At 70.1% G+C, this 55,659-nt stretch carries 56 protein-coding genes and 1 pseudogene (1 of these 57 running past the window's edge); 32 read left to right on the forward strand and 25 right to left on the reverse strand.

Going from position 1 to position 55,659, the window contains the following annotated elements; genetic code table 11:
• Positions 1-856: the 5' portion of a type VII secretion integral membrane protein EccD gene (gene eccD, locus AVR91_RS10325; RefSeq protein ID WP_063273612.1), read on the reverse strand. 527 nt of this gene lie to the left of the window's left edge; the window shows 856 of its 1,383 coding nt (coding positions 1-856); its start codon is at positions 854-856; its stop codon lies off the left edge, out of view.
• Between the two features lie 102 nt (positions 857-958).
• Between eccD and AVR91_RS10330 the strand changes: the two genes are divergently transcribed.
• Positions 959-2,362: a serine/threonine protein kinase gene (locus AVR91_RS10330; protein ID WP_063273613.1), complete on the forward strand. Its 1,404-nt coding sequence runs from the start codon at positions 959-961 to the stop codon at positions 2,360-2,362.
• 115 nt (positions 2,363-2,477) lie between these two features.
• Here AVR91_RS10330 and AVR91_RS10335 read toward each other — a convergent pair whose 3' ends face one another.
• The 4 genes from AVR91_RS10335 to AVR91_RS10350 are packed head-to-tail and all read right to left on the reverse strand — an operon-like array spanning position 2,478 to position 8,855.
• Entirely contained in the window at positions 2,478-4,649 is a 2,172-nt protein-coding gene (locus AVR91_RS10335; RefSeq protein ID WP_063273614.1) for a transglutaminase TgpA family protein, read from the reverse strand.
• Positions 4,646-5,773, reverse strand: coding sequence for a DUF58 domain-containing protein (locus AVR91_RS10340; protein WP_063273615.1), 1,128 nt, complete (start codon positions 5,771-5,773; stop codon positions 4,646-4,648). The genes AVR91_RS10335 and AVR91_RS10340 overlap by 4 nt, the downstream gene beginning before the upstream one ends.
• 2 nt (positions 5,774-5,775) lie before the next feature.
• Positions 5,776-6,729, reverse strand: coding sequence for an AAA family ATPase (locus AVR91_RS10345; protein WP_016336476.1), 954 nt, complete (start codon positions 6,727-6,729; stop codon positions 5,776-5,778).
• A complete protein-coding gene (locus AVR91_RS10350) occupies positions 6,726-8,855 on the reverse strand; it encodes a fibronectin type III domain-containing protein (RefSeq protein ID WP_063273616.1) in 2,130 nt (709 codons plus the stop codon). Before AVR91_RS10350 ends, AVR91_RS10345 begins: the two co-directional genes overlap by 4 nt.
• 128 nt (positions 8,856-8,983) lie before the next feature.
• On the opposite strand from AVR91_RS10350, the gene AVR91_RS10355 reads away from it, so the two are divergent.
• On the forward strand, positions 8,984-10,300 hold the full coding sequence (locus tag AVR91_RS10355) for a type VII secretion protein EccE (RefSeq protein WP_228709169.1): 1,317 nt from the start codon (positions 8,984-8,986) through the stop codon (positions 10,298-10,300).
• Here AVR91_RS10355 and AVR91_RS10360 read toward each other — a convergent pair.
• A complete protein-coding gene (locus AVR91_RS10360; protein ID WP_063273617.1) occupies positions 10,293-10,769 on the reverse strand; it encodes a TspO/MBR family protein in 477 nt (158 codons plus the stop codon). The genes AVR91_RS10355 and AVR91_RS10360 overlap by 8 nt on opposite strands.
• An 85-nt stretch (positions 10,770-10,854) precedes the next feature.
• On the opposite strand from AVR91_RS10360, the gene AVR91_RS10365 reads away from it, so the two are divergent.
• Positions 10,855-11,595: a nucleotidyltransferase domain-containing protein gene (locus AVR91_RS10365; protein ID WP_063273618.1), complete on the forward strand. Its 741-nt coding sequence runs from the start codon at positions 10,855-10,857 to the stop codon at positions 11,593-11,595.
• 83 nt (positions 11,596-11,678) lie between these two features.
• Positions 11,679-11,804 carry a hypothetical protein gene (locus AVR91_RS44265; protein WP_007031507.1) on the forward strand — a complete coding sequence of 42 codons (126 nt, stop codon included), beginning with the start codon at positions 11,679-11,681 and terminating at the stop codon, positions 11,802-11,804.
• A gap of 265 nt (positions 11,805-12,069) precedes the next feature.
• Here AVR91_RS44265 and AVR91_RS10370 read toward each other — a convergent pair whose 3' ends face one another.
• Positions 12,070-12,258, reverse strand: a complete 189-nt coding sequence (locus AVR91_RS10370) for a hypothetical protein (RefSeq protein WP_037342583.1) — start codon at positions 12,256-12,258, stop codon at positions 12,070-12,072.
• A gap of 68 nt (positions 12,259-12,326) precedes the next feature.
• A complete protein-coding gene (locus AVR91_RS10375) occupies positions 12,327-12,941 on the reverse strand; it encodes a hypothetical protein (RefSeq protein ID WP_063273619.1) in 615 nt (204 codons plus the stop codon).
• 105 nt (positions 12,942-13,046) lie between these two features.
• Here AVR91_RS10375 and AVR91_RS10380 point away from each other — a divergent pair, with 105 nt between their 5' ends.
• From AVR91_RS10380 to AVR91_RS10390, 3 genes are all read left to right on the forward strand, one after another.
• Positions 13,047-13,487, forward strand: coding sequence for an Hsp20/alpha crystallin family protein (locus tag AVR91_RS10380; RefSeq protein ID WP_063273620.1), 441 nt, complete (start codon positions 13,047-13,049; stop codon positions 13,485-13,487).
• A gap of 81 nt (positions 13,488-13,568) precedes the next feature.
• Positions 13,569-13,934, forward strand: coding sequence for a DUF6292 family protein (locus tag AVR91_RS10385; RefSeq protein WP_063273621.1), 366 nt, complete (start codon positions 13,569-13,571; stop codon positions 13,932-13,934).
• Positions 13,935-13,987: 53 nt separating this feature from the next.
• On the forward strand, positions 13,988-14,719 hold the full coding sequence (locus tag AVR91_RS10390) for a maleate cis-trans isomerase family protein (protein ID WP_063273622.1): 732 nt from the start codon (positions 13,988-13,990) through the stop codon (positions 14,717-14,719).
• Here AVR91_RS10390 and AVR91_RS10395 read toward each other — a convergent pair.
• On the reverse strand, positions 14,709-15,527 hold the full coding sequence (locus tag AVR91_RS10395; protein WP_063273623.1) for a SigB/SigF/SigG family RNA polymerase sigma factor: 819 nt from the start codon (positions 15,525-15,527) through the stop codon (positions 14,709-14,711). The two genes, AVR91_RS10390 and AVR91_RS10395, sit on opposite strands and share 11 nt — an antisense overlap.
• Before the next feature lie 170 nt (positions 15,528-15,697).
• Here AVR91_RS10395 and AVR91_RS10400 point away from each other — a divergent pair, with 170 nt between their 5' ends.
• Together AVR91_RS10400 and AVR91_RS10405 are read left to right on the forward strand one after the other, a co-directional pair.
• Positions 15,698-16,030, forward strand: coding sequence for a hypothetical protein (locus tag AVR91_RS10400; protein WP_063273624.1), 333 nt, complete (start codon positions 15,698-15,700; stop codon positions 16,028-16,030).
• A gap of 11 nt (positions 16,031-16,041) precedes the next feature.
• Positions 16,042-17,484: an aminotransferase class I/II-fold pyridoxal phosphate-dependent enzyme gene (locus tag AVR91_RS10405; protein WP_063273625.1), complete on the forward strand. Its 1,443-nt coding sequence runs from the start codon at positions 16,042-16,044 to the stop codon at positions 17,482-17,484.
• Here AVR91_RS10405 and AVR91_RS10410 read toward each other — a convergent pair.
• Entirely contained in the window at positions 17,481-17,825 is a 345-nt protein-coding gene (locus AVR91_RS10410; protein WP_063273626.1) for an STAS domain-containing protein, read from the reverse strand. The two genes, AVR91_RS10405 and AVR91_RS10410, sit on opposite strands and share 4 nt — an antisense overlap.
• A gap of 44 nt (positions 17,826-17,869) precedes the next feature.
• Positions 17,870-18,421, reverse strand: coding sequence for a hemerythrin domain-containing protein (locus tag AVR91_RS10415; protein WP_063273627.1), 552 nt, complete (start codon positions 18,419-18,421; stop codon positions 17,870-17,872).
• Between the two features lie 82 nt (positions 18,422-18,503).
• On the opposite strand from AVR91_RS10415, the gene AVR91_RS10420 reads away from it, so the two are divergent.
• From AVR91_RS10420 to AVR91_RS10430, 3 genes are all read left to right on the forward strand, one after another.
• On the forward strand, positions 18,504-18,887 hold the full coding sequence (locus tag AVR91_RS10420; RefSeq protein ID WP_063273628.1) for a VOC family protein: 384 nt from the start codon (positions 18,504-18,506) through the stop codon (positions 18,885-18,887).
• A 75-nt stretch (positions 18,888-18,962) separates the two neighbouring features.
• Positions 18,963-19,745: a GAF and ANTAR domain-containing protein gene (locus AVR91_RS10425; protein ID WP_063273676.1), complete on the forward strand. Its 783-nt coding sequence runs from the start codon at positions 18,963-18,965 to the stop codon at positions 19,743-19,745.
• Between the two features lie 289 nt (positions 19,746-20,034).
• Positions 20,035-21,057, forward strand: coding sequence for an IS110 family RNA-guided transposase (locus tag AVR91_RS10430; RefSeq protein WP_063273677.1), 1,023 nt, complete (start codon positions 20,035-20,037; stop codon positions 21,055-21,057).
• A gap of 142 nt (positions 21,058-21,199) precedes the next feature.
• On the opposite strand, the gene katG is transcribed toward AVR91_RS10430, so the two are convergent.
• Positions 21,200-23,434 (reverse strand): catalase/peroxidase HPI, encoded by a 2,235-nt coding sequence (gene katG, locus AVR91_RS10435; protein WP_063273629.1) that lies wholly within the window; start codon positions 23,432-23,434, stop codon positions 21,200-21,202.
• Positions 23,435-23,461: 27 nt separating this feature from the next.
• Positions 23,462-23,884, reverse strand: coding sequence for a Fur family transcriptional regulator (locus tag AVR91_RS10440; RefSeq protein ID WP_063273678.1), 423 nt, complete (start codon positions 23,882-23,884; stop codon positions 23,462-23,464).
• Positions 23,885-24,010: 126 nt separating this feature from the next.
• Between AVR91_RS10440 and AVR91_RS10445 the strand changes: the two genes are divergently transcribed.
• Positions 24,011-24,952, forward strand: coding sequence for a hypothetical protein (locus AVR91_RS10445; RefSeq protein WP_063273630.1), 942 nt, complete (start codon positions 24,011-24,013; stop codon positions 24,950-24,952).
• Here the strand turns inward: AVR91_RS10445 and AVR91_RS10450 are convergent.
• The 4 genes from AVR91_RS10450 to AVR91_RS10465 are packed head-to-tail and all read right to left on the reverse strand — an operon-like array spanning position 24,928 to position 29,688.
• Positions 24,928-26,310, reverse strand: a complete 1,383-nt coding sequence (locus AVR91_RS10450; protein WP_063273631.1) for an MATE family efflux transporter — start codon at positions 26,308-26,310, stop codon at positions 24,928-24,930. The two genes, AVR91_RS10445 and AVR91_RS10450, sit on opposite strands and share 25 nt — an antisense overlap.
• On the reverse strand, positions 26,307-27,371 hold the full coding sequence (locus AVR91_RS10455) for a cysteine synthase family protein (protein WP_063273632.1): 1,065 nt from the start codon (positions 27,369-27,371) through the stop codon (positions 26,307-26,309). The genes AVR91_RS10450 and AVR91_RS10455 overlap by 4 nt, the downstream gene beginning before the upstream one ends.
• On the reverse strand, positions 27,368-28,714 hold the full coding sequence (locus tag AVR91_RS10460; protein WP_063273633.1) for a type III PLP-dependent enzyme domain-containing protein: 1,347 nt from the start codon (positions 28,712-28,714) through the stop codon (positions 27,368-27,370). The genes AVR91_RS10455 and AVR91_RS10460 overlap by 4 nt, the downstream gene beginning before the upstream one ends.
• Positions 28,705-29,688, reverse strand: a complete 984-nt coding sequence (locus tag AVR91_RS10465) for an ornithine cyclodeaminase (RefSeq protein ID WP_063273634.1) — start codon at positions 29,686-29,688, stop codon at positions 28,705-28,707. Before AVR91_RS10465 ends, AVR91_RS10460 begins: the two co-directional genes overlap by 10 nt.
• Before the next feature lie 100 nt (positions 29,689-29,788).
• On the opposite strand from AVR91_RS10465, the gene AVR91_RS10470 reads away from it, so the two are divergent.
• Positions 29,789-31,072 carry an amidase family protein gene (locus AVR91_RS10470; protein ID WP_228709170.1) on the forward strand — a complete coding sequence of 428 codons (1,284 nt, stop codon included), beginning with the start codon at positions 29,789-29,791 and terminating at the stop codon, positions 31,070-31,072.
• A 499-nt stretch (positions 31,073-31,571) separates the two neighbouring features.
• Here the strand turns inward: AVR91_RS10470 and AVR91_RS10475 are convergent, their stop codons facing one another.
• Complete coding sequence (locus AVR91_RS10475; RefSeq protein ID WP_063273636.1) at positions 31,572-32,438, reverse strand: LysR family transcriptional regulator; 867 nt, start codon at positions 32,436-32,438, stop codon at positions 31,572-31,574.
• 94 nt (positions 32,439-32,532) lie between these two features.
• Between AVR91_RS10475 and AVR91_RS10480 the strand changes: the two genes are divergently transcribed.
• The gene (locus tag AVR91_RS10480) at positions 32,533-33,057 is read left to right on the forward strand and encodes a cysteine dioxygenase family protein (RefSeq protein WP_063273637.1); all 525 of its coding nucleotides are present in this window, start codon (positions 32,533-32,535) and stop codon (positions 33,055-33,057) included.
• A gap of 52 nt (positions 33,058-33,109) precedes the next feature.
• On the opposite strand, the gene AVR91_RS10485 is transcribed toward AVR91_RS10480, so the two are convergent.
• The gene (locus AVR91_RS10485) at positions 33,110-33,526 is read right to left on the reverse strand and encodes a GNAT family N-acetyltransferase (protein ID WP_063273638.1); all 417 of its coding nucleotides are present in this window, start codon (positions 33,524-33,526) and stop codon (positions 33,110-33,112) included.
• A gap of 511 nt (positions 33,527-34,037) precedes the next feature.
• On the opposite strand from AVR91_RS10485, the gene AVR91_RS10490 reads away from it, so the two are divergent.
• The 5 genes from AVR91_RS10490 (at position 34,038) to AVR91_RS10510 (ending at position 40,635) form a co-directional block, all read left to right on the forward strand.
• Positions 34,038-34,733, forward strand: a complete 696-nt coding sequence (locus AVR91_RS10490) for a response regulator transcription factor (protein ID WP_076857303.1) — start codon at positions 34,038-34,040, stop codon at positions 34,731-34,733.
• Positions 34,734-34,820: 87 nt separating this feature from the next.
• Positions 34,821-35,321, forward strand: a complete 501-nt coding sequence (locus tag AVR91_RS10495; protein WP_063273639.1) for a lamin tail domain-containing protein — start codon at positions 34,821-34,823, stop codon at positions 35,319-35,321.
• A 32-nt stretch (positions 35,322-35,353) separates the two neighbouring features.
• Positions 35,354-35,638, forward strand: coding sequence for a helix-turn-helix domain-containing protein (locus AVR91_RS10500; RefSeq protein WP_063273640.1), 285 nt, complete (start codon positions 35,354-35,356; stop codon positions 35,636-35,638).
• Between the two features lie 134 nt (positions 35,639-35,772).
• Positions 35,773-36,402, forward strand: a complete 630-nt coding sequence (locus AVR91_RS10505; RefSeq protein WP_228708175.1) for a lamin tail domain-containing protein — start codon at positions 35,773-35,775, stop codon at positions 36,400-36,402.
• Between the two features lie 204 nt (positions 36,403-36,606).
• On the forward strand, positions 36,607-40,635 hold the full coding sequence (locus AVR91_RS10510; protein ID WP_228709171.1) for a S8 family serine peptidase: 4,029 nt from the start codon (positions 36,607-36,609) through the stop codon (positions 40,633-40,635).
• Here the strand turns inward: AVR91_RS10510 and AVR91_RS10515 are convergent.
• The 3 genes from AVR91_RS10515 to AVR91_RS10525 form a co-directional block, all read right to left on the reverse strand.
• Positions 40,598-41,632: a helix-turn-helix domain-containing protein gene (locus AVR91_RS10515; RefSeq protein WP_063273643.1), complete on the reverse strand. Its 1,035-nt coding sequence runs from the start codon at positions 41,630-41,632 to the stop codon at positions 40,598-40,600. The genes AVR91_RS10510 and AVR91_RS10515 overlap by 38 nt on opposite strands.
• Before the next feature lie 181 nt (positions 41,633-41,813).
• Entirely contained in the window at positions 41,814-42,809 is a 996-nt protein-coding gene (locus tag AVR91_RS10520) for a hypothetical protein (RefSeq protein ID WP_143253947.1), read from the reverse strand.
• Positions 42,806-43,153, reverse strand: a complete 348-nt coding sequence (locus AVR91_RS10525) for a PadR family transcriptional regulator (protein WP_228688223.1) — start codon at positions 43,151-43,153, stop codon at positions 42,806-42,808. The genes AVR91_RS10520 and AVR91_RS10525 overlap by 4 nt, the downstream gene beginning before the upstream one ends.
• A 143-nt stretch (positions 43,154-43,296) precedes the next feature.
• Here AVR91_RS10525 and AVR91_RS10530 point away from each other — a divergent pair, with 143 nt between their 5' ends.
• Positions 43,297-44,643, forward strand: a complete 1,347-nt coding sequence (locus AVR91_RS10530) for an AAA family ATPase (protein ID WP_228709172.1) — start codon at positions 43,297-43,299, stop codon at positions 44,641-44,643.
• A gap of 222 nt (positions 44,644-44,865) precedes the next feature.
• Positions 44,866-45,072 (forward strand): hypothetical protein, encoded by a 207-nt coding sequence (locus AVR91_RS42385; protein WP_083737470.1) that lies wholly within the window; start codon positions 44,866-44,868, stop codon positions 45,070-45,072.
• Positions 45,073-45,087: 15 nt separating this feature from the next.
• Here AVR91_RS42385 and AVR91_RS10535 read toward each other — a convergent pair whose 3' ends face one another.
• On the reverse strand, positions 45,088-46,308 hold the full coding sequence (locus tag AVR91_RS10535) for a PP2C family protein-serine/threonine phosphatase (protein ID WP_083737472.1): 1,221 nt from the start codon (positions 46,306-46,308) through the stop codon (positions 45,088-45,090).
• Positions 46,309-46,449: 141 nt separating this feature from the next.
• Between AVR91_RS10535 and AVR91_RS10540 the strand changes: the two genes are divergently transcribed.
• The 7 genes from AVR91_RS10540 (at position 46,450) to AVR91_RS43140 (ending at position 51,565) form a co-directional block, all read left to right on the forward strand.
• Complete coding sequence (locus AVR91_RS10540; RefSeq protein ID WP_228694912.1) at positions 46,450-46,899, forward strand: MarR family transcriptional regulator; 450 nt, start codon at positions 46,450-46,452, stop codon at positions 46,897-46,899.
• A gap of 108 nt (positions 46,900-47,007) precedes the next feature.
• The gene (locus AVR91_RS10545; protein ID WP_063273646.1) at positions 47,008-47,871 is read left to right on the forward strand and encodes an STAS domain-containing protein; all 864 of its coding nucleotides are present in this window, start codon (positions 47,008-47,010) and stop codon (positions 47,869-47,871) included.
• Entirely contained in the window at positions 47,868-48,266 is a 399-nt protein-coding gene (locus AVR91_RS10550; protein WP_063273647.1) for an STAS domain-containing protein, read from the forward strand. The genes AVR91_RS10545 and AVR91_RS10550 overlap by 4 nt, the downstream gene beginning before the upstream one ends.
• Entirely contained in the window at positions 48,256-48,687 is a 432-nt protein-coding gene (locus AVR91_RS10555) for an anti-sigma regulatory factor (protein ID WP_063273648.1), read from the forward strand. The genes AVR91_RS10550 and AVR91_RS10555 overlap by 11 nt, the downstream gene beginning before the upstream one ends.
• Entirely contained in the window at positions 48,684-49,682 is a 999-nt protein-coding gene (locus tag AVR91_RS10560) for an ATP-binding protein (protein WP_063273649.1), read from the forward strand. Before AVR91_RS10555 ends, AVR91_RS10560 begins: the two co-directional genes overlap by 4 nt.
• Positions 49,679-50,872: a PP2C family protein-serine/threonine phosphatase gene (locus AVR91_RS10565; RefSeq protein ID WP_063273650.1), complete on the forward strand. Its 1,194-nt coding sequence runs from the start codon at positions 49,679-49,681 to the stop codon at positions 50,870-50,872. Before AVR91_RS10560 ends, AVR91_RS10565 begins: the two co-directional genes overlap by 4 nt.
• 270 nt (positions 50,873-51,142) lie before the next feature.
• Positions 51,143-51,565 carry an STAS domain-containing protein gene (locus AVR91_RS43140; RefSeq protein ID WP_228709174.1) on the forward strand — a complete coding sequence of 141 codons (423 nt, stop codon included), beginning with the start codon at positions 51,143-51,145 and terminating at the stop codon, positions 51,563-51,565.
• 31 nt (positions 51,566-51,596) lie between these two features.
• Here AVR91_RS43140 and AVR91_RS10575 read toward each other — a convergent pair whose 3' ends face one another.
• Positions 51,597-52,475, reverse strand: a complete 879-nt coding sequence (locus tag AVR91_RS10575) for an AraC family transcriptional regulator (RefSeq protein ID WP_211282686.1) — start codon at positions 52,473-52,475, stop codon at positions 51,597-51,599.
• A gap of 151 nt (positions 52,476-52,626) precedes the next feature.
• Between AVR91_RS10575 and AVR91_RS10580 the strand changes: the two genes are divergently transcribed.
• From AVR91_RS10580 to AVR91_RS10590, 3 genes are all read left to right on the forward strand, one after another.
• Complete coding sequence (locus tag AVR91_RS10580) at positions 52,627-53,322, forward strand: alpha/beta hydrolase (protein ID WP_063273653.1); 696 nt, start codon at positions 52,627-52,629, stop codon at positions 53,320-53,322.
• Between the two features lie 693 nt (positions 53,323-54,015).
• A complete protein-coding gene (locus AVR91_RS43145; protein ID WP_063273654.1) occupies positions 54,016-54,285 on the forward strand; it encodes an STAS domain-containing protein in 270 nt (89 codons plus the stop codon).
• Positions 54,279-55,244: a sensor histidine kinase gene (locus AVR91_RS10590; protein WP_063273655.1), complete on the forward strand. Its 966-nt coding sequence runs from the start codon at positions 54,279-54,281 to the stop codon at positions 55,242-55,244. Before AVR91_RS43145 ends, AVR91_RS10590 begins: the two co-directional genes overlap by 7 nt.
• Before the next feature lie 138 nt (positions 55,245-55,382).
• On the opposite strand, the pseudogene AVR91_RS44270 reads toward AVR91_RS10590, so the two are convergent.
• Positions 55,383-55,655 (reverse strand): annotated as a pseudogene (locus AVR91_RS44270) (ferritin-like domain-containing protein); the annotation flags it as partial.
• Positions 55,656-55,659 lie beyond the last annotated feature (4 nt).

Here is a 55,659-nt window from a genome sequence, read left to right on the forward strand (position 1 = left end):
TCGGCACCCGGCCGAGCCGCAGCGACAGCGGCGCGAACGTGGTCGAGAGCACGAGCACCCCGCCGCCGATCACCGCCGCCGACCGGTAGCCCGCCAGATCGTCGAAGGTGGCCAGCCAGCCGCCGAGCACGCCGAGCAGACCGACGGTGGCGGCTCCGGCGAACAGGGCGGGCGCGGCGGTCACCCCCAGGTGGCCGACGACGGCCGCGAGCAGCAAGGCCGCGCTCGCCAGCAACAGGTGACCGGCGGACAGCTCGCCGATCGGATCGTCGCCCGCCAGCAGCAGACCACCGCCGGCGAAGGCGAACGGGAGCGCGACGGCGGCGAGTACCGCCCCGGCACCAGCGTCGCGCAGTGCCCGCGCGAGCAGGACACCCGCCGCCAGCAACAATGCCGAGACCGCCAGCGCCCAGGCCGCCGGTGACGTCCACGGCGGGCCGGCGCGCAGTACCGCGAGCAGGCCGAAGGACATCGCCACCGCGCCGACGGCCAGCCCGGCCTGCCGCGTGTGCCGCGGCCCCCAGGCCTTGCCGGTGCGGCCGGAGCCGGTGGCGATCGCGTCCACGAGATCGTCGTACTCGGGCTCCGGCCATTCGGCGCGGCGCGGCGTCAGATGGAGGATCTCCCCGTCCCGGACCCGGTGCGCGCCCAGCGTCCGGTCCAGATCGAAGGCCGTACCGTCGGCGCGGCGCAACTGCCAGCCGCCGCCGGCGACCCCGTCGTCCGCCATTCCCTCACCCGCCCGCGCGAGCAGGCCGGGGAGGATTTCGGCGACGGACGCGTGTTCCGGCAGCGCCATGTCGATGCGCCGGTGCGGAGTGGTGATGGTGACCCTGACCAGGCCGGCAGTCTGCATGGGAAAAGGGTCGGCCAGCGGCGGGCCAGCCGGGCACCGGCGGCAGGAACCTGCCGCCGCGAAAGTACTCCGGAACCGGACTTCTTGCGCGACAATGGGGTCATGAGCATCGAGACAGGGCTGCTCGCCCAGGGCCCCATCGCGACCGTGTACGCGGGCAAGGATCCCGCCACGGGCAACGACTTCGCGATCAAGATGTTCCCCGGCACCTTCGACCGCGAGACCTCCGCGTGGCTCGAACGAGAGCGCAAGGCGCTGGCGACAGTGCGTTCGACGCGTTCGGTTTCGCAGATCACCGACGTCCTGACCCTTCCCGACGGCCGGTCCGGAATCCGCCGCGAACTGTGCCCGGGTTCACTCGCCGGTCTCCTGGATTCCGGTGCCCGGCTGGGGGTTCCCGACGTGCTCGCCCTCGGCGCCGCGATCGCGTCGGCACTCGCCGCGGCGCACGGCGCGGACGTCCTGCACGGCGGCGTGAGCCCGCACAACGTGTTGTACCGGGCCTCCGGCGAGTTCGTGCTCGCCGACTTCGGGGTGGCCCTGCGGCGGCGATTCCCGCGCGATCCGATGTACGCGGTCGAGTACACCGCCCCGGAAACCCTGCGCGACGACACGCTTTCCCCCGCGTCCGACCTTTATGGACTCGGCGCGGTGCTGTACGTCGCCTTGACCGGGAAGCCCCCGTTTCCCCGTCACACCGGGCAGCAGCCGGGCGAGCGGATCCTTCAGGTGCTGCGGGAGCCGGTCGCGCCGATCCAGGATCCGGCCGTCCCTGGCGAACTCGCCGCCACCATCATGCGGTTGCTGGCCAAGGAACCGGCCGACCGGCCGCAGGACGTCGCGTCGCTGGCACGGCTGTTCACGAAGCTGAGCCGTCCCGGCGGCGAGGTCGTCACCGGCGATTCCCCGGACCTGCCAAGCGAAGAGGAAGAGACCGAAGTCGAATTCGACGACTTCGCCGACGTTCACCGCCCCGCCGCCCCGGTCCACGCGGCCCCGTCGCCGGTCCAGGTGGTACAGGCGCCGCCGAGGGGCGGCCGCACCTTGATCCGCGAGTTCAGCGGACCGCTCAAAACCGAACGCGAGCTTCCGTGGAAGCCCGTCGCGCTGGCGGGCGCCGGGGTGCTCGCCGCCGGGCTCGCCGTGCTGCCGCTGGTCCTCGGCCCGGCGGAGATCGGCGGGCAGGCCGTCCCGGTGGCGGCCGCGATCCCGCCGCCCGCACCGGCTTCCGCGCCGGCGCCGGACGTCAAGCTGGCGCTCGCGCCGCCGCAGGACCAGAGCGACCACGTGCAGCTGACCTGGACCGCGGAAGGCGAACTGGACTTCGTCGTGATCATGGCGGGCGAGCGGCTCGAGACGAAACAGCTCGTCGCCCACCGTCAGCGCAGCCTGGACGTGCCCGTCGACCCGGCGCGCCGGTACTGCTTCCAGCTCAGGGCGACCGACGGACGGCACATCTACACCACCGAGCCGGTCGCGATCCGCGGCGCCCGCTGCAACCCGTGAGTACGTGAGCCGCGGCCGACGTTGCGAAAGCCACTTTCGCAACGTTGAAGGTTGCGAAAGTGGCTTTCGCAACCCCCGCGGCGACGGCCGAGCCGACCGAAGGCCCTAGCCGTCCTCACCCCTCGCGAGAGGCCCGGCCGCGGATCGGCACCAGGGTCCGCGGCTCGAGTGCCGCCAGCACCCGAGCCGCGAACGGTCTGGTGGCGAGCCCCCGCCGCACCTCGCCGACCTCCTGCCACGCCCGCCGGACCGAACCGTCCCCCACCGGGACCCCGGACCACAGCGTCACGTCCAGCACCTTGGCCAGCCGGGCGACCGGCTCGCGGATCCCTTCCCCGGCAAGCGATCCGGCGGATTCGGCGAGATCGCGCGGGGTCATCCCGATCCGGAACGGCACGCCGTGCGCGCGCAACCGGTCGCGGATCTCGTCCCAAGCGCCGAGCACCCCCTCGGCACCGGACCGGCGACGCCGCCGCCGCGCGCGGACGACCTTGGCCGACGGCACCCCGACGAGCCACAGGAGTCCGAAAAGGACGATCGCGCCGGCGATCGACGGCCACCACCAGTTCATTCCCGCTTCGGTGCTCTGGTCCTCGCCGGATTCCTCGGACGTGCCCGGCGGGAGCTGAGGCGGCCGCAGTTGCTGTTCGGCGGGAAGCTGGGCCCTCGCGCGGGCGACCGCCTTGCCGGGACCCGCCTGGCTCCGCTCCGCCTTGCCCGCCGCGGCGGTCGGGTCGAGGGCCACCCAGCCCGCCCCGGCGACCGCGACTTCGGGCCACGCCAGGACATCGCGGTTGCGGACGACGTGCATCCCGCCGTCGGTCTCGGCCGAACCCCGGAACCCGACGACGAGCCGGGCCGGGATGCCGCTCATCCGTGCCAGGACCACGTACGCGGCGGCGAACTGCTCGCTCGTCCCCCGCTTGCTCTCCAGCAGGAAGTGTCGCAGCTGCGGCCAGCCGTGCCCGGTCGGCAGTTCCTCCGTACCCGTCGCGACCTGATAATTGGTACTGAGGAAGCGTTCCAGCTGCAAGGCGGACTGGAACGTCGGGCGCAGGCCGCGCACGGCGTCCTTCGCCAGGTTCTCCACGTCGGGCGGCACCGCGCCGAGCCCGCCGAGCGGCGCCCGCGGGTCGATCTCCCCGGCACCGAGGTCGACCTCGGGTGACGACCAGCTGAGCCGATAGTTCCGCTCCCCGCCCGTCGACGGCGATTCCGTCATCAGGGTGCCCGCGGCCTCGTCCACCAGCGGTGTCAGACCGTCCACATCGGTCAGATCCTGATGGCTCGGCAGCCATGGTCCCGAGAGCCCGCGCACCTTCAGTTCCGCGCTGCCGCTCACGCCGGACGCGCCGTCGAGACCCGCGCCGAGCCGTCGGAGCTTGGAGTCGGACAGCCAGTTCGCCCCGTCGAAACCGTTCAGCACGATCAGGCGCCACTGATCTACCGGGGTGTCACCGCGGTAGCGGAACACCTCCTCACCCGGCCGGATGAGCCGCTGGGCGATCTCGTCCAGCGGGTTGCCGACCCGGCTCCTCGGCGGCGGCGCGGCCTGGGTGTCCTTGAGCGTCAACGGATCCCGGCCTGCCGGATCGAGCCCGGCGAGGGCGACCGCGCCTGCTACGAGTGCGACCACAGTGGACAGTGCGGGCCAGATCGCCGAGCCGGTCAACCGCCAGGAGAACCGGGGGCCACCGGGTGCCCGGCTCACCGACCGGACGCGACGGCCCGACCACAGCAGGAGCCCGGCGGGCAGCGCGTAGCCCAGCGCCGCCCCCACCGCGAAAACCCCCGTCAACGCCTGATACGCCTGGGCGAGCCCGGCGACGGCCAGGCTGGGCACGAGCGCCACGAGCGGCTTCTTGAGACGCAGCAACAGTTCCAGGCCGAGCACGACGGCGAGCAGCACCGACAGCGGGACGAACAGCAGCTGTTCGGGGATCGGCCGCGCGGGCCAGGTGGACTGCAGCGTGAGCCGCCAGCCTTCGGTGAGACCGCGCGCCAGGCCCTGCAGCGAAGCGCCGGTCGGCAGGAAGGCGAGCGTGGTCGAGGTCAGCACCGTCTCGATCAGCCCGAGCAGGCCGAGCAGCGCGACGAGCAACGGCCGGAACGGGGTCAGCTTCGGGAACTTCGCGGTCAGTTCGGCGCAGCCGTAGGCGACGAGAACGACCACGAGCACCGGGACGAGCAGCTCCGCCCAGCCGAACACGGGCGCGAACAGCAGCCCGGCGATCCCCGTCGCGGCGAGCAGCGCGGCGACCGCGATCCGGTCGAATCGGTCGCTCATGACTTACCCACCAAGGAATTCCACTGCGCCGCGGCACCGGCGGCGTCGACCGCGACGATCAGGCCGCGGGAGCCGGCCGACGGCCGGAGATCACCGAGCCGGACCACGGTGTCGGGCCGCCAGCGGGCGGCGTGACCGAGATCGGCGTCGGGGCCGGTGATCAGCACCAGCACCCCGCCGGGGCGTTCGGCGGCGGCCAGTGCCGAGGGCAGCAGCGGCGCGTCGTCCGCCGCGTCCTGGGTCACGAGCGCGAGTTCGTCGAGCAGCGTCCTCGCCGCTCGAACCCCGCTGTCGGTCAGCGTGTCCGCGCCCGCGGAGGTGATGAAACGGCAGTGCTGCCCCGCCGACGCCGAGGCGTAGAACAGGGAGGCCGCCACCTCGACGGCCTCTTCGAAAACGGCCGGGCTCATCGACGCGGGCCGCGTGTCGAGCACGGCGGTGAACCGGGGCTGGGCGGGGTCGGCGTATTCACGCACCATGAGCCGTCCGGTCCGGGCGGACGCCTTCCAGTGCAGATGCCGGACCTCGTCGCCGACCACGTATTCCCGTACCGCGCGCAGATCCGCCGAACCGCGCAGCGGCGGGTCGGTGATCGGGCCCTCGTGGTGGTGGCGCGGATGACCGGCCTGCGCCGCGCGCACCGCGTGCCGTCGCGGGTGCACCCACAACCACGCGGAGTCCCCGACGGTCTGGTCGCCGCGCGCGAGGTCGAACAGATCGGGGCGGTGCGCCACGAGCGGGCCGACCCGGAGTTTCCCGCGTGTCGTCGTCGGAAGTTCGTAGTGGTACGTCGCTTCCGCGCCGGGGGCGAGCGGGCGGACCCGCAGGCTGTGCGTCTCCCCGCCGATGCCGTCGGCCGCGGCGAAACCGCCGTGCCGCCGTGCATCGGTGTTGCGCACGACGAGCGAGGCCAGCGCGGGTTTCCCGCGTTCGACCCGGTCCGGCTGGACGGTCCGGCCGATCTCCACCTTCGGCCGGAACCTGGTGGTGGCCAGTGCGATCAGCACCGCGCCCGCCGCGATCCCCGCGAAGGCACGGAAAAACGTGTACCCGGCCAGCTCGCCGAGGGCGTAGAACCCGGCGGCGAAGGCCAGCACGATGACGCCGCGGCGGGTGAGCCGCACGCCTACCTCCCCATCGCGGCCATGGGAGCGGCCGTCGCGCCCAGGAGTTCGTCGACGATGTCCGCGGTCCGCCGCTGGTTGAGTTCGGCGTCGGGGGTCAGCACGAGCCGGTGGTCGAGCACTGGATGCGCGACGTCCTTGACGTCGTCCGGGGTGACGAAGTCGCGGCCGAAGGTGGCGGCGAGTCCTTGCGCCGCCCGGATCAGCGCGATACTGCCGCGCGGGCTCGCGCCGTAGCGGACGTCGGGATGCGATCGGCTCGCCGCGGCCAGCCGGACCGCGTAGTTGACGATCTCCGGTGCCAGGTGGGACTTCCGGACCTCGTCGATGACCGACTGGACGTCGGCGATGCCCAGCACCGGCTTCAGTTCGTCCGGCGTGACCCCGGCGCAGTCCCCCATCACCACCCGCATCTCGGATTCCAGATCCGGGTAGCCGACCGAAATACGCATGAGGAACCGGTCGAGCTGCGCTTCGGGCAGCCGGTAGGTGCCCTCCAGCTCGATCGGGTTCTGCGTGGCCACCACGAGGAACGGCCTCGGCACCGCCTGGCCGACCGAATCGACGGTGACCCGGCGTTCGGCCATCACCTCCAGCAGCGCGGCCTGGGTCTTGGGCGTACCCCGGTTGATCTCGTCCGCCAGCACCACGTTGGCGAAGATGCCGCCGGGGTGGAACTGGAAGCGTTCGTTGTTCTGGTGGTAGACCATCACGCCGGTGATGTCGCCGGGCAGCAGGTCGGGGGTGAACTGGATCCGGCTCCACCGGCCGCCGATGCTGGCGGCGACGCAGCGCGCGATCGTCGTCTTCCCGACGCCGGGCACGTCCTCCATCAGCAGGTGCCCCTCGGCGAACAGCGCCGCCACGGTGAGCCGGACGACCTCCGGTTTCCCGCGCACCACCGATTGCACGTTCTCGGCGATCTGCTCGAAGGCGACCCTGGGTGTGAGCGTCACAGAAGTTCCTTTTCCTTTCGTCGGCGCAGGCCCACCAAGGCCAGCGGGCCGAGCCAGACCAGCGCGCCGCCCGACACCGTGGGCGCACCTCGCCAGGTGTCCGTGGCGGTACCCGCGGAGGTCTTGATGGTCGCGGTGATCGTGATGGCGCCGATCCAGGCGACATTGGGGATGGTCAGGGTCGTGGCTCCGGAACAGGCCGTCGGCTTGGTCTCGCTGAAGAACTCGGCCGTGCAGGTCGCGGGAACACCCTTTCCGTTGGCGTTCACGGAAACGTACAGAGTGCTGTCCTTGCCCCGGACCTGGGTGATCGTGATCGTCGGCGGCCCCGAGGCCACCGGCACGGTGACCTTCCGGCTCCCGGCGGCGCCGTTGATCGCCGCTCCCGAGCCGAACTTCGTCACCGCGCGGACCGTGACGGTCGCGGTGCCGGTGACCCCGGTGAACTCCGCGGACGTGGCCGAAACCGTGCGCTGTCCCTTGCCCGTCACGCTCACCAGGTAGTGCACGAGCGTGCCGCCGCGGAGGTCGGGCTGGGTCCAGCTCACCGAAACCTTCCCATCCGCACGGGCGTTCGCGGTGACGACCGGTGCCGTGGCAGGCCTGTTCACGGGTCCCGGGATGACCGCCTTGGCGCTGGCACCGACCCCGAGGCCCGCCGAGTTCTCCGCGACCACGGTGACCACGTACGGGGTTCCGTTGGTCAGCCCCGTAATCGTGGTTCCGCGCGACGATCCGCCCACCCGGGTCGAACCGCCGGGCCAGGACACCCGGTACCCGGTGATCCGCGCGCCGTTGTCCGCCGCCGGGCTCCACGAGACCTTGATCGAGCCGTCCCCCGAACTCGCGCTCAGCTTCCTCGGCGCGCCGGGCGGCGTCGCCTTCGCCACCGGCGGGGGCGCCTGCTGGGTGTTCGGCGGCGCCTGCTGTCGCTGGTCCTGCTGGGGCGGGGGCTGGTCGCCGGAGGGCTCCGGATCGGCCGACGGCGCGCCCGCGGTCTGGGTGTTGGCCGCCTTGTCGACGTCGACGTCGACCACCGTGCCGTCGTCACCGTTGACGACCAGCACGTGCGAGCCGTCGGAACTGTCGACGTAGATGCGGTTGTCCTCGCCCTTGGCCAGCCTCGGCGGCGTGCCCTGCCCGGGCACCTTCGCGGTGGACTTGAGCTTGCCCGCGGCGTCGTAGGTCAGCACCTCGCCGCGGGTCTCGTCGACCATGGCGACGACGTTCGAGGAGGAGAGCGGGCCGTTGAACCGGCTGCCCTTGGTGAGCTCGACCGAAATCGGCTTCGCGGAAGGGCGGTCCTGGTCGAGGCCGCTGATGTCGATGAGGTGGAGCTGGTTGCGCTCGGGGTCGGCGATGGCCAGCCGGTCGCCGACGGCGCTGTTGGCGACCTGCGCCGACGGCGAAAGCTTGATGCCGAGCGGAAGGCCGTCGCCCAGCCCGTCCGGGCCGACGCGGTGGAGGCTGTCGCCGGTGGTGTCGAGCACGACCGGCCGGTCGCCGACGAGCGTGAGCCCGCCGCCGTGCCCGGGCGGAAGCTGCGCGGGGCAGGTCATGACGGCGGCGCCCTTGGGCAGATCGCAGATCGCGCCGCTGTCGACGCGGTGCGCCCACACCGTTCCGTCGGCGGTCGCGACCGGCCGGGACAGTGGCCCCCCTGCGGGCACTGTCGCGGCCGGGTCCCCGAGCCGCACGATCTGCCCGGCGTTGCGGTAGACCAGGTACGGGCCGCCCGCGATCTCCATCACGAACGGCGTTTCCGGCGCGGGCGGCGGCATGGACTCCGCCACGCTCAAGGTCGCCTTGTCGAACTCGGTGACGCGGTTCCGCTCGACCACGTAACCGGAACCGTCGCCCTGCGCGACCTGGCTGCCGTTCGCGCCCGGCACGTCCGCGCGCGCGTCGACGCGGTTCGTCGAGCCGTCGACGTGGAACGCGGCCTGGGCGGCGTCGTTGTAGACCCAGTGACCGACCTGGACGAACTCCAGCCGTTCCGGGGTCGCCGCCTGTCCGGTCACGGCCAGCCCGATGAGCGCCAGGCAGCCCGCGACCACCAGCGCCACGGCCATTCTCGTCCTGGCGGCCACGCTGAACCGCTTCGTGCCGCGCTCGTCGGTGTTCACGCGATCAAGCTAGAGAGCGACCATGAAATTTCGATGAAACAGCCTGTCTCGCGCTCGCGGGCGCCGTGTCATCGAAACCTCATGTTCGCCGGGGACGCTGAGGCGACCCGGTTCGAGGAGGCAGGACGATGACCGATCTCGGCGCGGCGAGGACGGACGGGCGGTACCCCGCACCGCCCCCGCCGCTTCCCCAAATCGCCCCGGCCGTACCGCGGGCCCAGGCCGTGGCCGATCCGCTCGCCTACGCCGCGCCCGCCGCGCGGGCCGCCGCCCGTGAGGCCGCACTGGCCGCGCTCACGGCGGCTCGCCAGGCGGAGCAGCGGCCGCGCTGGTCCGCGGCGGCGCCCGTCCCCGCCCCCGTGCCCGGTCCGCCGCGGCCGGTTCCGCCGTCGCCCGGCCGAGGACGCCGGCCGGGGCGGCTGGGCGGGATCGGGGTGGCACAGATCGTCTGCTGGCAACTCGTGCTCGTCGCGCTGGTCCTGGTGGCGGGGCGGCCCTGGCCGCTGACGGCCGCGGTGGTCACCGCCGCCGTGGTGGTGCTCGCGCTGACGGCCGTGCGGATTCGCGGACGCTGGCTCTACGCCTGGCTCGGTTCGGCGTCGGGCTACCTGACCCGCGACCGCGACCGGGATCTCCGGCACACGGGCGAGGCGGGCCGGGCGCTGCTGGGGCTGCTGTCGCCGGAAGCGACGGGGATCACCGGCGAGATCGGCGACGAGACGGTGTTCATGGTCAGCCGCGCCGACGGGATCACCGCTGTGCTGCAACCGAAATCCGCCGCCCGCGAGCAGCCGATGCCGCCGCCGACCGCCTTGCTGCCGCCGTCGCGCGAGCAGGCGTTGGACGTCGCCGCGCAGGTCATCCACCACATCGGCGCGGACCGCTCCAGGCCACCGCGGGGCTGGGTCGCGTTGCAAGCCCTGCGCACCGCCGACGTCCACCGCGACGCCGACGTGCGGCAGGCACTCGGGAACACGGTCAGGCGCGTGCGGCGGCAGCTCCGCCGCGACGGCCTGCCGGTACGCGCGCTCAGCGAAAACGAGGTCCTCGGCACGCTCGCGTCGCTGGCACATGTCACGGCCGGCCGCGCGCGGATCCGCGAAGACTGGCGGTTCTGGCACAGCGGGCCGATCTGCCAGGCGACGTTCCGACTCGACGGCTGGGAGACCCTTCCCCCGGTGCTCGCGGCGGATCTGTCACGTCGTCTGCTCGCCGCGGCTCCCGGATCCGCGGTGACACTGGCCGTGACCGCGCGCCGGAGCGCCGCCGAAACCGAACCACGGGTCAGCGCCGCGATCCGGATCGCGGCCGCGGGCGCTCAAGCGGTGGATCACGCGGTGCGGGACCTGGAACTCGCCGCGCGCCGGGGCGGGATCACGCTGGACCGGCTCGACGGCAGGCACGCCAAGGGAGTGGCCGCCACCCTGCCGATCGGGATCAGTTGAGCACGACGATCGCGGCGGTGAGCGCGGTCGCGTACAGCGTCCAGGCGAGGTACGGCACCAGCAATACGGCCGCAACCCGGGAAGACCTGCGGAAGTACAGCGCGGTGACGATGATCGCGACGTCGAGCAGGACGATGTCCACCAGTGCCAGGCCGTACGCGCCCGCCGCGAAGAACAACGGTGTCCAAGCGGCGTTCAGGACCAGTTGCCCGGCGTACCAGGCCAGGGCCCGGCGGTCGCCGCCGGACTTCCAGTACAGCCAGCCCGACACCGCGATCGCGAGGTACAGGACCGTCCACACCGGACCGAACAACCAGGCGGGCGGTGCGAACGACGGCAGTTCCAGTCCACTGTAGACAGAGCGGGCGTCGGCCGCGGCGAGCCCGCCGACGACCGCCACCACCGCGACCGCCACCAGGAACGGGAGGAACGCCAGCGGCGCGCGAAGTCTTCCCGGGATCGTGGTCATCGTTCGAGCGTACGGGCGAGGACACGGGCTCGCGCGCTCAAAACCTGTCGCTTCCCGCGAGACGCGGCTTTACGATCTTCACGCGATGAACGACGACACTTTTCTCACCCATGTGGCGGACGGCCTCGCCGCACTGCCCGCCGTGCACGCCGTCACCCTCGGCGGATCGCGTGCCCAGGACACCCACGGCCCCGGCAGCGACTGGGATTTCGCCGTCTACTTCCGCGGCGGCTTCGACCCGGCCGATCTGCGCGCCACCGGCTGGGACGGCGAAGTCTCCGAGATCGGCGCCTGGGGCGGTGGCGTGTTCAACGGCGGCGCCTGGCTCACGATCGACGGCAGGCAGGTCGACGTCCACTACCGCGACCTGGACGCCGTCGAACACCAGCTCGCCGAAGCACAGCAAGGCCGGTTCCACTGGGAGCCGCTGATGTTCCACCTCGCGGGCGTCCCGAGCTACCTGCCCGTCGCGGAACTCGCGGTCAACCGCGTGCTGCGCGGCGACCTTCCCCGGCCGGACTACCCGGAAGCGTTGCGGAAGACGGCTCCGGCGATGTGGCGGAACCGCGCCGAACTGACGCTGCGGTACACCCGCGGTGCCTTCGTCCCGCGCGGGCAGGCCACGGAGGTCGCGGGCGCGCTGGCCACCGCCGCCATGGAGACGGCGCACGCGGTCCTCGCGGCCCGCGGCGAGTGGGTCACCAACGAGAAACGGCTGCTGCGGCGCGCGGGCCTGCGCGAGATGGACGCGATCCTCGCCGGATTGCGCGCGGATGTCCTCGCGAAGGCGGTGGACGAGGCGGAGGCGCTGTTCCGGACGGTCTGAACGTTTGTGGCGCGGGTCACGGAATGACCGGCGATCTTCAGCGCTACAGAGAGATGAGACCAGTTCCGTACCGAGGGAGAGACATGTCCGCCACCGCCACGCCGGAAGAGACCGCTCTGGCCGTCCCCGCGCTCGACGATTTCGACTTCCCGCTGACCGACGGCGCCGCCTGCCGCATCGACGACCCGGACTGCGAAGCCTGCCAGTAGCGCTGTGGCCGTGAGGCCGGGTCAAGTGCGTGAAGGCCCCCTTCACTGCGCTAGACGCAGTGAAGGGGGCCTTCACGCGCCGTCGTGGTGATTGCTGTGGTTGCTGGTGCAGGTGAGGTGCAGGTGGCGATCTCTGAAGGTAGTGAAGGCCTCCTTCACTACCTTCAGGGTAGGCAAGGAGGCCTTCACGGACTTCGGACCGGTAGGTGCAGAGGACAGGGTGGCTCTAGCCCGAAACGTCACCCACGACCACCCGGACGGCGAACTACCCCGTCCGGCCGTCGACGGCCGCCACGATCAGCGCGGCGCACCGCTTGACCGGCAGCCCCCGTTCCCGCGCCATCGCGTCGAGCGCCGCACGAGCGGCCTCCCCGCGCAGTCCTTGCGCGGCAAGCACTTCCAGCGCCAGCCCGATGACGTCGGCGGTCGGCGGGGAATCGGATCGGACCAGCATCGGAAGACCTCCGGCTCGCTCGATGGACAGCGGCGAATACCCGCTCCGCACCGGTTTCACACCCCGCTTCACCGGGAGGATTGACGGTCCCGCCGGTCGTCGACGGCGTCCCGCCGGACCTGCTCGGTGTGCATGCCGATCTCCCCGAGCCGTTCGGCGAATCCGGTGTGCTCGCGGGGCAGGCGGGCACGCAGGTCGGCCATCGGGGCGAGGAGGCCGGTGACGTCGTCCTCGCCCAGCACGGCGCTCAGCCTGTCCGCGCTTTCCCTGGCCTCGGCGTCCAGCCCGGGCAATGCGCCGGCCTGCCCGGCGAGCTGCCGCAGGATCGCCGAGTTACGCCGGGCCCACTCGGCGACCGCGCGATCGCCCGCCCGCCGGTCGCGTTCCGCGTCGACCCGCGCCTCGCCCGTGCTCTCACCACTGACCGACGGCCGCAACCGCAGGAACCGCCGCTCCGCCGCCTGACGGCTGGCGACCCCCAGCGCCGGGGCGAGCGCGGTCCAGCTGGTCCCGCCCGCGCGAGCCGCCGCGATCAGTTCGGGCTCCCACGCGGCCAGTTGTTCACGGACCTCCTTCAGTGCCGCCAAAGCCGCCAGCAGCCGCTCCTGTTCCGCGACGCCGGAGCGCGCCTCGGCCACGACGTCGCGCACCGCGCGCACGGTCCGGGCGGGGTCTTCGTCCATCGTGTCATCCCATCGACGACTTGGTGGTTGTCATCGTTTCGATGACATGTTAGAACAGTAGTGCGTGTTGACACCAGAGACAACGAGTCCAGGAGGTGGAACCCGATGTTGATGCGCACCGACCCGTTCCGCGAGTTCGACCGGCTGACCCAGCAGATGTTCGGCGCCGCGAACCCGGGGACCTGGTCCAAGCCGGCCACCATGCCGATGGACGCCTACCGCGACGGAGACGAGTTCGTCGTCTGCTTCGACCTTCCCGGCGTGGCCCCGGACGCCATCGAGCTGGACGTCGAACGCAACGTCCTGACGGTCAAGGCGGAGCGGCGGCCCACCCCCGGCAAGGACGTCCAGATGCAGGTTTCCGAACGCCCGCTCGGCGTCTTCTCCCGGCAGCTGTTCCTCGGCGACGCCCTCGACACCGACCGCATCGCGGCCGGATACGAAGCAGGCGTGCTGACCCTGCGCATCCCCATCGCCGAGAAGGCCAAGCCGCGGCGTATCGAAATCTCCGGCACCACGTCCGACCGCAAGGAGATCCAGGCCTGAGTGTCCCGTCTCCGGTGCGGGGCCGCCGGGCCCCGCACCGGAGGAAGACCGGGGAAGGAAGGGAAGTCCTCGTTGCTCACCATGCCTGTCCGCCACCCCCACACCCGGGACGCCGTGTGGGGCTATCTCTCCGAAATCACCGAGGCCCTCGGCGTCGGCCTCGAGTCCTGCACCGTCGATGTCGACAACCCGGTCTCGGCGTATGTCGCGCTCGACGAGCGGCTCGCCACCCATCCGGAGCGCGACGTCGCCCTGCTGTGGGACGAAGTCCGCGGCTGGGCCGTGGCGATCGAGACCCATTCCGGCGAGGACCTCATCGTCCTCCGCTACCTGGGCGGGAAGTCCGCCATGCCACGGCCCGCCGAGGTCGCGCGCTTCGTCGAGGCCGCCCGCGAGGACGACCATCGCGTCGGGCAGCTCACCCCGCCGGATTTCCGCGCCGCGTGAGGGCGGCTCGCGTCGGGTACCTCCGAAGGGCATCGACCCGGAAGGAGTGAGCCTTGATCGGCCTGCTGTACCCGACGCGGGACTGCGGCGAGGACGATTTCCTCGCCTGCGCGCGAAAACTGGATCCGGACCTCACCGTGGACTTCGTGTACGTCCCGTGGGGCGAGAACATCGGCAGGGTCGAAGACCTCGATCCGGCCGGGAAGCACGAAGCCGTCCGCGAACTCGGGTCGCCGGAGAGGCTCTCGGCCGCCGCGCGGTTCGACACGGCGCCGGACGTCGTCAGCTGGGCCTGCTCCAGCTGCAGTTTCACGCGCGGTCTCGCCGGCGCGCGTGAACAGGCGAGCGTGCTCGGCGAACGGCTCGGCGTTCCCGCGCGCAGCACTTCCTTGGCGTATCTCACCGCGCTGGCCCACCTACGGATCGAGCGTGTGGCACTCGCGTCGGTCTATCACCGCGACACGACCGCGACTTTCGCCGATTTCCTCGCCGAGGCGGGAATCAACACCGTTCACTCGGTCTCCGCCGACGCGCCTTCGGACCGGGCCCTCGCCACCTGGGACCGTCGCCGGATCACCGAACTGGCGGCCGCGTCCGACCACGAAGACGCCGAAGCCGTACTGATCCCCGAAACGGCCCTGCACACGACACCGCTGCTCGAAGACCTCGAAACCAGCCTCGGCAAACCTGTGCTGACGGCCACCGCGGTCACCCTTTGGGATGCCCTGCGCACGCTGGGCACCCCGCCGGTCCGGCAAGGACTCGGGAGTCTGTTCAGGCGCTGAGACTGCCCCGCAGATCCTGCAGGATCTTCGCGAGCAGCCGGGAAACGTGCATCTGGGAGATCCCGATGCGTTCGGCGATCTGGGTTTGGGTCATCCCGTCGAAGAACCGCATCGTGACGATCGCCCGCTCCCGTTCCGGCAGCCGCCGCAGCAGCGGGACCACGGTGTGCCGGTCCTCGATGTGCTCGAACCGGGAATCGAGTTCCCCCATCACGTCCGACAGGGGAAGCGAGCTCTCGCCGTCGTTCACCGGCCGGTCCAGCGACGAAGTCTGGTAGCTGTTCGCGGCGAGCAGGCCGTCACGGACGGTGTCGACGTCCACGTCGAGATGCGCGGCGAGTTCGGACGGGGTCGGCGCGCGGCCGAGGGTCTGGGTCAGTTCCGTGGTCGCCCGCGAAAGCCGGGTGCGCAGTTCCTGCATCCCGCGCGGGACGTGCACCGCCCAGCCGGTGTCACGGAAGAACCGCCGCACCTCGCCCATCACCGTCGGCACCGCGTACGCCAGGAACTCCCCGCCCTGCGCGGGATCGAACCGGTCCACGGCCTTCATCAGGCCGATCCGCGCCACCTGGATCAGGTCTTCCCTCGGCTGGCCCCGTCCGCTGAACCGGACGGCGATGTGCTCGGCGATCGGCAGCAGTTCGAGGATCAGGCGTTCCCGCAGGCGCCGCCGGTCCGGGTGACCGTCGGGCAACGCCGCCAGCTCGTCGAACCAGGGGCGGCAATGGGAATAGTCGTCCTTCCGCCGGATCCGGCGGTCCCGAGGGGCGGGCAGGTCGACGCCTTCCGTGAGGAACGGCGCGCTCATCGAAGTAACCTCCGTCCCTTGTGGACTGACATGGGGCCGTCCGTGTGTCGCCGAGTTGGTACCCGGTAACCGGACTGGACAAACATCGGCCTGCTCTGCCCTGGACGGGTGATCTTTCGATTCACCGGCGCGCGGAAGGGGTATCCGCAGGTCACGACGAAGGAGGAGCCGTGCCTGAACAGAGCTGGAGCGACAAACGCGAACGTCAGTACGAGCGCATCAAGTCGTCGCAGAAGAAACGCGGCGCGAGCACCGGCCGCGCCGAAGAGATCGCGGCACGCACGGTCAACAAGAACCGTGCGCAATCGGGTGAATCGAAGACGGCGAGCAAGAGTTCGACGAAGGACACCTCCCCGCAGAAGCGCGGCGGGCAGCGGTCCGGCAACCGGAAGGGTCCCGGCGGGCCGACCAAGGACCAGCTTTACAACGAGGCCAAGAAACGCAACATCAAAGGCCGTTCCAGCATGACCAAGAAGGAACTGCAGAACGCCCTCGGCCGCTGATCGGAGGCAGGATGGACCACTCGCGCGCACCGGTGCTGGAAGCCATCGAGGCCTACCGCCGCGCGGGCGGGCTGGCCTTCACCCCGCCCGGCCACAAACAGGGGCGCGGCGCGGATCCGCGCGTGCTGGACCTGCTCGGCCACGACGCGTTCGCCTCGGATCTGCTCACCCTCAACGGTTTGGACGACCGCCGGATGTCGCGCGGCGTCCTGAGCCGGGCGCAGGAGCTGATGGCCGACGCGGTGGACGCGGAGCACACTTTCTTCTCCACCTGCGGGAGTTCACTCTCGGTCAAGAGCGCCATGCTCGCCGTCGCCGGCCCCGGCGAGCGGCTTCTGGTGTCCCGCAACGCCCACAAATCCGTCGTCGCCGGTCTGGTGATCAGCGGGGTGCACCCGGTCTGGGTGCGCCCCCGGTACGACGAGGAGCACCATCTGGCGCATCCTCCCGGCCCGGAGGAGACCAAGGCGGCACTGGCGAAAGCCCCCGACGTCAAAGGCATGCTGCTGATCACGCCGACCGACTACGGCACCTGCGCCGACATCCGCGGGGTTGCCCGTGCCTTGCACGACGCGGACAAGCCGCTGATCGTCGACGAGGCTTGGGGTGCGCACTACCCGTTCCACGACGACCTGCCGACCTGGGCGATGGACGGGGAAGCCGATCTGTGCGTCACGAGCACGCACAAGATGGGCGGCGGGCTGGAGCAGGCCTCGGTGTTCCACCTGCGGGGTGACCGGGTTTCCCCGGACCTGCTCAAAGCCAGGGAAGACCTGCTGGGCACCACGAGCACTTCCGCGCTGCTGTTCGCCTCCCTCGACGGCTGGCGCAGGCAGATGGTCGAGCACGGCGGAGAACTGTTGGGCAAGGCGCTGACACTGGCCGCCAGGGCACGCGAAGAGATCGAAGGCATCTCCGGCCTCCACGCGCTGGCCGAGGAGTTCCACCCGCCGGCCTTCGAACACGACCCGCTCAAGATCGTGATCGACGTCGCCGGGCTCGGCATCACCGGTTACCAGGCGGCCGACCATCTCGCCGAACGCCATCTGCACACGGGACTGTCCGATCACCGGCGGATCGCGGTCCAGATCACCCACGCCGACGACGAGGACACCGTTTCCGCGCTGCTGCACGGTCTGCGGGGGCTGACGGACCACGACTTCGAGCGGCGTCCGCCGGTCGACCTGCCGTCCGGGGCGGAGCTGGAGCTGGAAATGCGGATGCTGCCGCGCGACGCGTTCTTCGCCGAGGCGGAGCACGTGCCGCTGGAGAAGGCGGGCGGACGGGTCAGCGCGGAGATGATCAGCCCTTATCCACCAGGGGTTCCGGCGATCGCCCCCGGTGAGGTGTTCACCGACGCGATCATCGATTATCTCGACACCGGCGTCCGGACGGGCATGTTCATCTACGACGCCGCGGATCCCGAGCTCGGCACGGTCCGCGTCGTCGCTTAAGCGCCGGCCACCTTCAGCGTCGGCGACAGGCCGGTCAGCTCGATGGCCCTGCGCACGACCTTGGACGGCGTGAAACTCAGATCGATCCCGGACTCCAGGCAGTGCCGATTCAGCTGCACCAGCACGGAAAGACCCGACGAATCGCAGAAACCGACACCGGTCATGTCGATCACCGCGATGCCGGGGCCGTCAGCCAGCAACTCGAACAGCTCGGACCGGAGCCGGGGACTGGTCGCAATGTCGATATCACCCGTCACCGCGACGGTGACCGCTTCTTCGGAGCGAGCCGCCTCGGCCACGACGAGAGGAGAGGCCTGCGCGGCTTCGGAGTCGATCGCCATTCATCGAAGGTAGAAGGGGGCGGTCCGGTCCGCAACCGTCGCGGTCAGGAAGACTTGGCCACCTCACGTGCGATCTCGTCCTTGTCCATCTTCGAGGCACCCGTCACGCCTGCGTTGCGTGCCTGGGTCAGCAGCTCTCGTTTGGTGGCCTCGCCGGGACGGTCTCCGAGATGCGAAGTCCGGCTGCTCACGAAGGCCTTTCCCAGCTCGCGCCGCCGCGCTTCGTTCAGCTCACGCCGCATCTTCGGCAGGACGGTGGATTCCTCTTCCTTCACGTGATGCGTGACGGCTTCGACGAGGTCGGAGAGCACCTTCTCGAACTGCTTCGACTCGGGCTCGGTTTCGTTCAGCTTCGCGAGCAGCTGCTCGGCTTCGGCGTGCTCTTTCTGACCGTGCGCGACGTCTTCGGCCTCGTCCGCCTCGCTCTTGGCCGCCGGGTACACCTCGGCCTCCTCGGCGCGGCTGTGCGCGGTGAGCAGCGACGAGAGCACCGGGACGAGCAGCGGCCGCTTCTCGGGATGCTGCTCGAGTTCGCGGAAGAGCCGCTCCACCTCACGATGGTCCTGCATGATCAAGTCCACGACATCGCCCGCCACGGCCGCCTCCTCGGGTCCGGGATCAACTCGACGCCCCCGGATACCCGCATCTCACGGATTCAACCGGGCTATCCTTCGCTTCATGGCCTGCCGTATCACCGAACTCATCCTCGACTGCGCCGATCCGGTCCGGATGGCGGCCTTCTGGTGCGAAGTACTCGGATACGTCGAGATCGGCAAAGACGGCGAAGACATCGAGATCGGCCCGCCCGGCGTCGGCTTCGGCGGCCCGCAGCCGACGTTGATCCTGAGCCGCAGCGACGATCCGAAACCGGGCAAACTCCCCCTGCACGTCGACGTGAACCCCACCGATCGCGACCAGGACGCGGAGCTGGAGCGGTTGCTCGCCGCCGGGGCACGGCCCGCCGACGTCGGCCAGACGGGGGAAGAGTCGTGGCACGTGCTCGCCGACCCCGAAGGGAACGTGTTCTGCCTTCTTCGTGCCCGCGTGGAACCGTCCACTTAGGACGGACGCTGGTTGGCAGGCGGCGCCTCCGGGTATCCGGCGAAGGACACCGAACCCGACTGGGATGGTCAGCTGATGACGGACGAAGGACTGTGGCAACGCGACAAGGACGAATTCGGCTCCGGCGAGTACACCTCGGCCGGCCCGCTGGCAGGCCAGTTCGTCGAACTCACGCGCCTGCTCCTGGCCGCTTCGACGCCGGCCCAGGTCCTCGAACAGGTCGTCGACGCCGCGTACCGGGTGGTCCCGGGCGCGGATCTGGTGTCGGTCACCCTCCGTGCCCCGGACGGGACCTTTCACACCCCGGTTTCGACCGGCGAGGTGGCGCTGGAGCTCGACCAGGTGCAGTATCGCGCCGGAACGGGCCCTTGCGTCGATACGGCCGCCAGCGGCAGCCCCGGCTACATCCGCAGTGAGGATCTCAAAGCCGAGAAGAGGTGGCCGGATTTCACCGCGGCGGCCGTGCGGCACGGGTACACCGCGATCCTGTCCACCGTGCTGATGCCCGACGCGAGCCCGCCCAGGGTGCCCGGTGCGCTGAACATCTACAGCCGCCGTCCCGGCGCCCTCGACTCACAGGCCCAGGACATCGCGCTCCTGCTGGCGACCCACGGCTCGCTGGCGCTGGCGAGCACCACCGCCGTGAGCCGAGCGGAACTGGAGGCGAACCATCTCCGGCGGGCCGTCGAGTCGCGCGACGTCATCGGGCAGGCGAAAGGGATCCTCATGCAACGTCGCGGCCTGACCGCCGACGAGGCCTTCGACCTGCTGCGCCGGACCTCTCAGGACCTCAACGTCAAACTCGCCGAAGTCGCGCGCACTTTGGCGACCCGGCATTCGGAGCTCGACACCCCTTGATGCGCGTGCCCGCGGCGGTGCCGGGGTTGCGAAAGCCACTCAGTGTCAGGGTGGTTGCGCTGCTCGTGTGAGTGGTTAGGGTCCGGGCTTGGTCACGTGGTGACTCAGAAAGCCACTGCCTTGCTGGCTTGTGAAAGAACTGTCCAGCGTGATCAAGGTCCGGGCCTGGCTGGCCTGACTTGATAGAAGCGTGGACTAGACGCATCAACCTCGACTGAGGTGTGTCCGACCAGCCCGGCCCGGAAAGGTGCACCCGTTCTCCGGCTAGGGAAGGAACACGCGCGTGTCCATGGTGGTCATCGGGATAGATCCGCACAAGTCCAGTCACACTGCGGTCGCTGTCGATCAGGCTGGACGGAAACTGGCCTGCAAGACCGTCCGCTCCGACAACGACGGACTCCTCCGCCTGCGGGCTTGGGCCGCCCGGTTCGGCACCGAGCTGACCTGGGCCGTCGAGGACGGCCGCGGCGTCGCCGGGCGGCTGGTCCGCACCCTGATCGGCACCGGCGCCACAGTGAAATGGGTGCCCCCGAAGCTGATGGCCGCCTGCCGGACCTCGGCCCGCACCCGCGGCAAGTCCGACCCGATCGACGCCCTTGCCGTCGCCCGCGCCGCCCTGCGCGAACCCGATCTGCCGACCGCGCACCTGGACCAGCAAGCCCTGGATCTACGACTGCTGACCGACCGACGCGAGAACCTGGTCAACCGCCGCACCGCCAGCATCAACCAGCTGCGCTGGCACCTGCACGACCTCGACCCCGCCCTCGACCAGAACCACCACGACCTGACCAGGCCACGCGCACTGGCCACCCTCACCAGCGCGATCACCGCCCTCGATCCGGGCGTCCGCCGCGACCTCACCCTCGATCTGCTCACCGAGATCACCACCCTCGGCGAGCAGATCACCCAGCTCGAACACCAGCTCACCGAACGAGTCCGGCCCCTGGCCCCCAAACTCCTGTCCATCACCGGCGTCGGCGCGATCACCGCCGCGAAAATCATCGGCGAAACCGCCGGCATCACCCGATTCCGCTCACCAGCCGCCTACGCCATGCACACCGGCACCGCACCCATCCCCGTCTGGTCCAGCAACAAACCCCACTACCGCCTCAACCGCGGCGGCAACCGACAACTCAACACCTGCATCCACCGCATCGCCATCACCCAACTCGCCCACCACCCACCAGCCCGCCACTACCGCGACACCTGGACCACAAACCACCCCCACGCCACCACCAAAGCCGCACTCCGAGCACTCAAACGACACCTCACCAACACCATCTACCAAGCACTCAAAGCAGACTTGACATAGAAGCTTCTTTCGCAACCTTGAAGGTTGTGAAAGTGGCTTTCGCAACACGCCGGCCGGGCGGGTACTTTTCCGTGAAGGCCTCCTTGAGAGACTCTGGGTCCCTCAAGGAGGCCTTCACGGACTGGGCACACAAGCGGCGGCGTCAGTCGAGGTCGAACCGGTCCAGTTCCATGACCTTGGCCCACGCCCTGGCGAAGTCTGCGGCGAACCGCTCCCGCCCGGCCTGCCCCGCGTACACCTCGGTGAGCGCCCTCAGCTGCGAGTTGGAGCCGAACACGAGGTCGACCGGGGTCGCCGTCCACTTCACCGCGTCCGTGGCGGCGTCGCGGATCTCGTACACGTTCTCCTCCGACTCCGACACCTTCCACCGGGTGCCCGGCGACAGGAGGTTGGTGAAGAAGTCGTTGGTGAGCATGCCCGGCCGGTCGGTGAGGACGCCGTGCCGGGTGCCGGGGGCGGTGATCCCGAGCGACCGCAGGCCGCCGACCAGGACGGTCATCTCGGGCGCGGTCAGGTCGAGCATGTAGGCGCGCTCGACGAGCAGGACCTCCGGCTGGAGTTTCTCCTCGGGACGCAGGTGGTTGCGGAAACCGTCGGCACGCGGTTCGAGCAGCGCGAACGACTCGACGTCGGTGTCCTCCTGGGTGGCGTCGGTGCGGCCGGGGTGGAACGCGACGGTCACCTCGGTGCCCGCGTCGCGCGCGGCCTTCTCGACGGCGGCCGTGCCCGCCAGCACGATCAGGTCGGCCAGCGAGATCTTGGCGCCACCGGCGTCGTTGAACTCGCGCTGGATGCCTTCCAGGGTCTCCAGCACACTCGCGAGCTGCTCGGGCTGGTTGACCTCCCAGTCACGTTGCGGCGCCAGGCGGATCCGCGCACCGTTGGCGCCACCGCGCTTGTCGGTGGAGCGGAAGCTCGCGGCGGACGCCCACGCCGTGCCGACCAGCTGCTCGACCGTGAGCCCGGATTCGAGCACCTTCGTCTTCAGCGCGGCGATCTCGGCGTCCCCGACGAGCTCGTGGTCGACGTCCGGCACCGGGTCCTGCCACAGCTGCGGTTCGGGCACCCACGGGCCCAGGAAGCGGCTGACCGGGCCCATGTCGCGGTGCAGCAGCTTGTACCAGGCCTTGGCGAACGCGAGCGCGAAGTCGTCCGGGTTCTCCAGGAAGCGGCGCGAGATCTTCTCGTACTCAGGGTCGACGCGCAGCGCCAAATCCGTGGTGAGCATGGTCGGCTTGTGCTTCTTGGCCGGGTCGTGGGCGTCCGGGATGATCGCCTCGGCGTCCTTGGCGACGTACTGCTTGGCGCCGCCGGGGCTCGTGGTGAGCTCCCATTCGTAGCCGAAGAGGATCTCGAAGAACCGGTTGCTCCACTGCGTGGGCTTGTCGGTCCACGTCACCTCGAGACCGCTGGTGATCGTGTCCGCGCCCTTGCCGCTGCCGTGGGTGCTCAGCCAGCCGAGGCCCTGCGTCTCGAGCGGGGCGGCTTCGGGCTCCGGGCCGACGTGGTCGTCGGCGATACCGGCGCCGTGGGTCTTGCCGAAGGTGTGGCCGCCGGCGATGAGCGCGACGGTCTCCTCGTCGTTCATCGCCATCCGGGCGAAGGTCTCCCGGATGAAGTGCGCCGCGGCGGCCGGGTCCGCGTTGCCGCGGGGGCCCTCGGGGTTGACGTAGATGAGGCCCATCTCGGTCGCGCCGACGTCGGGGACCATCTCGGTGTCGGTCGCGTAGCGCTCGTCACCCAGCCAGGTGTCTTCCGGCCCCCAGAAGATCTCCTCGGGCTCCCAGGTGTCCACGCGGCCGAAACCGAAGCCGAACGTCTTGAACCCCATCGACTCCAGCGCGACGTTCCCGGCGAGCACGAGCAGGTCGGCCCACGAGATCCGCTGCCCGTACTTCTCCTTGACCGGCCACAGCAACCGCCGCGCCTTGTCGAGGTTCGCGTTGTCGGGCCAGCTGTTGAGCGGGGCGAACCGCTGCGCGCCGTCACCGGCCCCGCCGCGGCCGTCGTGGATGCGGTAGGTGCCCGCGGCGTGCCAGCTCATCCGGATCATCAGGCCGCCGTAGTGGCCGAAGTCGGCGGGCCACCAGTCCTGCGAGGTGGTGAGCACCTCGACGATATCCCGTTTGAGCGCCTCGACGTCGAGTTTCGCGAACTCCTCGGCGTAGCTGAAGTCCGCGCCGAGCGGGTTCGACTTCGACGAGTGGACGTGCAGCACCGAGAGGTCGAGCTGGTTGGGCCACCAGTCCTTGTTGGTGCGCGGGCGGCCACCCGACTTGGGCGTCGGCGAGTCGATCGCCGGGTTCTCGCTCTCGCTTCCGTGCGCGGTCACGGAGTCGTGGGCCACCGGGCAGCCCTTCTCCGGGTTGTCACTCATTTCTTTCCTTCCGAGCAGGCGAATTCATCACTGGACAGGTTCGGCCGCGCAGCCGGGGCACAGGCCCCAGTAGACGACCTCCGCCTCGTCGATCACGAACCCGTGATCGCCCGAAGCGGTGAGACAGGGGGCATGGCCGACGGCGCAGTCGACGTCCGCGATCGCACCGCAGGAACGGCACACGACATGGTGATGGTTGTCCCCCACCCGGGTCTCGTAACGGGCGAGCGCGCCGGCGGGCTGGATACGCCGGATCAGACCGGTTTCGGTGAGTACTCGCAGCACGTCGTACACCGCCTGGTGGGAGACCGTGGGAAGGTCGGCCCGCACCAGCGTTATCACCGTTTCGGTGTCGACGTGCGGATGATCGCGCAGCGCCGCGAGCACGGCCAGCCGGGGCCGAGTCACGCGCAGCGAAACCGCTCGCAGCTGTGCCTCGAAGTCGGACATCACCAAGGACCATAAGAGCGTCTTTGGAACGGGTCAAATCAAGAACCCCGCGGAGTGACGGCCGGTTTCGAACCCGTTGACACCGGGTAGCCGTGGATCGAGCCATGACTTGCGTGAGGTGAGTTCATGACAACGCCCGGCCGTATCGGTATCGCCGAAGTCGAGTGCCTCGAAAACGCCGTCGACGGCCTGCGTGCCCTGGATTACCGCCAGGGCGGCGCCTTTTCCCGCGACGCGGTGCACGTCGTGAAGTCGGTCAGCCTGCTGCTCAATTGGGGCGCGGTTCCGGGCGGGCTCCGGTCACGGCTGCTGACCGTGCTCGCGGATCTGCACAATCTGCTCGGCTGGACCGAATTCGACATCGGCCGCCGCGTACCGGCGCGGCTGCGGTTCGATCGAGCGCTCGGTCTCGCCGCCGCGGCCGGGAACGACGATCTCATGGCCAACATCTGTTACCGCCTCGGCAGGCTGGCGCTGCACCACGACGACATCGAGGGCGGGTTGGACCATCTCCGCCAGGGTCAAGCCGCCGCCCACCGCTCCGATTCCCCTCGGGCACAGGCGATCCTGACGGTCAACGAGGCGTGGGCACTGGCCAAGGCCGGCGACGAGCGTGCCGCTCTCACGAGCCTGGCCCACGCGGAGTGTCAGTTCGAGAACGCGGGCAACTGGCCGTCGCCGCGCCCCTGGGAAGCCTTCTTCGGCACCACGGACATGGCCGCGATGCGCGGGACCGTCCTGACCGAATTGGCCAGGACGGTCACCTCCCGCCACTGCGAAGAAGCGATCGCGCGGCTGCACGACGCCGTCGGCGGCTACGGCGCCGAAATGTCCCGCAGCCTCGCGCTCACCTTGATCATGCTCGCGCAGAACCACGCGCTCCAAGGCGATTTCGACGAAGCCGTCCGCACGGGCACCGAAGCGCTGGACCTCGCGCGCGGGCTCGGTTCCACCCGCACCAAGGACCGGCTCGCACCGCTGGCGGCGCTCCTGCGCGGACACGCCGATCCCGCGTCGCGCGACCTGCTCGCCCGGATCGACGGCTATCGCGCCGAACCGAACCCTTGACCGGCGAACCGCCGTCCGAGCAGGACCGCGGTCGCCGCGAACCCGAGACACAGACCGGCCCAGACTCCCCAGCCGCCCCAGGCGAACACGTAGGCGCACAAGAACATCGCCGGCACACCCACCGCCCAGTACCCCACGAGCGTGCAGCGGAGGCCGGAAACGGTGTCGCCGAGCCCGCGCAGCAAGCCGACGAGGATGTTCTGCGTTCCCTTGCTGTACTGCTGCGCGACGGCGAACACCAGCAGGGTCGACGCCGTGCCGAGCACCACCGCGTCGGCCTCGTCGTGCAGGAACGGCCACAGCAGCACCTGCGGCACCAGCAGATACGCCAGGCTCACCACCGCCATCAGTGACCAGGAAAGGGTGAACGCCTGGCGGGCGATCACCGGCGCCCGCCATCGTTCGTCACGGGCGACCGCACGACTGACCAAAATGGACGATCCCTGCGACAGCCCGATATTGACCTGGTAGACGATGTACGCGAGCTGGTTCGCGACGTTCGACGCGGCGAGCATCGCCGGGCCGAAGGCACCCATCAGCATCGTCGCGATCGAGGTGATCGCCGCTTCCGAGCCGTAGGTGAAGCAGATCGGCGTCCCGTGCCGGACGATGCGCCGGACCACCGCCGGATCCGCGCGCCACAACGCGAGCGAAACCATGGGGCGCAGCAGCGGATCCCGCCGGAGGGCCGAGGCGAACACGGCGAGCGTGAAGAACTGGACCAGGGTCGTCGCCAGGCCGATACCGGCGACGCCCAGCTCGGGCAGGCCCGCCCAGCCGTAGATGAAGGCGGCGTTGAGGGCGGCGTTGACCGCGATCGACACCAGCGTCACGGCGAGGAGCGAACCCGGACGCCGCAGCCCGACGGCGAACTGGCGCACCACGTTGAGCCACACCATCGGGAACAGCCCGCCCGCCAGCGCGAACATCATCGGGCCGGCGAGCGACACGATCTCCGGTTTCTGGCCGAGCAACGGCAACGCGAGGGCCAGTCCACAAAGGACGGCCGCGCCGACCGCCGCGGTCAGGGTCGCGACGAGCAGCGCCGACCGCAGGAGCGACCGGATCTCGTCCCGTGCGCGTTCGTCGAGTTCGCCGGTGCCGGTGCGGAGTTCCCCGGTCCCGGCCGCCGTCGCCACGAGGTTCCCGACGCCGGTGACCATGCCGACGCACATGGTGCGGATCTGGTTGTAGAGCAGGATCGCCAGCCCGCCCGCCGCCACGGCGGTCACCCCGAGCAGCCCGAGCATGGCCAGGTCGACGCTGGTGAGCGCGACCTGTGCCAGCTGGATTCCCGCGATCGGCGCGGCCAGCCCGGCGAGCGCCCGGTAGCCGCGGGTCGTCACCGCCGTGCTCATCCGCCCACCGCCACCGCCACCGGCGTCCGGCGCACCGCCCGGTCGCGCGTGGCCACCCGGACGGATTCGGCGTAGGTGGCGAACCAGCCGTGCATCCGGCGGTGGGCCAGTTCGTCGAGCACTCCCCTGGCACGCAGCCATTCGTCGTCGTACACCGAATCGAGGTACTTCTCCCCCGCGTCGTTGCACAGCACCACGACGACACTTCCGGCCGGATAGGCGTAAAGCCGCCGGAGCGCGACGTGGATCGCGCCGCCGGTGGTCCCGCCGACCAGCACCCCGGTGCGCCGTGCGACCACGCGCGCCCCGGCGAACGCGTCGCTGTCGGACACGCGGTGGGCTTCGCCGATCACCGACCGGTCGACGTTGTCCCCGATCGGGAAACCGGCCGGGCTGCCCGCCCCGGTCTGGTGGTAGATCCCCGGCGCGCCACCGAAGATGATCGAGCCGACGGGTTCGACCGCCACCGCGTGGGTGGCCGCTCCCGCCGCGCGCAGGGCGCGGGCCGTACCGCACAGGGAGCCGCCGGTGCCGATCGCCGCGACGAGCACGTCGACGTCGCCGAGCTGCCCGAGAAGTTCCCGCGCCAGCCCGGTGTACCCGTTGCCGTTGCCGGGATGGTTGTGCTGATCGGGGTGGTAGGCCCCGGTTTCCGCGGCGATCCGGGCCGCGACGCGCCGCCGCTGGACCGAACTGACCCCGCCGTCCGGCGGGCAGTCGACGAACACCAGTTCCGCGCCGAGCGCGCGCAGCATCCGGAGCTTCTCGCGGGCGGCGTGGTGGTCGACCACGGCGGTGAACCGGTAACCGCGTTCCAGCGCGACCAGCGCGAGCCCGTTCCCGGTGTTGCCGGAGGTGGGTTCGACGATGTGCCCGCCCGGCCGCAGCCGTCCGTCGAGCTCCGCCTCGTCGATCATCTGCCTGGCCATGCGTACCTTGCACGAGCCGGTGGGGTTGAGGTGGTCGAGTTTGAGCAGCAGGCGCGTCCCGGTGCCGGTGCGCGCGAGCTCCAGCAGCGGCGTGTTCCCGATCAGGTCGGACGCGCGCCGGACGATCGTCATCGGATCTCCTGGATCGGGTGGTCGGTGTCGAGGTGCCAGCGGTCGCCGTCGACCACCACTTTCGGCGGCAACGGAAGCTGGTGGAAGCCGCTCTCGTTCTTGTCCATCTGGTAGCCGGCCGTGTTGGGGTACACGAGCAGGTCGCCGGTCCTCGGCCGCGCGGGCAGCTCCACCGCGCGCCAGGTCAGCACGTCGTACTCCATGCAGCTCGACCCGGCGACGATGGTCCGCACCGGCGTGCCACCCGGCCCGTCCCGGCGCACGAGCAGCGGGTCGGGCAGGAACTCGCTGCCCTTCCACTGTTCGGACAGGCTCATGGACAGGCCCGCGACCGTGGTGATCAGGTGGTCTTCGGCCGGTTTGCAGCCGAGCACCGGGAACACCGAGAATCCGGCGCCGTCGACGAGGGCCCGGCCCGGTTCGAGCAGCAGCTCGATCCCGGCCGCGCGCAGGCGTTCCGCCAGTGTCTTCCCGGCGATCTCGTGCCGGAGGATCGCGGTCACCATCGCCGCCCCGGTCGGCGCCTGGTGGTACGGATACGTCTTGGCCGGATTGCGGCCCGCGTGGAACCAGCCGTCGTGCCTGCCGGACTCGAACCGCACCCAGTCGGCGGCGTCCACATAGGACACGGCGATCCCGCCACCGGCACTGATCTTCGACGCCGGATGCCCGAGCGCGCGGGCGTCGTGGCACAGGTCGATGAGATACGCGGCGAGTTCCGCCCTCGGCACGGGGTCGTATCCGTCGAGGTGGAACGAGAAACCCCGCAGGACCACCGGGCCGCCGCACTGCCGGACGGCCGCTGTCAAAGCGTCGGGCGCGAAACCGAACCGGCTCTCCGGCGCGGACGGCGGCCGCACCCGCAGCAGCACTTCGGCCGTCTCCCCGATTTCGGTGGCGAGCCGGGCAACGCGCTCCAGTTCGTCGGCCGCGTCCACCGCGATGAGACAGCGATGCCGCAGGGCGAGCCAGAGGAGGCCGTCGGGTTTGGCGGCGCCGGTGACCCCGATCGACTCGCCGCGCAGGCCGTTCCCGAGGGCGTGCACCAATTCGGGCACGCTCGCGACGTCGACCCCCGTGCCGGGACGCGTGCACTCCCGCAGCCAGGCCGCCGCCTTGTTCGCCTTCTTCCCGTAGTAGACGGTGCCTTCGACACGTTCGGCGGCGAGCGCGTCGACCATTCCCCCGAGGTTCTCGGAAAAAGTGGCCGGATGGACCACATGGAACGGGCCGCCGCCGACACCGCGGGCGATGTCCCACAGTGTCTCCGAGTCACGCAGCCGGTGCGCCCAGGGACGTTCGAGCGCGGGCAAAGGCGGGGACAGGGTGTCGATCAGGTCCACAGGGCCACCTCGCGGCCGCGCCCCGCGGCGATGGCGCGGGCGGCCAGCGCGTGCGCGACCGGGATGTCGGTGATGATCATGCCGCTGCTGAAGGCGAACACCCGGTCATCGTCGCCGCGACGGCCGGGAACCTTGCCCGCGAGGATTTCCGGAAGTTCGGCGTCGATGCGGAAGACACCGTCCGGCCCCGCCATCCGCTGGCCGGTCACCTCGACCTGCGCGCCGCTGGTGGCCACGGTGTAGTCGGCTTCGGCGAGCGTGCCTTCCTGGACTCCCTTGCTGGCGACCGAGATCAGCAGCCCGCCCGGCGGCAGCCAGCCGAGGCGGATCTTCGGGTGGGCCGCCCGGCCGGACGCGGCGACCACGATGTCGGACTCGCGTGCCGCGGCCTCCACGTCGTCGACGAGTTCGACCTCGCGGTCCGGGAACCGCTCCTTCACCGCCGCGACGCTGTCGCGAAGACCGTCGGGATGCGTGCCGAACAGCCGCAGCCGCTCCAGCTCCGGCAACGCGGTGAGCAGGTACGGCAGCGTCCGGATCCCCTGCGCGCCGGTGCCGACCATGAGCGCGGATCGCGCTCCCGGCCGGGCACACGACCGCGCGATCAACGCGGTGCTCGCCGGCGTACGGGTGGCGCCGACACGGTGGCAGTCCATGAGCGCGAACGGCAGGCCCGTGGTGTCGTCGTACAGGGTGATGGTCGTGTAGTACTTCTCGGCCGACGTGCTGCCCTGGCGGTAGCTCGTCTTGAACGCGGCCTGTTCGAGGGAACCGTCGTAGCCGAGCATCGAGTACGCGACGGCGTCCCGCGCGGGATCCGGCATCGGCACCATCAGCTTCGCCGGGTTCCGCGAGGCTCCGGCCGCGTAGGCCAGGTAGCCGTCTTCGACCATCGTGATCGCCTCGGCCGGGGTGAGTTCGAGGCTGTGCAGATCCGAGCGCGTGAGTACGTGCAGCGAGGGACCGGAGCTCATGAACGATCGACCTTTCTCGTGGGAAGGTGGCGCGCCGCAGCTTAATGAAAATGATTGTCTTTATCGATGAGTGTGGGCCTTGTCACGTAAGCTGACGGCCGTGAGCAGACCTTGGAGCGTCGCGGAAAGCCGCGCGCGAGCGGCGGAAATGCGGCATCTCAACGCGATCGGCCCGCTGGCGCCGCACGATCACGCGACCGCACCGGCGGGCCCGCTGAGCGGGATCCCATTGGTGGTCAAGGACAACATCCACGTCGCGGGGATGCCGAACACCGCGGGGACACCGGCGCTGGCGGACCACGTTCCGAGCGAGCACGCGACCGTGGTCCGGCGGCTGACCGACGCGGGCGCCGTCGTCGTCGGCAAGGCGACCATGCACGAACTCGCCCTCGGCATCACCTGCGACACGACCCCGCTCGGCCCGGTGCGCAACGCCCGCGACCCGTCCCGGTTCGCCGGGGGCAGCAGCGGCGGGACCGCGGTCGCCGTCGCGGCGGGCATCGTGCCCGCCGGCCTGGGCACCGACACCGGTGGCTCGGCCCGCGTTCCCGCCGCGCTCAACGGGGTTTGCGGTTTCCGGCCCACCACCGGCCGCTACCCGTCCGACGGCATGACGCCGCTGAGCAGCACACGGGACACGGCCGGCCCGATAGCCCGCACGGTCGCCGATCTCGCGCTCCTCGACGCCGTTCTCGCGGCGGAAGAGCCGGCGCCCCTGATCGAGCGTCCGTCGATCCGGCTGGGTGTGCCGCACGGTTTCCTGACCGGCGACCTGTCCGAGGACGTCGAAGAACTCTGGGAGGCCGCACTGACCCGCCTGGGCGCGGCGGGTGTCACTCTGGTGCCGCTCGACGACACACCACTCGCGGAACTCGTCGTCGACCAAGGAATGCCGCTGGTGATCCACGAAGCAGGCGTCGGGCTCCGGTCCTACCTCGCCGAGCACGTACCCGAGGTCTCGTTCGAGCGGCTCGTGCGCGAGATCTCCGCGCCCGACGTCCGGGCGATCTTCACCGAAGCTGTCGTGCCGGGCGTCGAGCCCGCCGTGTACGAGGCGGCACTCACCACCCGATCCGCTTTGCGCCGCGCCTACGTGAAGATCTTCGACGAGAGCGGCATCGACGCACTGGCCTTCCCCACCACCCCGGCGACGGCGCGCGACTTCTCGGCCGTCGGGAGTTTCGTGCACCGCGGGCGCGAGGTCCCGACCTTCGCCACCTTCATCCGCAACTGCCAGCCCGGCAGTATCGCGGGCTTTCCAGGCCTGACCGTCCCGATGGGGCGCGCACGCGACGGGCTTCCCGCCGGGCTGGCGCTCGACGGGCTGGTCGGCGAAGACCGCAAACTGCTGGCCGTGGGGGCTTTCGTCGAACGGGTTCTGTAGCTGTCCGTGAAGGCCTCCTTGCCCACCCTGAAGGTCAGAGCCCCGGCAAAGTCACATAAGCGCAGGTCAAGCACTTGATTACCCTGGTCGACGGGAGTCGAACGGGCTGCAACCGTCCACTGTGGTCACTTCTCGGCGACCGAATGTCCCATTCATGGCGAAATGGGTGATTATGCCGAGGGATCGTGAGTGGTAAAGGTCGTTCTAACCCTCTTTACCACTCACGACCCCCTTTGCGAAACGCCCAAATCGGGCACTCTCCCCCTGGAAGGGTCCCCTGTGGACAGTCGAGAAGGAGTCAGGCCACCGTGGCGAGTGCCTCCGTTGCCCACTTGACCAGCGAATGGCGACTTTGCCGGAACCTTGACCCTGAGGGTAGCGGCCACCTGCAGCTCACCTGCACCAGCAACCACAGCAACCACCACGGCCGCGCGTGAAGGCCCCCTTCCCTCGGCTCAGCCGAGGAAACTCGACCTTCACACCTTCCCCAAGTCCCGCGCTAAGCCCGGATGCTGGCCTGAAGCGCGTCGATGAGCGCGGCCGCCGCCGGCGGGTCGGGCGGGTCCCCGTAGGTGACGGCGTAGATCTGGCGAGGGTCTTCGGCCAGTTCGGTGGCGTGGACACCGGGCATCCGGTGCGCGCGCAGCGCCAGCCGCGGCAGCGTGGTGACGCCCATCCGAGCCGCGACCAACGCCTGCATGACCACGATGTCGTCGCTGACCAGCGAGATCCGCGGGGCGAACCCGGCCCGCCCGCAGATCGTCACGAGTTCGTCCTGGCAGCGGGTGCAACCGCCGATCCAGGTCGAGTCACGATGGTCGGCGATGGTCTGGCCCGGTTCGCTGCTGAGCAGGTAGATCGGGTCCTCCAGAAGATGCACCAGCCGGAGCCCCTGCTCCTCACGAGGCGTGTCCGCGTACCGGAAGATCAGGGCGACGTCGATCCGCCCTTCCCGCAGCATGCGCAGCGCCTCGCCCGGATGTTCGTCCACCAGCCCCAATTCGAGCCCGGGATGCGCACGGGCCAGCGCGGCGGCCGCGTCGGGGACGATGGTGCTCAGGATCGACTGGAAGCCCGCCATACGGACCCGCCCGGCGCGCAAGCCCACCTGCGCCGCCAGCTCGGCCTCGGCGCCTTCGACCCGGCCGACGATCTCGGCCGCGCGGGCGGCGAGCAGTTCCCCTTCCGGAGTGAGCCGGATGCCGCGGCCGATCCGCTGGACCAGCTTCGCGCCCGTGGCCGCCTCCAACCTCGCGAGATGGTGGCTCACCGCCGGCTGCGTGTAGTGCAGTTCCTTCGCCGCCGCGGTCATCGAACCATGCCGGGCGACAGCCGCCAGCACGGTGAGCTGCACCAGATTCAGCATGGATAAAGAATACCTATGAAAAAGAAAGAACGTCGTCATTGGACGACGACCGGACAGCGGGCCACGATGAAAAGCGACGAGAAGGAGGACGAAAATGACCGTGACCACTCTGAGACCCGGCCTCCCGGAGCTGATAAAACGTCTGAGCCAATGCACCGAAAGGCCGTCCGAACCCCTGGTCACCGCGCAAGCCGTGGCGACCGTTCTCACCGAACTCCGGCCGACTCCGCGGCTGCTCACCACGGCGGAACGCGCCGGCTCCCCCGAGGGGTACACCCGCACCACACTGCACGCCGAGTCCGCCTTTTCGATCGTCGCGCTGGTCTGGCGGCCCGGCCAGCTCACCGAGATCCACGATCATCTGGTGTGGTGCACATTCCTTGTCCTGCAAGGGACCGAGACCGAGACCATCTTCGACATCGACGGTGACAGGCTGGTCCGGACGGCCCAGCGGCAACGCCCGGCCGGCTCGGTGAGCGGCGTCGCCCCGCCCGACGACATCCACCAGGTGCACAACGCGGGCGACACCGTCGCCATCACCTTGCACGTGTACGGTGCCGACCTCAGCAAGGGAACGAGCGTACGCCGCAATTACCGGATGCGCGCCACCGCGCGGTGAAAGGCGCAATCGATGGGCCCATTTCGCCTATTGGCATCCCCATCGAGGCCGGTCAGGTGTTTTGCCGCCGCATACCGATGGTCCCGGGAGCGGTTTCGACGAAGCCGTGCCGTTCGTAGAGCCGCCATCCGGGCGGATCGCCGAGCAAATTGACGTACGCGCCGGGAGCCTCGGCGTCGATCGCGGCGAGAAGGCCTTCGAGGACGGCGTCCCCGATACCTCGACGCTGATGGGCGGGCAGGACGGCCATGTCGACGATGTGGAAGTACCACCCGCCGTCGCTGATCACCCGGCCCATCCCGACGATCTCGCCGGAGGTCCGGTGGACGACCCGGACCGACGCCCAAGCGCCGCCGACCCCGCGCTCCGCCTGCTCCCTGGGCGGTTCGCTGAGCCCGGCCTCGCGACGCAGCCGTAGGTAGTCGTCGACCGACGGGGAGCCCGCCTCCAGGCGGTAAGAGTCGTCCATGACGGGCTTGCCCTTTCTCTCACACCAACGGCCTACAGCGTCGCACCCGGTGCGCGCGCGTCCGGAGGCCGGGCCCCGAGGGAGCCCGGCCTCCACAATGGACCCCGCCGAATACCGGACCCGGGAAATCGAGTTCACGAAGGCGATATCGGGCCCGTATGTCACACGATCGGACAACTCGGCCCGGCTTTCCACGTCTGGAGTACGGCGCGTTCGGAATCTGTATCCCCGTTCCGCCGTCCGGCCCAGATCCGGCGCCCCGCGTGGCCGCTTTTCGCCGTTGTCACCCGATTGCTGGTCCTCACTCGCGCGGATAAGCGGGAAGATCGCTGCCGGACCGCGACGAAAGAGGATTCGGCGAAAAATGAGTACCGACGTCGCCGCGACGGTCGGTTCGACGGATCGCCCGAGCGAGCAAACCTGTTCTCGGCGAATGCGAGCGCCACCCGGCCCGGGGCCGACCGCACGGCCCGGGCCACACCGGGCGCCCGTCGATACCCCAAGGGGAACCATGAACCGCGTCACCACGCTCGTAGTAGACGATCAACCCCTCATCAGATACGCGCTCAGCAGGCTGTTGCGGGATTCGGCGGGGGTGGGGGCGGTGGCCGAAGCCGCGAGCGAGCCGGAAGCGTTGTGGCAGTGCGAAAAACGCCATCCCGACATGGTCATCACCGAGCTGTCGATCTGGGGTGAGCCCGCCGGGACCGCGATCTGCCGGTTCGTGAAGGAACAGTTCGAACGGGCGACCGTCCTGGTCTTCGCCGGTGATTCGTCGCCATCGGCCATCGCCATGGCACTGAACGCGGGCGCGGACAGCTTCGTGCACAAATCGGCCAGCGGCGGCCAGGTGATGTCGGCGGTGCGCTCCACGCTCGCCGGCCAGCGGGTGTGCGTGCAGGCGGGCGGAACGCCGCCGCCGGTCACCGAGGCCGTGCACTACGCGAGCGCGATGACCAGACGGGAGGAGGAGATCCTCGCGCTGGTCCTCTACCGGTGGTCGAACGACGAGATCGCCGAAGAACTGCACCTCGCGACGCAGACCGTGAAGAACTACGTCAGCCGGATCCTGCAGAAGCTGGGCTTCGGCAGCAGGCGGGACCTGTTCCGCGCCCTGCGGTTCCGGCCGGGCGGCAACCCGTTGCCACGGCTGGAGACGACTTCGTGCGAAGGTGAGTTGCACACCGCGGCTAGCCCGCCCGGGTGAGCGATGTACCGGAAGTACCGAGACCCGATGAGGTTCGGTACCCGCCGTATCCTGTGGCACCGGCATCGTTTTCCTAGCGTTGCCTGCATGACGAAGCCAGGTTCCCTGTTCCTGCTCCTCGCGCTCGCCGGAACCCCCGCCCCGGACACCGTGCGGGCTTCGTCGGTCAAGATCCACGAGGTGCTCGGCGGCCCGGCAGGGTACATCGACCTGCACAACACCGGCGCCGCCACCCTCGACATCGGTGGCTGGTCCATTCAGGCGTGCACGGGCGGAGCCGCGCCTGCCGAGCTGGCCACCATGCCCGCCGGGAGCGAGATCCCCGCCGGTGAACACTTCCTCATCACCGCGCAGGGCTTCGGCGGATCGGTGCAGCGGCTGGTCGTCGAGACGATCGCCGGGGACGGCGAGATGCTGCTGGACCGGCGAGGGGCCAAGGTCGACAGTGTCGGATGGGCGCCGTCGTCGCCCTGCCGCGAGAACCAGGCCGCCGTCTCCTGTCCAGGGCTCGCCCAGGCGAGGGACGCCGCCAGCCGCGACACCGACGACAACAAGGCCGACTTCGGCTGCGTGCGACCACCCGGCTGAAAGCGCTCCGCCAGTACGAGAAAGGTGCGGTCGTGACCGCGTACAGCGAACGCGGGGACGGGATCCCGCTGGGCGAACTGCTCACCGAACAGCGAATCGCGAAAGGATGGTCACAAGGCGACCTGGTCGCGAGGTTGCACACCCTCTCCGGCAACGACAGCGTGACCAGGGAAGAGATTTCCCGCTGGGAGCGGGGAAAACGCATTCCCGGCCCCTATTGGCGGCAATGGCTCGGAGATGTGCTGGACACGTCGAGCCGCGAACTCGAGCTCGCCGCCGCGGTCGCGAGAAGGCGCCGCCGGACATTTACCGCGTAACGCGAAAGTACCGGAAAATTGGCCCCTTCCCGGCGGCATCGCGGTTCTCGCATGATTGTCGGTGTCGGCACCGGCGGAAAGCATTCCGGGCCGACGGACGAATCCCCCGAAAATCAAGCTGAAAGGAATTTCCCGTGCGACGAATTCTGGGCGCTTCGGCGGTATTCGCAATGCTGGCGATGGGTATGGCCGGTGGTGTCGCGAACGCGGCTGGCGAGAGCGAGGGCACCGAGGCCGCCCCGCTCGTCTCGTCCACCGTGGTCGTCAACGAGGTTTCGACCCGCGGCGTGAACGGTCTGCTCGACGAATTCATCGAGCTGCGCAACGTCTCGAACCAGCCGCAGGACGTGAGCGGCTACGTGATCCGGATCTACTCGCCGTCGAACGTCGTGACCGACACCATCGTCCTGCCGGCCGGCACGATCCTGCAGCCGAAGGGCAACGCGGGCCAGTACGCGGTCCTGGTCGGACAGAACTTCTCCGGCACCATCGTCGACCAGACCTACGTCATCCCCTTCACGCTGACCGGCGCCGAGGGCATCCCGACCGCCGGTGGGCTCTCGTTGCAGAACATGGCGAGCGCGAAGATCGACGGGGTGGCCTTCAGCAACGCGGTCGTGACCCCGCGTGAAGGCCAGGCCGCCGTCCCGGAGAACGCCGTCACCGACCAGCTCAACGCGGCGAACACCCGCAACATCCTGAGCACCGACACCGACAACAACCGGCAGGACTTCTCGCTCCAGCTGCGCACCCCGGGTCTGTAAGTCCCACAGGACCGACCCGTCCCGCCCGGGCCCGGGCCGCCGCCGGCGGTCCGGGCCCTTCCATGGCGGTATCTCGCCAACGGCGACATACCGCCAGCGAGAATTGTGTTCATCGCCGAACTCCTGCCTCATCCTCGGGAAACTCCATCTTCGCGGCGGCCGTGCCCACGGCCGCTTCTCACTATCCGAGGAGAGTGAGGCTCGATGTTCCCCCGTTCCCCTCACCTGACGAGACACCCCTGGCACCCGGTGGCGATCCTGGCGGCCTCCGCACTGGTCGCCCTCACCCCTCTACCGGCGATCGCGACCGCCGCCGGGTCCGGCCCCGCTTCCGTCTCCGGGCGGCCGGACGTCCATCGCGTCACGCTGCTCACCGGCGACGTGGTGACCTACGAACGAGACGGCGCCGGGCACGGCACCGCACAGGTCGAACCGGCGGTGCGGCCGGACCGGCCGAGCCCGGCGTTCCAGATCACGACCACGGCCGAAGGGCTGATGGTGTACCCGTCGGACGCGCTTCCGTTCGTCGGCAAGGGATTGCTGAGCCCGGAGCTGTTCAACGTCACCGCGCTCGTCGGAGACCGGCGTGACGACGCGGCGAGCACGACGATCCCCGTCATCGTGCGCTACGGCGACCGGCGGGGGCTGTCCGCCCGGACTCTGGACGCGAAGGCGAAGTCGCTTCCGCAGACCCAGCGGCACACCCCGCTCGTCACGGCCAACGGAGTGGGAGTACAGGTGGCGAAGGCAGGGACGGCGGAGTTCTGGCGTTCACTGGTCGCGTTCGACGCGGGCGGGAAACCCGTGTTGACGCAAGGGATCTCACAAGTCCGGCTGGACAGGAAGGTCCGGGTGACGCTGGACAGGAGTGCCGCGCGGGCCGGCGCGCCGTCGGCGTGGAGCGGCGGCTGGACCGGGAAGGGGACCACGGTCGCGGTGGTGGACACCGGGATCGACGAGAACCATCCCGACCTGGCCGGCAAGACGGTCGCCTCCGCCGACTTCAGCGGGGAAGGCGACGTCGTGGACCGTCATGGCCACGGCACCCACGTCGCGTCGATCGTCGCCGGCACCGGCGCCGCCTCGGGCGGCCGGTACAAGGGCGTGGCACCGGACGCGAATCTGGTGGTGGCCAAGGTTTTCGACGCCTCCGGCGAGGGTGACACCGCACAGGTCATGGCCGGGATCGACTGGGCCGTCGCGCAAGGCGCGAAGATCGTGAACCTCAGCCTCGGTGCCGGCGTCAGCGACGGGGCCGACCCGATGAGCGAGCAGCTCGACTCGCTTTCGGCGAAGTCCGGCACGCTGTTCGTGGTCGCGGCCGGGAATTCCGGGCCGGGCGACCGGACCGTCACGACCCCGGGGGCGGCGACGTCCGCGCTCACCGTCGGGGCGCTCGACCGGGACGACAAGATCGCCTGGTTCAGCAGCCGCGGGCCGCGGTTGCGGGACGCCTCGGTCAAACCGGAGATCACCGCGCCCGGTGTCGGGATCGTCGCCGCCCGGGCCGCGGACACCGCGCTGGGCGAACCGGTCGACGGCTCCTACACCGCCGCGTCGGGCACTTCCATGGCGGCTCCGCACGTCGCGGGCGCCGCGGCGATCCTGCTGCAGCAACGACCGGGGCTGACCTGGCAGGCACTGAAGAACACGCTCGTCACCACGGCCGAGGACGTCGGCCTCCGCTGGTTCGAGCAGGGCGCCGGACTCCTCGACGTCGCGCGGGCCGTGTCGCAGAAGGCGACCGGCACCGCCGTCGCGAGCTTCGGCCGCAACGAGCGGACCACCAACGCCTCGGCACAGGTCGTCCGGCAGCTGTCCTACACCAACACCGGGGACCGGCCGCTGGACCTGAACCTGAAGCTGACCGTGCGGCCGTGGGACGGCGGCGCCGAGCCGGGCACCGGGATGCGCCTGACGAAGACGGAGCTGTCGATCCCGCCGAAGTCGAGCATCACCGTCGATCTCGCCGTGTACCCGAACGAAGGTACGGCGGGCGTCTACGGCGGCGCCGTGGTGGCCACGACCGCGGACGGGACCAACGCGGTGCGGACGCCCGTGAGCACCTACAACGCGGCCGAACTGTTCCCGGTGACGATCCGGGTCCGGGATTCGGCCGGTGGACCCGCCCAGTCCGCGTCGGCCCAGCTGATCGACGACGCGGCCGGTGCGGGTAACCGCAACGACCCGTTTCTCGATCAGGTCAGCCAGCAGGTCGGCCTGGTCGACGGGGTCGGCCGGGTGCTCGTGCCCGCCGGCCGCTATTCGGCGCTCGGCTGGGTGATGGAGCGCGGGCTGACGGTGCGCCGCTGGTCGGCGATGAGCGCGACGCAGGTCGCCGTCACCGGCCCGGCGGAGATCGCGCTGAACGCGGCGAGCGCCGTCCCAGCCGGGCTGATCACGCCCACCCCCACCGATCTGCGGGACCGCACGGTGATGCTGCGGCGCGTGATCCCCGGCGGGGCGGGGGTGAACGGCTACGTCGGCGAAGCCGGGCTGGCCTCGGGCGCGGGCTGGGAAGTGCGCGTGACACCGGCGGCGGCCACGTCGGCGGGTGCGATTTCGTTGCAGGACAGCGCGACACTGGCCCAGACCGCGGTCGAGATGCGGATCACCGGCGGCGCCTCGGCCGCGCTGAACCCGGCGTACGACGTGCCGACGTTGACGGCGAAGTCGCCCGGGGACCGGACACTGCCGGTCGTGTTCGGCGGCGCGGGTGACCTCACCGGCCTCGACGTCCGCGGAAAGGCCGTCCTGGTAAGGATTCCGGTTCCGGCCGGAGCACCGGACCCGGTGAGCGCGGTCGCCGCGGGCATCGCGAACGCGGCACGCGCGGTGTCCGCCGCGGGTGGGGCGGCGCTGATCCCCTACGCCGGTTCGCCGGGTTCGCTGAGCGTTCCGGGCCTCAGCAGCGCGGTGGTGCCGACCCTGTCCCTCGGCTGGGACGAAGGCGAAAAGCTGCGGACCGCCGGTGCCGTTTCGGTGCGCCTGCTGGTGCGCGCCGCTCCGGACGTGATGTACAACCTCAGCTACCTCGACGCCAACGGGGTGCCGAAGGAGCTCGTCCGGCGGGTCGACCAGAAGACCCTGGTCGCCACGAAAACCGGCTACCACGCCGAAAAACCGGGGCTGACCGGACAGAAGAACTGGTACGCCTTCCCGACCGGCCTGTGGAAGACGCAGGCGGTGCAGGGCACGAAGATCCCGGTTCCCGGCTCGTGGACCGAATACACCGGACCGGCGGACGATCGGCTGGTCTGGAAACGGGTCGTCACCCTGTCCGGCAACGACACCGCGGGCCGCCGCGCCGCGCTGAGCATGAACGCGCAGAACGTCTACCGCGCGGGCGAGCGGTCGAGGCCGGACGAGTACTGGTTCCGCGCACCGCTGCACGGCGGCGCGGTGGAACTGCCCGCCGACCATCCGGCCCGCTATCCGGCGACGGCCACCGGCTGGGCGGTGCTGTGCTCGATGTGCCGCGGCGGCACGGATCCCGACCTGTTCGTCCCCGGCCTGCAGTGGATGGACGGCACGGCGGGCGGGCACTACTCGAATCCCTACGAGAACGCGCGGTACTTCGCGGCGACCACGGCCCGGCTGTACCGGGACGGGATCGAGATCCCGCGCTCCAACGCGGACGATCCGCTCGCGCTCATCCCGGAGTTCCGGCTCGCACCGGCCCCGGCCACCTACCGGCTGGACGTGTCCGACGTGATGCCCGGCCAGGCGCAGGTCGGCATCCCGAGTGGGGCGCTGTTCCAGCACGCCCCGAGGACCGATACGTCGTGGACGTTCGCCTCCGCGCGATCCGCTGCCGCGGCACCGCTCGGGTTCTCCTGTCACGGCTCGGGAAAGTCGTGTTCCTTCCAGCCGCTCATCCAGCTGGACCACCGGTTGCCACTGGACCTCGGCGGCCGCGCACCGGCAGGACGGCCGTTCACCTTCGACGTGTCCGCCGGCTCGCACAGCGGCGCACGGGGCGGCGGACCGGTGACGCGGCTGCAGGTGTCGTCGTCGACGGACGGCGGGCGCACCTGGGCGGCGGCGACCGTCCGGCCGGGCGGGAACGGGCTCTGGTCGGTGACGGTGACCCACCCGCGACTCGACACGACCGACGGATTCGTCTGGTTGCGCTCGGAAGCGCGGGACAGCTCCGGAAACACCGTGACGCGGACGGTCCAGCGGGCCTACGCGCTCACGGAGGCGGCGAAGGCGAACCCTCGCGTTCGCTGACGTCCTCCTCCTGAGTGGGTTGGGTCGCCGGCAAGGTGACCCAGCCCCGGGTGGCGACCTGAAGCCCGGCCTGGAACCGGGTCGTCGCACCGAGGGCGGTCATGAGATCGCGCAGGCGTCGCTGGAAGGTCCGGTAGCTCATGCCGAGCTGTTTGGCGATGCTCCGGTCCGGCAGCCCCGTGGTCAGCAGGGCGAGCAGGCGGGCGTCGTCGGAGGGCGCGACGTCCGCCAGTTCGGCCGAACCGGGCAGGCGCAGCGGAAGCCCTGTCTGCCAAAGGAAGTCGAAGACCGCGCTGAGCGCGTCGAGCAGGGCGCACGGACGGATCACCAGCGCCGCACCGACCTCGGGGAGATCGGAACGCAGCGGCACCAGTCCGACGCGCCGGTCGACCACGATCATCTTGAGCGGGGCGATGGTGACCACCCGGGCCTCCTCGCCGAGCGCGAGGCCCGCCTCGAGGTCCGATGACAGGTCGTGCATTTCCAGCGCACTGCGCTCGTACACCCCGCGAAAGCGCACTCCCCGGCCGAGGAGATCTCGTTCGGCGGGGTGGAGCACGCCCGGCGTTTGCGCGTATGGCGGTTTGTCGACGAAGGCGACTTCCCGCTCGGCCGAGCGCAGCAGCCGATCGGCCCGGTCGGCGATGAGCGCGTCGCCGTGGATCACCTCGATGAGATCGACCGGGCGTTCGCCGGACGTCGCCCGGTACCGCTCGCGCAACCGGTCGGCGACCAGCCGGGCACTCGCGAGCTCCTGCTCCTTCAGCCGGAGCATCGCGTCCAGCGCTATCTCCGGCCGCACCGCCGAATACGCCTCCGCCGGGCCGGGAAGCCTGACGAGCAAACCTTTTTCGGTCAGCACGGGCAGAACCCGGAGCAGCCGTTGCCGGGACATCCCGGTGCGTTGCCGGATTTCGGCGACGGTCAGCGAACCGGTGCCGGCGAAAGCATCGTAGACCTCGACGTCGGTTTCACTCAGCCCGATGATGTCCAGCAAATCGTCTCCCGCCGCAGCCGCGGTCGCCTTCGCCCGACCATACCGCCGGCATCCGGCGGGCAAAAGGCACGCGTCGTACCGTCCACTGTGGTCAGTCGAGAGCCGCCGCCACGCCTTGGCCTCCCCGTAGAGATGGGCCCGACCCCGACGCGAGCGGCGAACGTCCGTCTCTTCGTGCGCGTCACCGGGCGGCGACCGGCGGCAACGCGCGCACGGCCTTGGCGGCGAGCACCGCGAGCGGTACCGCTACCGCCAGAACCGCCACGGTCTGCCCGGCGGCGATCGCGGTCATGAGGTCCAGTTCCGCGGTGCGGGCCGCGAGCCGGAGGTAGTCCAGCAGCGTCACGACCCGCTGCACGAGGGCGACCAGCGCGAGCGAAGCGAGCGTCGTCGACCACGACACCGCGGCACTCCGCCAGCCAAGGCGAGGCACGCTCAAGTAGACGACCGCGGCGGCGAAGACCGCCACACAGACCACGCCCGGCCAGTCCACGAGCGCCGGAACGCTGACATAGGTGACCGGCATCGCGACCGTCAGGAGGCCGACGCCGGCGAGCAGCGCGACGAGCCACGGCCGCGCTTTCACCGGTGGGGCCTGCCGATGGAACGCGACCAGTGCCACCACCGGCAGCGCCTCCAGCAGGAGTCCGACGGTCCCGGACAGCCCGTACGCACCCTCGACGGCCACGAGATCCACGCCGAAGAAGACCGCGGCCTGAGCCAGGGCCGTCACCGCGAGCCACCGCGCCGCACGCCACCGGCCGGTCACCAGGCACAGATACGCCGCCACCCAGACCAAGCCGAGCAGGGTTCGCACGTCGGCCGCGATCGGATTCGTCGCCGAGGGAGACCACAGCCACGCCCCGATACCCGCCACGGCGGCCACCGCCTGCACGAGCAACCCCACCAGCGCCAGCCGCCGGACCGTCTCACCCCAGACGAGGTAGCGGAGCGGCGCGCCGTCACCTCCCAGCCGCAGCCGCACCGCCAGCGCCGCGACGCTCGCCACCTCCGGCCAGCTCGGCCGGCCGTGGTCGGCGGCGAACTCCGCGTCCTCGGCGTCCTCCGGCATCTCGCTGTACAGGAAGGTGGCGACCATGTCCTCCTCCCACGCCCGCCGATAGGAGGCGGGCAGCAGCCGCAGCACCCGCCGGTACCGCTCCTCCAGGCGGTTCACGCCAGGCCGCCGGTGTCCGCGGGCCGCCACGCGCGCAGCCGTTCCGAGGCTGCGCGGGCGTTCGCCGTCTGCCGTCGGACCTCGGCGGTGAGCGCCGTGCGGCCGTCCTCGGTCAGCCGGTAGTACCGGCGGAGCCGCCCGTTGGCGACCTCCTCCCGGTCCGGCTCGACCAGGCCGTCCGCGACCAGCCGATCCAGCACGCCGTACAGCGTGCCCACCTTCAGCTTCACCCGACCGTCCGAAAGATCGCCCACCTCGCCGACGATCCCGTACCCATGACGCGGCGTGTCCACGAGCGCGGTGAGGACGAAGAACGCCTGCTCCGTCATCGTTCGACCAACCATGGGCAGAATATATCGCTAGCCGATATATTCTGCCATCGTCGAAGCTGGACCAGAGCTGGAATGCGCCATGCTTGAAAAGAAAGTTCGGCTCGCCTAAACTTTGGCTTAGGCATCCCGACAACCGCGCCGGACAGGTGACCACGATGAACTGGAGCCAGCTCCTCGTGCCCGTGACCAGCGGCGTGGCCGTCGCGCTCATCGTGGCGACCGTCAGGTTCCTGTGGCGTCGCACCCGTCTGCCGACCGGGCTCTCCCAGCGGATGACCCGGCGGAACTACCTGGCGGAGATGCTCGTCATCTCCAAGAACGACAACGTCGACCGGCTCGACGCGCTGGTCCCGAATCTGCTTCCGGCGGAAGGCTCCCCGGTGCTCGCCGAGATCCAGGAATCGTGGTCGCAGATCAACGGCCGTCGCGGGGCCCGGGTGATCACCCGGACCGAGCCCGCTTCCCTCACCGCCGGAGCGGAGCTGCTCGGCGCGGGTATCGAAGTCCGCGTGTCCCGCGCGCTGACCGCGGATCACCTGTCGTATCACCTGTTCTCCGGCTCGGAGCACCACACGGTGCTCAACCGGCGCAACGGCGGGAAGGACCGGCCCGAACGGCTGGACGAGATCTCCGCCGCCAAGGTGTTCCGCAGCCACTTCGACAAGACGTGGAGCGAATCCGAACCCATCGAATCGTTCCTGGCCGGGGAGCTCCTCGCCGGGAGCAACGCGGGCCTCGCGGACCGGATCCGGGAGCAGCGCGCGGCGTATCAGCTGTCGGCCGAAGCGCAAGACGCGGTCCTGCGGCATCTGGCGTTCCGTCACCGGGCGCCGGTCGTCTTCGTCACCGGGCTGCCGGGGGCAGGCAAGTCACTGGTCCGGCGGGCGCTCGCCGAAGAGCTCCGGCGGTGGCGGATGCGGGTCGACGAGCTCAACGACTACGTCTACGCGTTCGAAGAATTCCTCCACGCCCTGATGCTCCTCGGCGACGGTCGCGGCGCGGGTTTCAGCGCCCAGGAGGGCGGCGCGTTCCAGGTGGAGCACGAGGACGATCTCCGGCCGGCCCTGCACACGCTCGGCCACCGGGTCTGGGAAAACCGCCGGAGCAACCCGATCACGATCGTCGAGTTCGCCAGGGCCGACACGATCGGCGCGCTCCAGGTCTTCGGCGACGAGGTGCTGGCGGCGTCGCAGATCATCCACGTCCGCGCCTCCGACACCGAGCGCGCCGCCCGGCTGGCCAGGCGGGGCGAGCCACCGAAGATCTCGGTGGCGGGACAGTCGATCAGTCTCGAGGTGTCCGACGACCACCGGCTGCCCAGCAACGCCGCGGACACCCTTTACAGCAGGGACGATTTCGCGCTCCTGAAGGCACAGAAGAACATCGCCGGACGGCTGTTCCTGGTCGACAACGACTCCGAGGAAAAGACGCATATCGACGAGCAGGTCACGGCGTTCGTCGAAGCGGTCGTGCGGCCCTACCGCGGACTCGCCCGTATCTAGGGCAAAGGTGGCGTGATGGAGTCGGCGGGGCGAGCATGCTCACCACGGAGACCTGGCACCGTCGTGAGTGATTTGGGTGGTTCTAACCCTCATTAGCACTCACGACCCCGTCCAGAAACGGACATAAAGGCGCAACGCGCCGCCGAGCGGGACGCCCTCGACGAACTCGGCCACCTCCCGGTCTACCTCCACGTCGACATCGACATCATCGACGGAGCCCAGGTGCCTGGCGCGCGCTTTTCTTCCGGCCCGGGGCCTTCCCTCGCCCAGATCGAGGAATGCCTGTCCACCGCCCGCGCCACCGCCACCTACATCGCCTGCGCCTGGCTTCCCGAGCACGTCGATGACCAGACCAGTCGCCAGACGATCACCCGCCTCACCGCGGCACTCGGCGCCGACCTGGCGTGGCCCGAACCCGGCGGCGACTGATCCTCCAGCGCCGTTTCAGCGTCGGATCGCCGTGTCTCCGGTGGTCGCGGAGGTGATGTCGGATTCCCGGTCGACGCTGGGATTCGAGCCGAACCAGTCGAGGCAGACGACCATGGCGTCGTCGGCGGCCAGCCCGCCGTCGCGACGGTCGTGCAGTTCGGTCAAGACGGCGCTCGGAACGTGGGCCGCGGGGAGGTCCGTGGTCGCGAGGATGGCCTGTGTCAGTTCGCGGTCGCCGTAAAGTTCCCCATGCGGTCCGGCCGCGTTGTACACGCCGTCGCTGACGAAGACGAACCGGTCGCCGGGCAGGGCCTGCAGGGTTTCGGCGGTGTAGAGGGTGTCTTCGAAGGTGCCGAGGGGAAGCTGTTCGTCGAAGTGGACTCGCTCGGCCTTGCCGTCACGGAGCCGCCAGAGGCGGGGCGAGCCCGCGTCGACCGCGGTGATCCCACCGGTCGCGAGGTCGAATTCCAGCAGGAGCGTGGCCACGTGTTCCTGGCCGCGGTGCTGCGCGTAGATGGCTTGGTCGGCGAGTTCCGCTTGCGCGTCAAGGGGAATCCCGGCGCGGCGGGCGTTGCGCAGCGCGTTGACGGCGAGGTTGGTCAGCAGGGCGGCGCTGCTGCCTTCGCCCATGCCGTTGACCAAGGTGACCGCCAAGGTGCGGGCGGAGGCCGACCAGTCGAAGCAGTCGCCGTAGATGGCGTAGGCGGGTTCCAGCTGGCCACCGAGCGCGAATTCGGGCCGGCTGCACGCACGGCCGGGGAGCAGCTGCCACTGCATCTCCGCGGCGAGCGTCAGCCGTGACGAGCGGCGGGCCTGCACGTACAGATCGGTGTCACGGTCGGCGACGAACACCTCGTGCCCGAGCGCCTCGGCGAACCGGCCGAGTTCGGCCCACACCGGTGGTTCCGGCTCTTCGGGCAGCGTGACGACCAGGACGCCGAGCCGGTCGCCGCGCACGGTGACCGGGAGGTTGGCGCGGATACCGTCTCCGTCGGGTTCGAACGTCGCCGACTGGCTGGTGAAGGCCTCACCCGCCGCGGTGCCGTCGACCGGCATCGGCTCGGTCGTGTACGGCAGGACGGTCACTCGCCGCAGTTCGGTGAGGCTGTAGTCGGCCATCAGCAGCTCGACGGCGCCGGCACCGAAGTGCTCGCTCAACGCCGCGCGCAGCCCGTCGAGCAGCGCATGAGGCTGGACACCGCGCAGGACACGCTCGACTGCCAAGGATCTGTCCACCGGGTTGCCTTCCGCTCGCCCGAACCCGGTCCTCGGATCGAGTACACGGGAGTGAGTCCGCACCGCTCCGTCGGACCGGTCGCAGGACGTGCCGCGGTGAGCTGAGCTGACAGTTCAGCATAAGGATGCGAGAGTGGGGCTGTGAATCGGTCCTCCGAGCCGCCTGGCACCGAGACGGTGGCGGCGGCCGTGACCGAGACGGCCGAGCTGCTCGAGATCATGTTCGAGCGGGCTCGCGAGGCGTCACCGCGTCCGCTGTCGACGTCCCAGGTACGCGCCGTCGTGGCACTCGATCACCACGACGGCCTGAACCTGCGCGCACTCGCCGACGTCCTCGGCTCCACCCCTCCGCTGGTGAGCCGCCTGTGCGACCGGCTGGAGGCCGTCGGATTCCTCGAACGGCTGCCCAGTTCGGCCAGCCGCCGCGAAATCACGTTGCGGCTCAGCGACCGTGGCCGCGCGTATCTGCAGGATCTGCGGGCTCGGCGGCGGGAAAGCCTGCAGGCCGTGCTGGCGAAGCTCACCCCCGAGACGAGGGCGGCGCTCGCCACGGGTCTCCGGGAATTCCGTGAGGCCGCGGCGGGCGACTAGATCCGGGTATGGCGCATCCGATTCTCTCCAGTAGGCTAACTATTGTCATATGACAACGGTCGTTGCCGCGGATGCCGGACGGCGGCCTGGAGCTCCTGGGAGGCCCCAGTGCTGAGGACGGACGACTCCGCCGTCCGGGACTTGCTGTCGCGGATCTTCGGCGAGGACCACGGCGAGCTGGTCGACGAGTGGGTTCGGTGGCAGCTGGCCGACTCGCCCGCCCGGCTCGACGAGACCGCGCTGCGGCGCGAGGCGACCGAATTGCTGGGCGCGCTCCGTGACGCGCTCGCCATCGGAATGCCGCTGAGCCAGATCATCGAACGCGACCAGGCGGTCCGCTCCGCCCTGCGCGGGCTTTCCGAACGGCGCGCTCGCGCCGGTACCGCACCCGCTCTCACGGCCACGGCGATCCTCGCGCTGAAACACACCACCATGGCCGCGGTGGAACGCCGGAGCGAGGACCCGGCACTGCGCTATGAGACGTCGCTGCTGGTCAATCAGCTCTTGGACGCCGCGAGCCTGCTCACCTTCTCGGTCTACGTCGAAGGGCGCGAGGAGATCATCCGCCGCCAGCACCAGCAGATGCTGGAGCTGTCGACCCCGGTGGTGCGGCTGTGGCGGCAGGTACTGGCCGTGCCCCTGATCGGCACCCTCGACAGCGCCCGCACGCAGGTCGTGATGAACAGCCTGCTCGAGGCGATCCAAACCCACGAAGCCCGCGTGGCGATCATCGACATCACCGGCGTGTCCACAGTGGACACCGCGGTGGCACAGCATCTGCTGCAAACGGTCAGCGCGGTGCGGCTCATGGGCGCCGAATGCCTGATCAGCGGTGTCCGTCCGTCGATCGCGCAGACGGTCACACAGCTCGGTATCGATCTCTCCCACATCGTGACGCGCGGCTCGCTGGCCGACGCGCTCGCCGCCGCGCTGGAGCTGCTCGGCGACCGCACCGGTGCGGTGACGGGGTGACCGCCGACGCGGGCCTGCCGATCCTGCGGCTCGGCGACATCCTGATCAGCGGGCTGCTGGCGGATCTGGACGACACCACCGCGCTGCGGTTCACCGACGAACTCACCACCCGCATCTCCGACGAGGCGATCCGCGGGGTCATCCTCGACATCTCCCGGCTGGAGATCATCGATTCCTTCGTCGCCCGGGTGCTGATGCAGCTGGCCGCCACCGGACGTCTGCTCGGCGCGCGGATGATCGTCGCCGGGATGCGCCCCGCGGTCGCGATCACCCTGTCCGAGCTCGGCCTGCGGCTCACCGGCGTCCAGACCGCGCTCAACGCGGAACAGGCGATGGAACTGCTGGGGTGGCGCCGACCCGCCGAGGCCGCCGAAGAGGCGCCTCATGCTTCCTGACGAACTCACCGGTTCCGGCCGCGACCTCCCCGCACGCGAACACGCGGTCCGCGCCGAGGAAGACCTCCTCACCGCCCGCCACGCCGTGCGGGCCTGCGCGGTCGCGGTGGGCTTCTCCATCGTCGACCAGACGAAAATCGTCACCGCGGCCAGTGAACTGGTCCGCAACGCCTACATCCATGGTGGCGGGGGCTCGATGACGATCACCGTCGTACGAGAGGGCAGGGTGGGCCTAGAGCTGACCGTACGCGACGAAGGCCCCGGAATCGCCGACGTCGAGCAGGCCATGGCCGACGGGTTCAGCACCGGCGCCGGCCTCGGGCACGGCCTCGGCGGAACGCGGCGCCTCGTCGACGAGTTCACCATCGACACCGCTCCCGGCCGCGGCACCACGGTCACGATCGTGCGCTGGAAACCATGACCGTCACCGTCGCGGACCTCACCCGCCAGATCCGCATCGACCACATCAGCGCGGTGTACACGGCGGCACGCGTCGCCCGGGAAGTCGCCGCGGAAGCGGGGCTGCCGGAGGTATTGGCCGAGCGCGCGGCCGTCATCGCCTCCGAACTGGCGGGCAACATCGACAAACACGCCACCGACGGCACGGTCTTCATCCACCGTTCCCTCGCGGGGGCCGGTGTGGACATCTACGCCGCGGACTCCGGGCCGGGCATGGCCGATCTGGACTACTGGCGCGTCGACGGCCACAGCACGACCGCGACACTCGGCACCGGCCTCGGCGCCGTCGGCAGGCTGGCCACCGAATTCCGGATCCGGTCGGCGGCAGGATCGGGCACCACGGCGGCGGCACGAACACTGGTCACGGGCACCATCGCCACGGCTGTCGCTCACGTCCGCCTGGCGCGCGAAGGCGAAGACCGGTGCGGTGACGGCCTGGCGCTCGCCAACCTGCCCGGTGCGCGGACCATCGCCGTCGTGGACGGCCTCGGCCACGGCCGTGGGGCGGCCGAAGCGGCGGAGACCGCGATCGACCTCTTCCGCCGCAACCCGGGCCGCCCGCTGCGCGACCACCTCACCACCATGCACCGGACGCTGCGACAGACCCGCGGCGCCGCGGTCGCGCTGGCCCGGATCTCCGGTGGCCTGCTCGAATTCTGCGGCGTCGGGAACATCGGCGGCCTGGTGCTGACACCGGGACAAAGCCGGCCGCTGCTCAGCATGCCCGGCATCGTCGGCTTCACCATGCCAGACCCCCACGTCCGGACCATGGACCTGCCCGAACACCACCTCGTCGTCCTGCACACCGACGGAATCGGCAACGGCTGGCGCGGTGCCGCACCCCTCGGCCCACTCCCGGTCCCGGCACTCCTCGCCGCCGACCTCGCCCACCAGCACCGCGACCCCCACGACGACGCCACCCTGATCGCGGTCGGATCCGGAACAGGCACACCATGACGCACTCCCCCACCGACCGGCTACGCCACCGCCTTCGCGAAGCTTGCGCCGCCGCGGGGGTCGCCGTCGACGACCGCGCCAAACTGGTCCTCGCGGTGACCCTGCTCGCCGAGCACGCGGGGCAGCCATCCGAGCTGTCGACCCATGCGGGCAACGGCAGACTGGCCGTCACCGTCCGGTTGCCCGGCCCGGTCGGGCAAGATCACCGCAACGCCCTGCCCCTGCTGCCCGATGCCGGCGACAGCGCGATCCTGACCTGGCACCTCGCCGCCGGACACGACGCGGCGACGGTTCCCGTCGAAGACGAACTGGCCACCCGCGAGGAAATGCTCGCCCTGATCGCCCGCGCCGACACCATCACCCAGGAGCAGCGCGAACTCAAACACGAACTCGCCGAAACCAACAGCGGCGTGCTCGCCATGTACGTCGAACTCGAGGAACGGGACGAACAACTCCGGCAGGCCCACGCGGTGATCTTCCGCGAACTCGAAGACGCGCTTCGCCCGCCGCCACCACACGTGGACGCTTTCGACCTGGCCGTGCACTACGCGCCCAGCGAACCGGACTCCCCGACCGGAGGCGATCTCTATGACTGGTTCGTTCTGCCCGACGGGAACGTGCACATCACCCTCGTCGACGCCGTCGGCCACGGCGTCACCTCGACCCGGCACGCGCTGACCGTCACCCACGCCATCCGCACCCTGGCGCTGGAAGGCCATCCGCTCCACGACCTGATCGCCCGTGCCGCCGGCACTTTGGCGACCATCGAGCCCGGCTTGATGGCGACCGTGCTGCTCGTCAGGCTCGACCCGGTGACCGGCGACGTCGCCGTCGCCAACGGCAGCCATCCTCGACCGGTCCTCGTCACCGCCGAGGGCGACACCGAACTCCTGGTGCCTTCCATCGTCGGGAGAGGTATCGGATTTCCCGACCCTGGCAACGGAAGCCTGGTCAGCCGCACCCTCGCCGCGGGCGACCTGCTCCTCCTGTACACCGACGGTTTGACCGAAAGCCGCAAGAACCATCAGGAAGGCGAAGCCCGGCTACTGGCCGCGATGCCGCGCCACGCCGGAGAACCCACCGCGACGATTCCCAGCGCGCTCGCCGCCGAAATGCACGACATCGTCCTGCACGCCGACGACACCGTCATCATCGCGATCAAACGCAGGCCCGCGACCATTTCACCGTAGCCGTGGCCTATGACCTGGACACCACCGCGACCAGGGACGTCCGTCATGGCGTCCGGCAGGTGCTGTGCCACACCAGCACGGCGACGCGCCGCGCGCCTGCCGCATCGGACTCGCACCTCAGGGCCGGTACGTACGGATCGAGGTCGACGACGCCTCGCCGCGTCAACCGCGGCGCCGGACCCCGGACGGTTCCGGCGGGCGTGGACTCATGCTGATCGACCGGCTCTCCTCCACCTGGGGCGTCCAGAACCACGCCGACCACAAAACCGTATGGGTCGAGCTCGCGTTGCACCGTGGGTTCAACCGTCCCAGGCCGAGCCACCGCCACCCGACCTGGAGATCGTCAGCCGCGTCGTGAGCGGAAGCATCGTGGTCGCGGTGACCGGCGAAGTCGACACCGAGGCCGCGCCGACACTGCGCGCAGCGGTCATAGCCGCGATCGACGGCACCGCGGGCACCTGCGTTCTGGATCTGACCACAGTGGACTTCCTCGACTCCGCCGGCCTCGCCACCCTGATCACCACCGACGATTATGCGAAAGAACAAGGAAAATCACTGCGCGTCGCCGTCGACTCCAACAGCCCCGTGATCCGGCCCATCGAAATCACCGGACTCGACATCGTGCTGAGGCTCTACCACACCGTCGACGAAGCCCTTGAAGTCCCGAACCGACGCCCACGGCCCGAACGCTGACACCGCGGGCAGGGGCGATCGGCGATCCGCACTACCGGGAATCACGGCGTGCCGATGACGTACCACTGCGCCACCTTTGGGGTGTGGTGTCGAAACGGCGCCGGAAAGCGCGGCTGAAGGCCGCCTCGGAGGTGTAGCCGACCGTGGTCGCGATGGTCGCGATAGGACTGTTGCCGCGGCGCAGGAGTTCTGTGGCGTGATCGAGCCTGCGATTGATGAGGTAGGCGCCGGGCGGTTCGCCGACCAACGCGCTGAACCTCTCGGCGAAAGTGGACCGGGACAGGTTCGCGAGAGCGGCCAGCTCCCCGACGGTCCATGGCCGGTCGTGATGCCGGTGGATCGCGGTCAGCGCACGGCCGATGCCCGGATCCATGACCGCGACGAGCCAGCCGGTCCGGTCCGGTGTGGCCGCGGCCCACGCACGAAGGACCTGGATGAACAGCAGGTCCAGGATCCGCGACACCATGGCGGCGCCGCCGGGCCGAGGGTCGGTGATCTCGAGGGCGAGGAGCTGGTGGCTGATCTCGTGCCAGTGCCGCCGCTCGTCGGAGGATGCGGGCAGGACGAGCAAGGGCGGCAGCGATTCGAGTAATTGGTCGGCCAGGCCGGCGTCGAAGGTCAGTGTTCCGGTCAGCCACCGTGCTCCCGTTTCGGGGACGGCCGACGCGTCGTCGGGGGCGTGGAGGGTGTGCCGATGACCGTGCGGCAAGAGAACAAGGTCGCCCTTGTGGAGATCGCTCGCGTCATCGCCGGGGACGGCGATCCGGACCGTCCCCAGCTCGACCAGGTGCAGAACGCAGGGCCCGGCGGGAACCGTGGCGGTTCGTCCGCGCCGCAGCGTGGTGCGGGACAGCCTGTTCCCCCGTAGCCCGATCGTGCCGAGCACGTCGGACAGCACGTCATGTTCCACCGACTCCGATTCGATGACCCCTCCCGGGGGATCTGCAAAGAACGGCGGGTGAACGGTCATGTTTTTTGCCTCATCGTCCAAATATGGTGATTCAGCACCCGGCGCTGGTCAAGCAGCAGCCAGCGCGTCCCGACCCGAGGAGCCACGAGTCATGTCCGACAAACCCGCCATCGTCCTGGTCCACGGTTTCTGGGGCGGCGCCGCACACTGGGAGAAAGTCATCCTCGAGCTGGCCCGGAGAGGCTACGACTCCCTGCACGCGGTGGAGAACCCGCTCACCTCACTCGCCGACGACGCCGAGCGGACCCGGAAGATGGTCCAGCAGATCGACGGCCCCGTGGTGCTGGTCGGGCACTCCTACGGCGGTGCCGTCATCACCGAAGCCGGCGATCTGCCCAACGTGGCAGGCCTGGTCTACATCGCCGCGTTCGCCCCCGACGCCGGGGAAAGCCCCGGCCAGATCAGCCAGGAGCACCCGCCCGCCGCGTTCGACAACATCGCCCCCGACTCCGACGGCTACCTGTGGATCAAACCGGAGAAGTTCCGGGAGAGCTTCGCGCAGGACCTGACCGAAGACGAGGCCCTCGTCATGGCCGTCACCCAGAAGGCGCCCTTGGGATCGACCTTCGGCGACACCGTGACGAGCCCGGCCTGGAAGGCCAAGCCGTCGTGGTACCAGGTGTCCACCGCCGACCGCATGATCCACCCCGACAACGAACGCCGTATGGCCGAGCGGATGAACCCGCGCCAGATCATCGAACTCGACGCCAGCCACGCCTCCCTCGCGTCACAACCCGGTCCGGTCACCGACCTCATCGACACCGCGGTCGACGATCTCGCCGGTTGACAGCTCGGAACGACGGGGCGCAGGCATCACACCTCCAGGTGCCTGCGCTCCGCCACCTCGACGGTGATCACGTGACATCTCGCTTCACATCGAAGCGGTCGGGGCCGGCCCACTCCAGATTCAGCGTCATCCGCACCCGCCCGCTGCTTCACCCACGCCGTAGTCACCACTTAAGTGCACTTTTATCGGGAGTCCGACCGCTCGCCGTTCGCGGCCCCGACGACACTTTCGCGCCAGGATATCCGGAGTGAAGCCCAGCGACTGTTCGTGCTCCGCCTTCGAAAAGCAATTCAGAATGCGCAGGCGAGAAAGGCGCCTTCGTCGTCGGGGCCATGCGGTACGTCGGACACCTGTAGCGAGCCCGACGGCGGCGAGCCGAGCCTAGAAACCAGTACCGCCCTTGCCACCGTGTCCTTCTCCGGTGACCTCGACCTCGCGGCCAGCCCTCCCTTCCGCGGTGAACTCCTCGGTGTCCTCGCCCGCCGGGGCGCGAGGATTTGCCGACGACGAGGCCTTGAGACCTGACTGGATCGGCGGGCTTGCCGCCACCGAAACGCGGGGCTCTACGCTGTCGCAGGAAGGAAGTACCGGCTGAAGACACGGGACCTGGAGCAGACCATCGTCAGCGGCCAAGAAAAGCAGGACGAGACCGGGTTACGGATCGTCGAACTACCCTCCGCGGCAGGGATACAGGTGATCGGAGTGATCGATCCGGCGACCCGATCGACCTGGGAGCGGGGCTTGGACATGCTGGTGGCGGCCGGTGGCGGGACGATCGATCTGTCCCGGCTGGCGTTCGCCGACGTACGAGGGATGAGCGCCCTGGTCGACGCCGCCCGCCGGGTCCGGCCACCGCGCTCGCTGACCGTCCGGCATCCACCTCAGACCGTACGGAAGGTGCTGCGTCTCTTTTGGGCCGAGGACTACCTGAACCTCGTGAACGAGGGCATCCGGCCATGGTGAGCCCGACCGCGGACACCGACCCGTTCGTCCACCCCGCGCTGTTCTACCGAGGGCAGGATGAGTACCTGGCAGGCACCGTCCCGTTCATCCGGCGAGGTCTCGACGGCGGCGAACCCGTCGCCGTCTCGGTCCCCGGCCCCAACCTGGAGCTCCTGCGTACCGCGCTGGGACAGGACGCCGGGCGCGTGCTGCTGCTCGACATGACCCAGGAAGGCCGCAACCCCGGCCGGATCATCCCCGGCGTCCTCCGGGCCTTCTCCGACGACCATCCCGGTCAGCGGGTCCGCATCATCGGCGAACCCGTCTGGGCCGGCAGGTCCGAGCTCGAGTACCCGGCCTGCGCCCAGCACGAGGCACTGATCAACCTCGCGTTCACCGGCCGCGAGGTCACCATCCTCTGCCCCTACGACGTCGCCCGTCTGGACACTCGCGCACTGACCGACGCCGAAGCCACCCACCCGCTCCTGATCGACGCGACCGGCGAACGCGCCAGCGACGGCTACGACCCTCTCCGCATCATCGACGGCTACAACACCCCGCTGCCCGAGCCCGCTCCGACCGAGCCTGCCGCGCACGTCACCCTCGACGCCGTCTCCGGCGACACGGCCTCTCTGGCCCGGACACGCGCGATCGCCCGCGATCAGGCCCGGCGAGCCGGCCTCACCGGCGACCGAGTGGAAGACGTCGAACTCGTGGTCGTCGAACTCGTCGCCAACAGCGTCGGCCACGGCGGCGGCCAAGGACGGCTCGACATCTGGATCGAACCCGGCCGGCTGGTCTGCGAAATCCGCGACACCGGCCACCTGACCGACCCACTGGCCGGACGGCGCCCCGCTCCCCCTGGACAGATGCGCGGCCGGGGACTCCTGCTGATCAACCACCTGTCCGACCTCGTCCGCCTCCACACCGGCCCGCACGGCACCACCGTCCGGGTCTGCTTCACCACCACGCAGTCCTGAGCTGGGCGTCGTTCTCCACCAGCACCGGGACGAAGCAGGTTCCCGATGGACTCCGGGCGGTGGTCGCGAGCCTCGTCCTTGTCCAGCAGCACCGAGTGCAGCCGTCCGGCGAGCTCACGCAGCAACGGCGGACGCACGGGGGATGTCGTTGCTGTAGGCGGTGACACCGACGTCCTCGAACAGGTAAGCGGCGAGCAGGAAGTCCTCCTCGCAGGCGAAAGCGTCGAAGCTCTGGCCTTTCCTGACCAGACCGGGTCGACCTTCGCGGACACACTGCTTTCGTACTCGCGAGTGGCGCGCTTGGCGCCATCCGGATCCAGGTCGAGGCCGAAACCATGGTGGTGGTCGTGGCCGGTGGACGACCAAACCGCGGCGGCCGGGGCGGGAGCAGGCCGGGGAAGGCAGGACCATGCCT

Origin of the sequence: Amycolatopsis keratiniphila subsp. keratiniphila (genome assembly GCF_001620365.2) — a bacterium.
In the GTDB taxonomy this organism is placed as follows: domain Bacteria; phylum Actinomycetota; class Actinomycetes; order Mycobacteriales; family Pseudonocardiaceae; genus Amycolatopsis; species Amycolatopsis keratiniphila.

What these genes read in the sequence shown, in the direction of transcription:
- AVR91_RS10330 (WP_063273613.1), top strand. Translation starts at nt 959, where the DNA reads ATGAGCATCGAGACAGGGCTGCTCGCCCAGGGCCCCATCGCGACCGTG.
- AVR91_RS10335 (WP_063273614.1), bottom strand. Translation starts at nt 4,649, where the DNA reads ATGAGCGACCGATTCGACCGGATCGCGGTCGCCGCGCTGCTCGCCGCG.
- AVR91_RS10355 (WP_228709169.1), top strand. Translation starts at nt 8,984, where the DNA reads ATGACCGATCTCGGCGCGGCGAGGACGGACGGGCGGTACCCCGCACCG.
- AVR91_RS10360 (WP_063273617.1), bottom strand. Translation starts at nt 10,769, where the DNA reads ATGACCACGATCCCGGGAAGACTTCGCGCGCCGCTGGCGTTCCTCCCG.
- AVR91_RS10365 (WP_063273618.1), top strand. Translation starts at nt 10,855, where the DNA reads ATGAACGACGACACTTTTCTCACCCATGTGGCGGACGGCCTCGCCGCA.
- AVR91_RS44265 (WP_007031507.1), top strand. Translation starts at nt 11,679, where the DNA reads ATGTCCGCCACCGCCACGCCGGAAGAGACCGCTCTGGCCGTCCCCGCG.
- AVR91_RS10370 (WP_037342583.1), bottom strand. Translation starts at nt 12,258, where the DNA reads ATGCTGGTCCGATCCGATTCCCCGCCGACCGCCGACGTCATCGGGCTG.
- AVR91_RS10375 (WP_063273619.1), bottom strand. Translation starts at nt 12,941, where the DNA reads ATGGACGAAGACCCCGCCCGGACCGTGCGCGCGGTGCGCGACGTCGTG.
- AVR91_RS10380 (WP_063273620.1), top strand. Translation starts at nt 13,047, where the DNA reads ATGTTGATGCGCACCGACCCGTTCCGCGAGTTCGACCGGCTGACCCAG.
- AVR91_RS10385 (WP_063273621.1), top strand. Translation starts at nt 13,569, where the DNA reads ATGCCTGTCCGCCACCCCCACACCCGGGACGCCGTGTGGGGCTATCTC.
- AVR91_RS10395 (WP_063273623.1), bottom strand. Translation starts at nt 15,527, where the DNA reads ATGAGCGCGCCGTTCCTCACGGAAGGCGTCGACCTGCCCGCCCCTCGG.
- AVR91_RS10405 (WP_063273625.1), top strand. Translation starts at nt 16,042, where the DNA reads ATGGACCACTCGCGCGCACCGGTGCTGGAAGCCATCGAGGCCTACCGC.
- AVR91_RS10410 (WP_063273626.1), bottom strand. Translation starts at nt 17,825, where the DNA reads ATGGCGATCGACTCCGAAGCCGCGCAGGCCTCTCCTCTCGTCGTGGCC.
- AVR91_RS10420 (WP_063273628.1), top strand. Translation starts at nt 18,504, where the DNA reads ATGGCCTGCCGTATCACCGAACTCATCCTCGACTGCGCCGATCCGGTC.
- AVR91_RS10425 (WP_063273676.1), top strand. Translation starts at nt 18,963, where the DNA reads ATGACGGACGAAGGACTGTGGCAACGCGACAAGGACGAATTCGGCTCC.
- AVR91_RS10430 (WP_063273677.1), top strand. Translation starts at nt 20,035, where the DNA reads ATGGTGGTCATCGGGATAGATCCGCACAAGTCCAGTCACACTGCGGTC.
- katG (WP_063273629.1), bottom strand. Translation starts at nt 23,434, where the DNA reads ATGAGTGACAACCCGGAGAAGGGCTGCCCGGTGGCCCACGACTCCGTG.
- AVR91_RS10440 (WP_063273678.1), bottom strand. Translation starts at nt 23,884, where the DNA reads ATGTCCGACTTCGAGGCACAGCTGCGAGCGGTTTCGCTGCGCGTGACT.
- AVR91_RS10445 (WP_063273630.1), top strand. Translation starts at nt 24,011, where the DNA reads ATGACAACGCCCGGCCGTATCGGTATCGCCGAAGTCGAGTGCCTCGAA.
- AVR91_RS10450 (WP_063273631.1), bottom strand. Translation starts at nt 26,310, where the DNA reads ATGAGCACGGCGGTGACGACCCGCGGCTACCGGGCGCTCGCCGGGCTG.
- AVR91_RS10455 (WP_063273632.1), bottom strand. Translation starts at nt 27,371, where the DNA reads ATGACGATCGTCCGGCGCGCGTCCGACCTGATCGGGAACACGCCGCTG.
- AVR91_RS10465 (WP_063273634.1), bottom strand. Translation starts at nt 29,688, where the DNA reads ATGAGCTCCGGTCCCTCGCTGCACGTACTCACGCGCTCGGATCTGCAC.
- AVR91_RS10475 (WP_063273636.1), bottom strand. Translation starts at nt 32,438, where the DNA reads ATGCTGAATCTGGTGCAGCTCACCGTGCTGGCGGCTGTCGCCCGGCAT.
- AVR91_RS10480 (WP_063273637.1), top strand. Translation starts at nt 32,533, where the DNA reads ATGACCGTGACCACTCTGAGACCCGGCCTCCCGGAGCTGATAAAACGT.
- AVR91_RS10485 (WP_063273638.1), bottom strand. Translation starts at nt 33,526, where the DNA reads ATGGACGACTCTTACCGCCTGGAGGCGGGCTCCCCGTCGGTCGACGAC.
- AVR91_RS10490 (WP_076857303.1), top strand. Translation starts at nt 34,038, where the DNA reads ATGAACCGCGTCACCACGCTCGTAGTAGACGATCAACCCCTCATCAGA.
- AVR91_RS10495 (WP_063273639.1), top strand. Translation starts at nt 34,821, where the DNA reads ATGACGAAGCCAGGTTCCCTGTTCCTGCTCCTCGCGCTCGCCGGAACC.
- AVR91_RS10510 (WP_228709171.1), top strand. Translation starts at nt 36,607, where the DNA reads ATGTTCCCCCGTTCCCCTCACCTGACGAGACACCCCTGGCACCCGGTG.
- AVR91_RS10525 (WP_228688223.1), bottom strand. Translation starts at nt 43,153, where the DNA reads ATGGTTGGTCGAACGATGACGGAGCAGGCGTTCTTCGTCCTCACCGCG.
- AVR91_RS10530 (WP_228709172.1), top strand. Translation starts at nt 43,297, where the DNA reads ATGAACTGGAGCCAGCTCCTCGTGCCCGTGACCAGCGGCGTGGCCGTC.
- AVR91_RS10555 (WP_063273648.1), top strand. Translation starts at nt 48,256, where the DNA reads ATGCTTCCTGACGAACTCACCGGTTCCGGCCGCGACCTCCCCGCACGC.
- AVR91_RS10560 (WP_063273649.1), top strand. Translation starts at nt 48,684, where the DNA reads ATGACCGTCACCGTCGCGGACCTCACCCGCCAGATCCGCATCGACCAC.
- AVR91_RS10565 (WP_063273650.1), top strand. Translation starts at nt 49,679, where the DNA reads ATGACGCACTCCCCCACCGACCGGCTACGCCACCGCCTTCGCGAAGCT.
- AVR91_RS43140 (WP_228709174.1), top strand. Translation starts at nt 51,143, where the DNA reads ATGGGTCGAGCTCGCGTTGCACCGTGGGTTCAACCGTCCCAGGCCGAG.
- AVR91_RS10580 (WP_063273653.1), top strand. Translation starts at nt 52,627, where the DNA reads ATGTCCGACAAACCCGCCATCGTCCTGGTCCACGGTTTCTGGGGCGGC.
- AVR91_RS10590 (WP_063273655.1), top strand. Translation starts at nt 54,279, where the DNA reads ATGGTGAGCCCGACCGCGGACACCGACCCGTTCGTCCACCCCGCGCTG.